This is a genomic window from Ramlibacter sp. (assembly GCF_029866045.1).
GTDB lineage: Bacteria > Pseudomonadota > Gammaproteobacteria > Burkholderiales > Burkholderiaceae_C > Ramlibacter.
This window is the reverse complement of record NZ_JARXAB010000034.1, coordinates 1-42125: the sequence shown is the minus strand read 5'-3', so window position 1 is coordinate 42125 and position 42125 is coordinate 1. Positions and strand designations below refer to the sequence as shown.

The 42125-nt window shown below is 63.7% G+C and carries 40 protein-coding genes, 1 tRNA gene and 2 pseudogenes; 28 read left to right on the top strand and 15 right to left on the bottom strand.

What is annotated here, in order from left to right; translation table 11 throughout:
* Positions 1-1158 (top strand): replicative DNA helicase (gene dnaB, locus QE494_RS03960; RefSeq protein WP_300041601.1); only part of this gene is annotated, 1158 nt, incomplete at its 5' end.
* Positions 1159-1237: 79 nt separating this feature from the next.
* Here the strand turns inward: dnaB and QE494_RS03955 are convergent.
* From QE494_RS03955 to QE494_RS03945, 3 genes are all read right to left on the bottom strand, one after another.
* Positions 1238-2980 (bottom strand): PhoH family protein, encoded by a 1743-nt coding sequence (locus QE494_RS03955; RefSeq protein WP_300041600.1) that lies wholly within the window; start codon positions 2978-2980, stop codon positions 1238-1240.
* Positions 2981-3172: 192 nt separating this feature from the next.
* The gene (locus QE494_RS03950) at positions 3173-3649 is read right to left on the bottom strand and encodes a peroxiredoxin (RefSeq protein WP_300041599.1); all 477 of its coding nucleotides are present in this window, start codon (positions 3647-3649) and stop codon (positions 3173-3175) included.
* 127 nt (positions 3650-3776) lie between these two features.
* Positions 3777-4157: an Mth938-like domain-containing protein gene (locus QE494_RS03945; RefSeq protein ID WP_300041598.1), complete on the bottom strand. Its 381-nt coding sequence runs from the start codon at positions 4155-4157 to the stop codon at positions 3777-3779.
* Between the two features lie 61 nt (positions 4158-4218).
* On the opposite strand from QE494_RS03945, the gene QE494_RS03940 reads away from it, so the two are divergent.
* Genes QE494_RS03940 through thrC form a run of 3 tightly spaced genes read left to right on the top strand, consistent with a single transcriptional unit; the run spans position 4219 to position 8164 of the window.
* Positions 4219-5448 (top strand): pyridoxal phosphate-dependent aminotransferase, encoded by a 1230-nt coding sequence (locus tag QE494_RS03940; RefSeq protein ID WP_300041597.1) that lies wholly within the window; start codon positions 4219-4221, stop codon positions 5446-5448.
* Entirely contained in the window at positions 5445-6755 is a 1311-nt protein-coding gene (locus tag QE494_RS03935; protein ID WP_300041596.1) for a homoserine dehydrogenase, read from the top strand. Before QE494_RS03940 ends, QE494_RS03935 begins: the two co-directional genes overlap by 4 nt.
* A complete protein-coding gene (gene thrC / locus QE494_RS03930) occupies positions 6755-8164 on the top strand; it encodes a threonine synthase (protein WP_300041595.1) in 1410 nt (469 codons plus the stop codon). Before QE494_RS03935 ends, thrC begins: the two co-directional genes overlap by 1 nt.
* Here the strand turns inward: thrC and QE494_RS03925 are convergent.
* A complete protein-coding gene (locus QE494_RS03925) occupies positions 8145-9227 on the bottom strand; it encodes an NADH:flavin oxidoreductase/NADH oxidase (RefSeq protein WP_300041594.1) in 1083 nt (360 codons plus the stop codon). The genes thrC and QE494_RS03925 overlap by 20 nt on opposite strands.
* A 68-nt stretch (positions 9228-9295) precedes the next feature.
* On the opposite strand from QE494_RS03925, the gene glp reads away from it, so the two are divergent.
* The 3 genes from glp to QE494_RS03910 are packed head-to-tail and all read left to right on the top strand — an operon-like array spanning position 9296 to position 11303.
* Positions 9296-10555, top strand: a complete 1260-nt coding sequence (glp, locus tag QE494_RS03920) for a gephyrin-like molybdotransferase Glp (RefSeq protein ID WP_300041593.1) — start codon at positions 9296-9298, stop codon at positions 10553-10555.
* On the top strand, positions 10555-10803 hold the full coding sequence (locus QE494_RS03915; protein ID WP_300041592.1) for a MoaD/ThiS family protein: 249 nt from the start codon (positions 10555-10557) through the stop codon (positions 10801-10803). Before glp ends, QE494_RS03915 begins: the two co-directional genes overlap by 1 nt.
* Positions 10804-10805: 2 nt before the next feature.
* Positions 10806-11303, top strand: coding sequence for a molybdenum cofactor biosynthesis protein MoaE (locus tag QE494_RS03910; protein ID WP_300041591.1), 498 nt, complete (start codon positions 10806-10808; stop codon positions 11301-11303).
* Here the strand turns inward: QE494_RS03910 and QE494_RS03905 are convergent.
* Together QE494_RS03905 and QE494_RS18450 are read right to left on the bottom strand one after the other, a co-directional pair.
* A complete protein-coding gene (locus QE494_RS03905; RefSeq protein WP_300041590.1) occupies positions 11289-11489 on the bottom strand; it encodes a hypothetical protein in 201 nt (66 codons plus the stop codon). The two genes, QE494_RS03910 and QE494_RS03905, sit on opposite strands and share 15 nt — an antisense overlap.
* A gap of 184 nt (positions 11490-11673) precedes the next feature.
* Positions 11674-11850, bottom strand: a pseudogene (locus QE494_RS18450) (LysR family transcriptional regulator); the annotation flags it as partial.
* 112 nt (positions 11851-11962) lie between these two features.
* Between QE494_RS18450 and QE494_RS03900 the strand changes: the two are divergent.
* The 3 genes from QE494_RS03900 to clpB all read left to right on the top strand — a co-directional run bounded on the left by QE494_RS03900 (position 11963) and on the right by clpB (position 16784).
* Entirely contained in the window at positions 11963-13039 is a 1077-nt protein-coding gene (locus QE494_RS03900; protein ID WP_300041589.1) for an amidohydrolase family protein, read from the top strand.
* Between the two features lie 52 nt (positions 13040-13091).
* The gene (locus tag QE494_RS03895) at positions 13092-14081 is read left to right on the top strand and encodes a tripartite tricarboxylate transporter substrate binding protein (protein ID WP_300041588.1); all 990 of its coding nucleotides are present in this window, start codon (positions 13092-13094) and stop codon (positions 14079-14081) included.
* 93 nt (positions 14082-14174) lie between these two features.
* Entirely contained in the window at positions 14175-16784 is a 2610-nt protein-coding gene (clpB, locus tag QE494_RS03890) for an ATP-dependent chaperone ClpB (RefSeq protein ID WP_300041587.1), read from the top strand.
* 72 nt (positions 16785-16856) lie between these two features.
* Here the strand turns inward: clpB and QE494_RS03885 are convergent, their stop codons facing one another.
* Positions 16857-17675: an SDR family oxidoreductase gene (locus tag QE494_RS03885; protein WP_300041586.1), complete on the bottom strand. Its 819-nt coding sequence runs from the start codon at positions 17673-17675 to the stop codon at positions 16857-16859.
* A 227-nt stretch (positions 17676-17902) separates the two neighbouring features.
* Here QE494_RS03885 and QE494_RS03880 point away from each other — a divergent pair, with 227 nt between their 5' ends.
* Positions 17903-19132 (top strand): MFS transporter, encoded by a 1230-nt coding sequence (locus tag QE494_RS03880; RefSeq protein ID WP_300041585.1) that lies wholly within the window; start codon positions 17903-17905, stop codon positions 19130-19132.
* Positions 19133-19272: 140 nt separating this feature from the next.
* Here the strand turns inward: QE494_RS03880 and QE494_RS03875 are convergent, their stop codons facing one another.
* Positions 19273-19683 (bottom strand): SWIB/MDM2 domain-containing protein, encoded by a 411-nt coding sequence (locus QE494_RS03875; protein ID WP_300041584.1) that lies wholly within the window; start codon positions 19681-19683, stop codon positions 19273-19275.
* A 133-nt stretch (positions 19684-19816) separates the two neighbouring features.
* Positions 19817-20734: a DMT family transporter gene (locus QE494_RS03870; protein ID WP_300041606.1), complete on the bottom strand. Its 918-nt coding sequence runs from the start codon at positions 20732-20734 to the stop codon at positions 19817-19819.
* Between the two features lie 368 nt (positions 20735-21102).
* Here QE494_RS03870 and aceA point away from each other — a divergent pair, with 368 nt between their 5' ends.
* From aceA to QE494_RS03820, 10 genes are all read left to right on the top strand, one after another.
* On the top strand, positions 21103-22428 hold the full coding sequence (gene aceA, locus QE494_RS03865) for an isocitrate lyase (RefSeq protein ID WP_300041583.1): 1326 nt from the start codon (positions 21103-21105) through the stop codon (positions 22426-22428).
* 359 nt (positions 22429-22787) lie between these two features.
* Positions 22788-24695: a threonine--tRNA ligase gene (gene thrS / locus QE494_RS03860; RefSeq protein ID WP_300041582.1), complete on the top strand. Its 1908-nt coding sequence runs from the start codon at positions 22788-22790 to the stop codon at positions 24693-24695.
* A gap of 21 nt (positions 24696-24716) precedes the next feature.
* Positions 24717-25328 (top strand): translation initiation factor IF-3, encoded by a 612-nt coding sequence (infC, locus tag QE494_RS03855; protein ID WP_300041605.1) that lies wholly within the window; start codon positions 24717-24719, stop codon positions 25326-25328.
* Between the two features lie 260 nt (positions 25329-25588).
* Positions 25589-25792, top strand: coding sequence for a 50S ribosomal protein L35 (gene rpmI / locus QE494_RS03850; protein ID WP_300041581.1), 204 nt, complete (start codon positions 25589-25591; stop codon positions 25790-25792).
* 27 nt (positions 25793-25819) lie between these two features.
* Entirely contained in the window at positions 25820-26179 is a 360-nt protein-coding gene (gene rplT / locus QE494_RS03845) for a 50S ribosomal protein L20 (RefSeq protein ID WP_300041580.1), read from the top strand.
* 194 nt (positions 26180-26373) lie between these two features.
* Positions 26374-27420, top strand: a complete 1047-nt coding sequence (gene pheS / locus QE494_RS03840) for a phenylalanine--tRNA ligase subunit alpha (RefSeq protein WP_300041579.1) — start codon at positions 26374-26376, stop codon at positions 27418-27420.
* A gap of 26 nt (positions 27421-27446) precedes the next feature.
* Positions 27447-29867, top strand: a complete 2421-nt coding sequence (pheT, locus tag QE494_RS03835; RefSeq protein WP_300041578.1) for a phenylalanine--tRNA ligase subunit beta — start codon at positions 27447-27449, stop codon at positions 29865-29867.
* Positions 29868-29871: 4 nt separating this feature from the next.
* Positions 29872-30240, top strand: coding sequence for an integration host factor subunit alpha (locus QE494_RS03830; protein WP_300041577.1), 369 nt, complete (start codon positions 29872-29874; stop codon positions 30238-30240).
* 189 nt (positions 30241-30429) lie between these two features.
* The gene (locus tag QE494_RS03825; protein ID WP_300041576.1) at positions 30430-30957 is read left to right on the top strand and encodes a MerR family transcriptional regulator; all 528 of its coding nucleotides are present in this window, start codon (positions 30430-30432) and stop codon (positions 30955-30957) included.
* A 5-nt stretch (positions 30958-30962) separates the two neighbouring features.
* A tRNA-Pro gene (locus QE494_RS03820) sits at positions 30963-31039 on the top strand.
* Between the two features lie 141 nt (positions 31040-31180).
* On the opposite strand, the gene QE494_RS03815 is transcribed toward QE494_RS03820, so the two are convergent.
* Positions 31181-31849, bottom strand: a complete 669-nt coding sequence (locus QE494_RS03815) for a bifunctional 2-polyprenyl-6-hydroxyphenol methylase/3-demethylubiquinol 3-O-methyltransferase UbiG (RefSeq protein WP_300041575.1) — start codon at positions 31847-31849, stop codon at positions 31181-31183.
* Between the two features lie 28 nt (positions 31850-31877).
* On the opposite strand from QE494_RS03815, the gene QE494_RS03810 reads away from it, so the two are divergent.
* A complete protein-coding gene (locus tag QE494_RS03810) occupies positions 31878-32390 on the top strand; it encodes a rhodanese-like domain-containing protein (RefSeq protein WP_336619421.1) in 513 nt (170 codons plus the stop codon).
* A 59-nt stretch (positions 32391-32449) separates the two neighbouring features.
* On the opposite strand, the gene QE494_RS03805 is transcribed toward QE494_RS03810, so the two are convergent.
* Complete coding sequence (locus tag QE494_RS03805) at positions 32450-32992, bottom strand: NUDIX hydrolase (RefSeq protein ID WP_300041574.1); 543 nt, start codon at positions 32990-32992, stop codon at positions 32450-32452.
* A 40-nt stretch (positions 32993-33032) separates the two neighbouring features.
* Positions 33033-33734 (bottom strand): fumarylacetoacetate hydrolase family protein, encoded by a 702-nt coding sequence (locus tag QE494_RS03800; RefSeq protein ID WP_300041573.1) that lies wholly within the window; start codon positions 33732-33734, stop codon positions 33033-33035.
* 104 nt (positions 33735-33838) lie between these two features.
* Here QE494_RS03800 and pgeF point away from each other — a divergent pair, with 104 nt between their 5' ends.
* Positions 33839-34672: a peptidoglycan editing factor PgeF gene (pgeF, locus tag QE494_RS03795; RefSeq protein ID WP_300041572.1), complete on the top strand. Its 834-nt coding sequence runs from the start codon at positions 33839-33841 to the stop codon at positions 34670-34672.
* Here the strand turns inward: pgeF and QE494_RS03790 are convergent.
* Positions 34604-35062, bottom strand: coding sequence for a hypothetical protein (locus tag QE494_RS03790; protein ID WP_336619420.1), 459 nt, complete (start codon positions 35060-35062; stop codon positions 34604-34606). The genes pgeF and QE494_RS03790 overlap by 69 nt on opposite strands.
* Here QE494_RS03790 and phaC point away from each other — a divergent pair.
* The 4 genes from phaC (at position 35057) to dusA (ending at position 40090) form a co-directional block, all read left to right on the top strand.
* Positions 35057-36784, top strand: a complete 1728-nt coding sequence (phaC, locus tag QE494_RS03785; protein WP_300041571.1) for a class I poly(R)-hydroxyalkanoic acid synthase — start codon at positions 35057-35059, stop codon at positions 36782-36784. The genes QE494_RS03790 and phaC overlap by 6 nt on opposite strands.
* A gap of 111 nt (positions 36785-36895) precedes the next feature.
* On the top strand, positions 36896-38077 hold the full coding sequence (locus tag QE494_RS03780; RefSeq protein WP_300041570.1) for an acetyl-CoA C-acetyltransferase: 1182 nt from the start codon (positions 36896-36898) through the stop codon (positions 38075-38077).
* A gap of 96 nt (positions 38078-38173) precedes the next feature.
* Positions 38174-38911 (top strand): acetoacetyl-CoA reductase, encoded by a 738-nt coding sequence (gene phbB, locus QE494_RS03775; protein ID WP_300041569.1) that lies wholly within the window; start codon positions 38174-38176, stop codon positions 38909-38911.
* A gap of 165 nt (positions 38912-39076) precedes the next feature.
* A complete protein-coding gene (gene dusA, locus QE494_RS03770; protein WP_300041568.1) occupies positions 39077-40090 on the top strand; it encodes a tRNA dihydrouridine(20/20a) synthase DusA in 1014 nt (337 codons plus the stop codon).
* Between the two features lie 98 nt (positions 40091-40188).
* On the opposite strand, the pseudogene QE494_RS03765 reads toward dusA, so the two are convergent.
* Together QE494_RS03765 and QE494_RS03760 are read right to left on the bottom strand one after the other, a co-directional pair.
* A pseudogene (locus tag QE494_RS03765) lies at positions 40189-40782 on the bottom strand (malonic semialdehyde reductase).
* 161 nt (positions 40783-40943) lie between these two features.
* On the bottom strand, positions 40944-41579 hold the full coding sequence (locus QE494_RS03760; protein ID WP_300041567.1) for a GntR family transcriptional regulator: 636 nt from the start codon (positions 41577-41579) through the stop codon (positions 40944-40946).
* A 186-nt stretch (positions 41580-41765) separates the two neighbouring features.
* Here QE494_RS03760 and QE494_RS03755 point away from each other — a divergent pair.
* Positions 41766-42125 (top strand): methylmalonyl-CoA mutase family protein (locus QE494_RS03755; protein ID WP_300041566.1); only part of this gene is annotated, 360 nt, incomplete at its 3' end.

The following is a 42125-nucleotide window of genomic DNA, read 5'->3' as shown; positions in this document are numbered from 1 at the left end:
GCGCTGCACAGCCTGGGCAAGGCCGAGGAAGTGGGCGGGCTTACCTACCTCAACTCGCTGGCCCAGTACGTGCCCAGCGCCGGCAACATCCGGCGCTATGCGGAGATCGTTCGCGAACGGGCCATCCTGCGCAAATTGGTCAGTGCCTCCGACGAGATTTCTACTGCCGCCTTCAACCCCAAGGGCAAGGCGGTCGAGAAGATCCTGGACGAAGCCGAGCAGAGGATCTTCGCCATCGGCGAGGAAGGCTCGCGGATGAAGGAGGGCTTCCAGGACATGGGCTCTCTGGTGGTCGAACTCCTGGACCGGGTCCAGGAGATGGCCGACAACCCCAATGACATCACCGGGGTGCCCACCGGCTTCTACGACCTTGACCGAATGACGTCCGGTCTGCAGGCCGGCGACCTGATCATCCTGGCAGCGCGTCCCTCCATGGGGAAGACCTCGCTGGCCATCAACATCGCCGAGCATGTGGCGCTCCATGAAGAATTGCCGGTGGCGGTGTTCTCGATGGAAATGGGGGCCTCTCAGCTGGCGGTGCGTATCGTCGGCTCGATCGGCCGGATTGACCAGGGCCACCTGCGCACGGGCAAGCTCAGTGACGAAGAGTGGCCCCGCCTGACCGAGGCGATCGAAAAGCTGCGCAACATCCAGCTGCACATCGACGAGACCCCGGGCCTGACCGTGAGTCAGTTGCGGGCCAACGCCCGGCGCCTGGCGCGCAGGTGCGGCGGCAAACTCGGCCTGATCGTGGTCGACTACCTGCAACTCATGAGCGTGTCCGGCAGCATGAGCGACGAGAACCGCGCCACCGCGGTGGGCGAGATTTCCCGAGGACTCAAGATGCTGGCCAAGGAACTGGGCTGCCCGGTGATCGCGCTGTCGCAGCTGTCTCGTGGCGTGGAGGCGCGCACCGACAAGCGGCCGATGATGTCCGACCTGCGCGAGTCGGGCGCCATTGAGCAAGACGCCGACGTCATCATGTTCATCTACCGCGATGACTACTACAACAAGGACTCCAAGGAGCCTGGGGTTGCCGAAGTGATCATCAGCAAGCAGCGTAACGGCCCGACTGGGACCGCCAAGCTCGCCTTCCTCAAGCCCCTGACCAAGTTCGAGTCCCTCGCCGGCGGCGGTGGTGGAGGCGACTACTTCTGAGTCAGTTGGCAGCGCCTGCGTGCAGACAAAGAAAAAGGGCCGGTGACGGCCCTTTTTTGTGCGTGGATGGGGCGCGCTCTCAGAGCACTTCGGAGGCGAAATCAGCCAACCTCGACCGCTCGCCGCGCGCGAGGGTGATGTGGCCGCTGTGCGGCCAGCCCTTGAACTTGTCGACCGCGAAAGTCAAACCCGAGGATCCCTCGGTGAGGTAGGGGGTGTCGATCTGCGCCAGATTGCCCATGCAGACGATCTTGGTGCCCGGGCCGGCGCGGGTGATCAGCGTCTTCATCTGCTTGGGCGTGAGGTTCTGCGCCTCATCGATGATCAGGTACTTGTTCAGGAAGGTCCGCCCGCGCATGAAGTTCATGCTCTTGATCTTGATGCGGCTGCGAATCAGCTCGTTGGTGGCGGCCCGGCCCCACTCCCCGGCGCCGGTGTCTGTCTTGGCCAGCACCTCGAGGTTGTCGTCGAGGGCACCCATCCAGGGGCCCATCTTTTCTTCCTCGGTGCCGGGAAGAAAGCCGATGTCCTCGCCCACGCTGACCGTGGCGCGGGTCATGATGATCTCGGTGTAACGGCGGTCGTCGAGCACCTGGGTGAGCCCTGCGGCCAGGGCCATCAGCGTCTTGCCCGTTCCGGCCGTCCCGGTGAGGGTGACGAAGTCGACATCCGGGTCCATCAGCAGGTTCATCGCGAAGTTCTGTTCGCGGTTGCGGGTGGTCACGCCCCAGACGGCGTTCTTGAGGTGCCCATAGTCCTTGAGGGTCTTGAGGACCGCCGTCTTGCCGCGGATCTCAGTCACCCGGGCATAGAGGCTGGGCTCGCCCGGCGCTTCGAAGTAGACGAATTGATTGATCAGCAAGGCCGGTACCACAGGGCCAGCGATACGGTAGAAGGTATGGCTGCCTGACTGCCAGCTCTCGACCGTCTTGCCGTGCTTGGCCCAGAAGTCGGGCGGCAGGGCCAGCGATCCGGCGTAGAGCAGGTCCAGGTCGTCGATGGTCTTGTCGTTTCGATAGTCCTCGGTGGCCAGGCCCAGGGCCCGGGCCTTGACCCGCATGTTGATGTCCTTGGACACCAGCACCACCTCGCGCCCCGGTTGCTGTTCGCGCAGGGCCTGGACCACGCCCAGGATCTGATTGTCGGCCTTGCCCTGGGGCAGGCTGGCCGGCAGCGGATTGGCCAGGGCCTGGGTCTGGAAAAACAGGTTGCCGCCGGCCTCGGCGTGGCCGATCGAGGCCAGCTTGAGCCCGCTCGCAATGTCGGCGCCCGGAGGCGCTGCCAGGGCATCCAGTGAGCGGCTGGCTTGGCGTGCGTTGCGTGCGACCTCGGTCATGCCCTTCTTGTGGCCGTCGAGCTCTTCCAGCACGATCATGGGCAGGAAGATGTCGTGTTCCTCAAAGCGGAACAGACTCATCGGGTCGTGCATCAGGACATTGGTGTCGAGCACGAAGAGCTTGGTCGGGGTGTTTGTCCGGCCGGCGGCCTTGCGGGGCTTGGCCGGTGCGGCAGCGTCGGAGGCTGCAGTTCCCCGGCGCCGGCCGCCTCCCGCTGCTTCTCGCCTTTGAACTTGGGCCGTGTGGACCGGTTCGGCCACAGCCAGTTCCTCGGTGTCGGCCAACAAGGCAGCCTCGGTGTCATGGCCGGCGACGGAGACCGCCCGCTCGACATCGTCGATCTGCGGGAGTGGGGGAATCGGACTGTCCCCGGCTGCCGCTGCCGAGGATTTGCGGCTGGCCCGGTGTGGCGTCCGCGCCGGGGCGTCATAGGCATCCAGTGGGAGGAGGGCGGCGCGTTTGGTGGGAGCGGGGGGCAGCGGCATAGGGTGGAAAAAATCCCTGGGAAGGGCTAGGACAATAAAAAAGCCGCCGGGCGGGCCGGGCGGCTGTGGCATTCGGGGGCAGCGAGGGCGACGGCAGGCGTCAATTCCAACGACATGAGCCCATTATGCATAGACCGTGTGACAGGTGGGTCCGGTGGCCCAGACACCTGCCTGCTGCGGCCACTGGCCGGGTCAGGCGGACTTCTTGAGGAGCTTGACCGCCTTGAGAACCTCATCCACGTGGCCGGGAACCTTCAGGCCCCGCCATTCCTGCTTGAGCAAACCGTCGGCCCCCACCAGGAAGGTCGAGCGCTCGATGCCCTTGACCTTCTTGCCGTACATGATCTTGTTCTTAACCACGCCGAACATGTGGCACATCTTTTCTTCGGTGTCGGCGATCAGCTCGAAGGGCAGCTCAAGCTTGGCCTTGAAATCGTCGTGGGACTTCATGTTGTCGCGCGAGACACCGAAGACAATGGCGCCCGCTTTGACGAAGTCTTTGTACTTGTCGCGAAACTGCATGGCCTCTGTGGTGCAGCCCGGCGTGTTGTCCTTAGGGTAAAAGTACAGCACCGTCACTTGGCCCAGGTGGGAGGTGTTCGAGACCTTGAGGCCACCGGTGGCGTTCGCTTCGAATTCGGGGATGGGTTTGTTGACAACGATCGCCATGGTGAATTCTCGTGTGACAGGGGGCTTTTCGGGACGCCGCGAGCGGGGGGCCTGGGAGCCCCGGGACTTTCGGCAGCCCCCGATTTTAACCGAAATGACCTGCGTGCCGTCCGGAGATTGGCGCGACTCAGGACTGTGGTGGTTCCACCAGCAGGGCCGCGGCGACCCGACGGCCTTCCTGGGCCAGGATGTTGTAGGTCCGGCAAGCCGCTGCGGTGTCCATGGTCTCGAGCCCGATTCGTCGGGCGGCCAGCGGCGCCAGCCAGGCCAGCCGGGGAAAACGGATCCTGCTTCCACTGCCAAAAATCAGCACTTCGACGTCCAGCGCTGCCAGTTGCTCGAAATGCAGAGGCCCCAGGTCCTCGAAGCGAGGCCCGGCCCAGGCGACGGGCTCCCCGTGCGACAGCACGATCACGCTGTGCGCGATGCGCGCGCCGTCGACCGCCACCCAGCCAGGGCCGTGGCCGGTGAGGGTGGGTACGCTGGAGCGGTCAGGCTGGAGCTTCATGGGTGTTCAACTGTGGTCAAATTATAGGTTTTCACCTGCGCGCAACGCCCCGGAGAAGGCCTTGAAGACCATCCAGAAATCGGCCAAGCTGGCCAACGTCCTCTACGACATTCGCGGTCCCATCATGGACGCCGCCCGTCGCATGGAGGAGGAGGGTCACAAGATCATCAAGCTCAATATCGGCAACCTCGCTGTGTTCGGCTTCGATGCGCCCGAGGAAATCCAGCAGGACATGATCCGCAACTTGCCTAACTCGGCGGGCTATTCGGACAGCAAGGGTATTTTCGCAGCCCGCAAGGCGGTCATGCACCGCACCCAGGAGCAGGGGATCAAGGGCGTTACCCTGGACGACATTTACCTGGGCAACGGCGCCAGCGAACTCATTGCCATGGCCACCAACGGTCTGCTCAATGACGGCGACGAACTGCTGCTGCCTGCTCCCGACTACCCGCTGTGGACCGCAGTCACTACCCTATCGGGCGGCAAGCCGGTGCATTACCTGTGCGACGAAGCCAATGGCTGGATGCCAGACCTCGACGACATCCGCAAAAAGATCACGCCTCGGACCAAGGGTATCGTGGTCATCAACCCGAATAACCCGACCGGCGCCCTGTATTCCGAGGCGCTGCTTCGCGAGATCGTGGCCCTTGCCCGCCGGCATGGGTTGGTGATTCTGGCCGACGAGGTCTACGACAAGGTGCTCTACGACGAGGTGCGTCACACCGCGATCGCCAGCCTCTCTGAGGACGTGCTCACCCTGACCTTCAACTCCTTGTCCAAGAGCTATCGCTCCTGCGGCTACCGGGCAGGTTGGCTGGTGGTCTCAGGCGACAAGAAGGCTGCGTCCGACTACATCGAGGGCCTCAACATGCTCTCGAACATGCGTCTGTGCGCCAACGTGCCCGGCCAGTGGGCGATCCAGACTGCGCTGGGCGGCTATCAGAGCATCGACGACTTGGTCAAGCCGGGGGGGCGCCTGCGCCGCCAGCGTGACCTCGCCTACGAGCTGATCACCGCCATTCCCGGTGTCAGTTGTGTCAAACCGCAGGCAGCCCTGTACATGTTCCCCCGCCTCGATCCTGCGGTCTACCCGATCCAGGACGACCGGCAGTTCTTCCTCGAGCTGTTGCAGGAGACCCGGGTGATGCTGGTGCAGGGCACGGGCTTCAACTGGGCGTCGCCTGACCATTTCCGTATCGTCTTCCTTCCCCATGAAGACGATCTGCGCGAGGCTGTCCACCGCATCGCGCGCTTCCTTGAGCAGTATCGCAACCGTCACAGCAAGCCATGAAACCCATTCAAGTCGGCCTCCTTGGCATCGGCACCGTCGGCAGCGGCGTCTTCAACGTTCTTCAGCGCAATCAGGCCGAAATCATGCGCCGTGCCGGTCGCGGCATCGAAGTGGCCATGGTGGCCGACCTCGACACGGCCCGCGCGCAGCAGGTGGTAGGCAGCCAGGCTCAGGTGGTCAACGATGCCCGCGCTGTGATTGCCAACCCCGAGATCGACATCGTCATTGAGCTGATTGGCGGCTACGGCATCGCCCGCCAGCTGGTGATGGAGGCCATCGAGGCCGGCAAGCATGTCGTCACTGCCAACAAGGCGCTGCTGGCGGTGCACGGTACCGAGATCTTCGCCGCCGCGCACAAAAAAGGCGTGATGGTGGCCTTCGAGGCGGCCGTCGCTGGCGGTATTCCCATCATCAAGGCCCTGCGCGAGGGCCTGACCGCCAACCGCCTGCAGTGGCTGGCCGGCATCATCAACGGCACCACCAACTTCATCCTCTCTGAGATGCGGGACAAGGGGCTGGACTTTGCGGTGGTGCTCAAGGAGGCCCAGCGCTTGGGCTACGCCGAAACCGACCCGACCTTCGACATCGAGGGCGTGGACGCGGCCCACAAAGCCACCATCATGTCCGCGATCGCCTTCGGCATCCCGGTGCAGTTCGACAAGGCTTATGTCGAAGGAATCACCCAGTTAGCGGCGCAGGACATCCGCTATGCCGAGCAACTGGGCTACCGCATCAAGCTTTTGGGCATCACCAAGCGCACTGACAAGGGCATCGAGCTGCGGGTCCACCCCAGCCTGGTACCGGCCAAGCGCCTGCTGGCCAATGTCGAGGGCGCGATGAACGCGGTCATGGTCCACGGGGACGCCGTCGGCACCACGCTTTACTACGGCAAGGGTGCGGGCAGCGAGCCCACCGCCAGTGCGGTGATCGCCGACCTGGTGGACATTACCCGCCTGCACACCAGCGACCCGGCTCACCGGGTGCCGCATCTGGCCTTCCAGCCTGACCAGATGTCCGACCAGCCCGTGCTGCCGATGGCCGAGGTGGTGACCAGCTACTACCTGCGCCTGCGCGTGGCCGACCAGACCGGCGTGCTCGCCGAGGTCACGGGGCTTCTGGCGGGTGCCGGCATCAGCATCGACGCGGTGCTCCAGCGCGAAGCCGGTGAGGGCGAGAAGCAGACCGACCTCATCATCCTGACCCATGACGCCCGTGAGGGCACGATGAACGAGGTGCTGGCGCGCTTGCAAGCCTTGCCCACGGTGCTGGCCCCCATCACCCGCATCCGCAAGGAAGAACTCGCCTGATGCTGTACCTGTCGACCCGCGGCCACCCGGACCGCAAACGTTTTTGCGAGATCCTGCTCGAAGGTTTGGCGCCCGATGGCGGCCTGTACCTGCCCGAGCGCTACCCGCAGGTCGACGGCGCCACCTTGGCGCGCTGGCGCAGCCTGCCGTATGCCGACCTGGCCTTTGAAATTCTCTCGCTTTACATCGACGACATTCCGGCAGACGACCTTCGGACCCTGTGTCGCAAGACCTACACCGCGCAAGTCTTTGGCACCACCGAGATCGTGCCCTTGCGCAAGCTCGAGGACGGCGTCTACCTGGAAGCCCTGTCCAACGGCCCGACGCTGGCCTTCAAAGACATGGCCATGCAACTGCTTGGCAACCTGTTCGAGTACGAGCTGGCCCGCCGAGGAGAAGAGCTGAACATCTTGGGCGCCACCTCCGGCGACACCGGCAGTGCCGCCGAATACGCGATGAAGGGCAAGAAGGGCATACGCGTCTTCATGACGTCGCCGCACGGCCGCATGAGCCCCTTTCAACAGGCGCAGATGTTCAGCCTGCAGGAAGCCAACATTCACAACATCGCGATCGAGGGCGTGTTCGACGATTGCCAGGATATCGTCAAGGCGGTCTCCAACGACCTGACCTTCAAGCGCCAGTGGCGCATCGGCACCGTCAACTCGATCAACTGGGCCCGTCTGGTGGCGCAGGTGGTGTACTACTTCGCCGGGTATTTTCAAGCGACGCAGTCGAACGAACAAAAGGTGAGCTTCGCCGTACCCTCCGGCAACTTCGGCAACATCTGCGCCGGTCATGTCGCCCGCATGATGGGGTTGCCCGTCGAGCGTCTGGTGGCGGCCACCAACGAGAACGATGTTCTCGACGAATTTTTCCGTACCGGCACCTACCGGGTGCGCGGCAGCGCCGACACCTTCGAGACCTCCAGCCCCTCGATGGACATCTCGAAGGCGAGCAACTTCGAGCGTTTCGTCTTTGACCTGCTCGGCCGCGACGGTGAGCGCACTCGCCAGTTGTTCGGGCCCGAACTGGCCGCCAAGGGCCAGTTCTCCCTGGCCGCAGAAGTGGCCCAGGCCTGGGGTCGCTACGGCTTTGCCAGCGGCAAGAGCACCCATGACAACCGCCTCGTCACCATCCGGGACACCTTCGAGCGTTTTGGCACCCTCATCGACACCCATACCGCTGATGGCGTGAAGGTGGCGCGTGAGCAAATGCAGCCCGGCGTGCCGATGATCGTGCTCGAGACCGCTTTGCCCATCAAGTTCGCTTCGACCATCGTCGAGGCTTTGGGCCGCGAGCCGGAGCGGCCCGCCGGCTTTGAGGGCATCGAGCAGTTGCCCAAGCGGGTGCAGGTGATGCCGGCCGATGTCGACGGCATCAAGCGCTACATCACCCAGCACTGCGCCTGAACGGTACCGCCCGCAGGTACTGCTTCGGGTAGGCCGGCGTCTCGCCCAGTGCCTCGGCCGCCTGCAGCGGCCAGTAGGGGTTGCGCAGAAGCTCCCGGCCGACCAGCACCAGGTCGGCCTGGCCCTCGGCCAGGATGGCCTCGGCCTGCGCAGGCTCGGTGATCATGCCGACCGCGGCTACCGGGATCCCGGCTTCCCGCCGCACGCGCTGCGCGAAAGGTACCTGGTAGCCAGGGCCAACCGGGATCTTGGCTTGCGAACTGCTGCCGCCGCTGGAGATGTCCACCAGGTCGACCCCCGACTGCTTGAGGACCCGGCACAGTTCTACCGTCTGCTCGATATCCCACCCACCGTCGACCCAGTCGGTCGCGGATAGGCGCACGAGCAGGGGCAGGCGCTCCGGCCAGGCCGAACGCACGGCCCCCACAACCTCCCGAACCAATCGGGTGCGGTGCTCGAAGCTGCCGCCCCAGCGGTCCTCACGCTGGTTCGACAAGGGCGACATGAACTGGTGCAGTAGGTAGCCGTGCGCGCCATGGATTTCGACCGCCTCGAAGCCAGCCTCCAGTGCTCGCCGGGCGGAAGCGGCAAAGCCGTCGATCACCGCGGCGATGCCGGCTTCGTCCAGTTCGGCAGGGGTCGGGAAGGCAGGGCTAAACGCCAGGGCTGAGGGCGCGACCGGTGTCCAGCCGCCCTCGGATATCTCCAGACCGCGTTGCGGCTCCCAGCCCAGGGACAGGCTGCCCTTTCGCCCGGCGTGGGCCAGCTGGATCGCAGGCACGCAGCCTTTGGAACGGGCTTGCCTGGCAATGTGCGCCAATCCCTCGATCTGGCTCTCTCGCCACAGTCCGAGGTCGCCGGGGCTGATGCGGCCCTCCGCCGCGATAGCCGTCGCTTCGACGATCAGCAAGCCGGCCCCTCCTGTGGCCCGGGCGCCGTAATGCACTCGATGCCAGTCGGTCACATGGCCGTCCAGCGCGGAGTACTGGCACATGGGCGAGACGCCTATGCGGTTGGGAAGATGGACCTCACGCAGGGACAGGCCCTGGAACAGCAAACTCACGGGTGCACTCCTTCTCGCATTTTCCTGGACGTGGGGGCCCGTTTTCTGGACGCGTCACAATGCGCGGGATGATAGCTTCCACTCCTGACCCCCAATCTTCGCGTCAGGCCTCGCGTCCCGCCCTGCGGCCTCTGGACGATGCCCTGGCCGAACTCTTGGCGCAGGCCCAGCCCCTGGGCCGCACTGAGACGGTCCCGCTCGTCGAGGCCGACCGCCGCATTCTGGCCCACGACCTGGTCTCGCCGCTGCAGGTGCCGCCTCACGACAACAGCGCAATGGATGGTTATGCCCTCCGGGCTGCCGACGCCGCCGCAGCCGGTGCGGTGCTGCCAGTCAGCCAGCGCATTCCAGCCGGTACGGCGCCCCAGCCCTTGGCGCTTGGCACGGCAGCCCGCATCTTCACCGGCGCACCCCTGCCCCCCGGTGCCGATACGGTGGTGATGCAGGAGGAAACAGAGCCGGCAGCAGAAGGCGCGATTCGGTTCATCAAGGCGCCCCACAAGGGACAGAATGTTCGCTACAGCGGCGAAGACATACAGCAGGGCGCCATGGTGCTGCGCGCAGGTGACCGCATCGGACCCGCGGCGCTGGGCCTGGCGGCCAGCATTGGCCTTGACCGGCTGCCTGTCGCAGCTCGGCCCCGGGTGGCGCTGCTGTCGACGGGCGACGAGCTGGTCATGCCTGGCACCGTGCCGCCGGAACAAATGCCCGCTGGCGCGATCTACAACAGCAATCGCTTCTTCCTGCGCCGCCTTCTGGAACGTGCGGGCTGCGAGGTCAGCGACTTGGGCAACGTCCCCGATACACGAGCCGCCACCGTCCAGGCCTTGAGCGAGGCGGCCGCGGGCCACGATCTGGTACTGGCCAGCGGTGGCGTGTCGGTGGGGGAGGAGGACCATCTGCGCCCCGCCGTCCAGGCCCTGGGCCGGCTGGACCTGTGGCAGGTGGCGATCAAGCCGGGCAAGCCCTTTGCCTATGGGCAGATCGGCGCCACGCACGTGATGGGCCTGCCAGGCAACCCGGTCTCCAGCTTCGTGACTTTTCTGGTGCTGGCCCGCCCCTTTGTGCTGCGGCTTCAGGGCGCCACGGACTTGGCGGTCCCCGCAAATCAGTTCATCGCCGGCTTTGACTGGCCCCGCCCGGACAAACGGCGCGAATTCCTGCGGGTGCGGCGTAACGCCGAGGGCACCCTGGACCTGTTCCCCAACCAGGGCTCGGGTGTGCTCACCTCCCTGGCCTGGGCCGATGGCCTGGTGGACAACCCTCCGGGCCAGCCCATCGCGCGAGGTGACCGAGTGCGCTTCATCGCGCTGGAGGACTTGCTGTGATGGAGCTTCGGGTGCTTTATTTCGCTTCAGTCCGGGAAGTCCTCGGCCATGGTGAAACCGTGTCGACCGACGCCGCCACCCTGGGCGACTTGCGTAGCGAGCTGATCGCGCGAGGCGGCCCCCATGCCCTGGCCCTGGGTCGCCATCAGCCGCTGCGCATGGCCCTGGGCCAGGTTCTTTGCGATGAGGCCACGGCCTTGCGTCCGGACGCCGAGGTGGCTTTTTTCCCGCCCGTGACGGGGGGCTGAGCATGCAGGACGCCAATGTCGGCGCAGGCCGCATCCACATCGCCATCCAAACAGAGGATTTCGACCTCTCCGCCGAGGTCGCGGCCCTGCGCGCAGCTGACCCTGGTGTGGGCGCAGTCTGCGCCTTTGTCGGGACGGTGCGCGACCGCAACGATGGGCAGGCGGTGCGCGCCATGACGCTCGAGCATTACCCGGGCATGACCGAAAAGGCGATCCGGGAGATGGCGGAGGCGGTGCAACGCCGCTTCGGCGTCCGGTCCGTCACGGTGATCCACCGTGTCGGGCCGCTGTCGATGCAAGACCAGATCGTGCTGGTGGCTTTGAGCGCCGCCCACCGGGGCGAGGCCTTCCAGGCCTGCGAGTGCCTGATGGACTTCCTCAAGACCCGGGCGCCGTTCTGGAAGAAGGAGCAGACGCCCGAGGGCGCGCGCTGGGTCGACGCCCGCGTGAGCGATGACGCGGCGCTGGCGCGCTGGGGCATCGCCTCATCGAACGGGTAGGGTCGCCGCGCGATCTGGGTGATCGCAAGCGTGCGCCACCGCCGGCCGGACCTCGACGTCGAACCCGCTTCCCAGCGCCATCCCCGCCAGCTGCGCGGACAGCCAGTGCAGCAGCGCGCGGACACGTGGCAACTCGGCCCGGCTCGCGGGCACCATCGCCTTGAGCCACAGGTCCGGCAGGTGCATGGCCGGCAGCACCTCCACCAGCCGTCCGTCCCTCAGACCCGGGGTAATGAGGTAGTCGGCCAGCAGCGCGATGGATACGCATATGGCCCTCCAGCGTTCCGTCGTCGCGGGCCATGCCGTCCAGCGTGTCGTCCATCTGCCGCACCAGCTGCCGCACCACCGGCAGGTAGCGCTCGCCCACGTCGGTCAGCGACAGCCGGCGCGTCGAGCGGGCGAATAGCGGCGCGCGGATGCGCCACTCCAGCTGGTCCACGCGCTTGGTGATCACCGAGGTCGCGACACCGGCCTGGTGGGCCGCCTGCGAGAAGCTGCCGGATTCGGCTACGGAAACGAAGGCGCGCAGGTTGGCTAGGGTGTCCATGGTCTGGCTCGATTCGAGAAAACTGATAGCTTGAATCGACGTATTGTTATGTGAGTCGCGATCAATTAGATTCTCGCCAATCCCTATCCCAAGGGTTCTGAGGAGACGACAAGTGATCGACGTGAAGCTGCCGGAGACCGGCAACCCGAAACCACCCGCCCGGGTGCCGTACAAGCGCATTGCCACTGAGGAGGCCTTCGCGCCGCCGGAGATGCTGGACATCTACCGCCGCATCTGCGAGCGCGGCGACTGCGATGCCGGCTTCAAGGGCCTGATGGGGTTCTACATGACCAGCCCGAGCGAGCGGGCACAGCACATCATGCGTTGCCTCGTCGACATGGACGATCTGCGCCTGCAGCACATGGACGAGGCCGGGATCGACGTTGCCGTGATGGCGCTGACCTCGCCCGGCGTGCAGGTGATGGACACGCCCACCGCAGTCTCGTTCGCGCGCACGGCCAACGACTTCCTGGCCGACGCCATCCGCCGCCATCCCACTCGTTTTGCGGGCATGCTGGCGGTGGCCCCGCAAGACCCGGCCGCCGCCGCCAGGGAGATCGAGCGCGGCGTGCGCGAGTTGGGCATCCATGCGGTGGTGATCAATTCGCACACGAATGGCGAGTACCTGTCCGACCCGAAGTTCTGGGACATCTTCGCCGCCGCCGAGGCCATGGATGCCCCCATCTACTTGCATCCCAACTCCTTGCCACCGGGCATGTACGAGCCCTTCGCCGCGGCGGGGCTGGACGGGGCCATCTACGGCTTCGCTGTGGAGACGGGTCTTCACGCGCTACGCATCATCACCGCCGGGGTGTTCGACCGCTTCCCCAGGCTGCAGATGATCCTGGGGCACATGGGCGAGGCGCTGCCGTACTGGGCCTACAGGCTGGACTACATGCATGGCGCCACAGTGCGCTCGCAACGCTACGAGAGCGTCAAGCCGCTACGCCAGCGCCCCAGCGACTACCTGCGCCAGAACTTCACCATCACCAATAGCGGGGTGGCCTGGCCGCACGCGATCAAGTTCGCCCAAGGGTTCATGGGGATGGACCGCGTGATGTACGCCATGGATTATCCCTACCAGTACGTGCCGGACGAGGTGAACATCCTCGACGGTATGGACTTGTCGCTGGAGAACAAGACGAAGTTCTTCCAGACCAACGCCGAGCGCGTGTTCAAGCTCCGCTGAGACGCGGCAGGCACGCAAGCCCAAGAGCCCACCGAGAACCGAGGAGACATCCGTGCGTCATCATTTCACCCGCCGCGCCAGCCTGGCCGCCATCGGCGCCGCGATCGGCACCGTCATTGCCGCTCCCTCCGCCTGGTCCCAGGCCCCGGCCTGGCCCACCCAGTCCGTGAGGATCATCGTCCCGTTCACCCCCGGCACCGGCATGGACACCATTGCCCGCACCGTGCAGCCGCGCCTGTCGCAGGCCCTGGGCCAGCCGGTGGTGGTTGTGAACCAGCCCGGCGCCAGCGGGAACATCGGGGCCGACGCGGTGGCCAAGTCCACCGACGGCCACACCATCCTCATGGGCGCCAACACCATGCTGATGGCGTCGCAGATGTACAAGAACGTGCCGTTCGACCCGCAAAAGGATTTCCAGCCCGTGTCCATGGCGGCCTGGGGCACGCTGATGCTGGTGGCCAACCCGAAGACGGGCCTGAAATCCATGGACAACCTGATCAAGGCGGTGACGGCGAAGCCGGGCGGCATCAGCTTCGGATCGCCCGGCGTGGGCACGCCGCACCACATGGCGATGGAGCTGTTCAAGGCGCGCACCGGCACCTTCATGCTGCACGTTCCGTACCGCGGTACCGCCGGCTACCAGCAGGACCTGCTGTCCGGCGAGGTCAACGTAGGCTTCCTACCTGTGCACATTGCCGCCGGCTTGGTCAAGGCCGGCCGCCTCAACGCGCTGGCGGTGGGCAGCCCCAAGCGCCACCCGGTGGCGCCCGATGTGGCCACCTTCGAGGAGCTGGGCGTCAAGGGCGTGGAGGTGGACCTGTGGTACGCCTTCTTCCTGCCAGCCAAGGCGCCCCAGGGCGTCACCGCGCGCCTGAATAGCGAACTGGTGGCCATCCTTAAGCAGCCCGAGGTCAACGAGGTGCTGGGCAAGGGTGGCATGGACGCAGCCTCGTCCACCCCGAGCGAACTGGGCGCCATTGCCGCCCGGGACTACCCCCGCTGGGGCGAGGTGATCCGGCGCAACAACATCACCGCCGATTAAGTCGGCTTGATCCTGGTCAAGGCGGGCCGCGTCGGACCGCCTTGAAATACCTCGCATGGGCCCCAAGTTGCGCTTCAACCCAGGGAATCCACCATGCGACTCGACAAACTCACGACCAAGTTCCAGGAAGCCCTGTCCGAGGCCCAGTCGCTCGCGCTGGCGAACGACCACGCCTACATCGAACCTGAGCATTTGCTGGTGGCCATGCTGCGCCAGGAGGACGGCCCACAGGCCCTGTTGCAGCGGGCGGGCGTGAACGTGCCTGCCCTGCTGGCAAGCGCAGAGGCCGCCATGCACAAGCGGCCCCAAGTCCAGGGGCAGGAGCAGGTTCAGGTGGGACGGGAGTTGGTGGGCCTGCTGCAGGCCGCCGAGAAGGAAGGCCTCAAGCGCGGCGACCAGTTCATCGCCAGCGAGCTGTTCTTGTTGGCGCTGGCCGACGCCAAGTCCGACCTGGCCCGCATCGCCCGCGAGAATGGCCTCTCGCGGAAGGCCTTTGCCACCGCCGTCGAAGCAGTTCGGGGCGGTCAGAAGGTCGATAGTGCCGAGGCCGAGGGTCAGCGTGAATCTCTCAAGAAATACTGCATGGACCTCACCGAGCGCGCCCGCCAGGGCAAGCTCGACCCGGTGATCGGCCGCGACGACGAGATTCGCCGGGCCATCCAGGTGCTGCAGCGGCGCACCAAGAACAACCCCGTCCTCATTGGCGAGCCAGGGGTGGGCAAAACGGCCATCGTCGAAGGCCTGGCCCAGCGGATCGTCGCCGGCGAGGTGCCGGAGTCCCTCAAGAACAAGCGTGTGCTGTCCCTGGACATGGCCGCTTTGCTGGCAGGTGCCAAGTTCCGGGGCGAGTTCGAGGAGCGCCTGAAAAACGTGCTCAGCGAATTGGCCAAGGATGAGGGCCAGACCATTGTCTTCATCGACGAACTCCACACCATGGTGGGTGCCGGCAAGGCCGAAGGTGCGATGGACGCCGGCAATATGCTCAAGCCGGCCCTGGCCCGTGGCGAGCTGCACTGCGTGGGCGCCACCACTTTGAACGAGTACCGCAAGTACATCGAGAAGGACGCGGCCCTCGAGCGGCGCTTCCAGAAGATTCTGGTGGGTGAGCCGACCGTGGAGGCGACCATCGCCATCCTGCGCGGTTTGCAGGAGAAGTACGAGGTCCACCACGGCGTCGAGATCACCGACCCGGCCATCGTCGCCGCCGCCGAGCTCTCGCACCGCTACATCACCGACCGCTTCCTGCCGGACAAGGCCATCGACCTCATCGATGAAGCGGCGTCCAAGATCAAGATCGAGATCGACTCCAAGCCCGAGGTGATGGACAAGCTCGACCGCCGCCTGATCCAGCTGCAGATCGAGCGCGAAGCCGTTCGCAAGGAGACCGACGAGTCCTCCAAAAAGCGCCTCTCCCTGATCGAGGAAGAGATCATCAAGCTGCGCAAGGAACTGGCGGATCTCGAAGAGATCTGGAAGTCCGAAAAGGCCCAGGCGCAGGGCAGCGCCCAGATCAAGGAGGAGATTGACCGCCTGCGCCAGCAGATCGAGGGCCTCACCCGCAAGGGTGACTTCAACAAGGTCGCCGAGTTGCAGTACGGGCGTCTGCCCGAGCTGGAGAAGCGCCATAAGGACGCCCAGGCCCAGGAGACCGGTAAGTCCGCCGCCGGCAGGCCGCAGCTGCTGCGCACCCAGGTGGGCGCGGAGGAGATTGCCGAGGTGGTGGCGCGAGCCACCGGCATCCCGGTGTCCAAGCTGATGCAGGGTGAGCGCGAGAAGCTCTTGCACATGGAGGATCGCCTGCACCAGCGGGTGGTCGGCCAGGACGAGGCAATTTCTGCTGTGGCCAATGCGATCCGGCGCTCGCGCTCGGGCCTGTCAGACCCCAACCGGCCGACCGGTTCCTTCCTGTTCCTGGGCCCTACCGGCGTCGGCAAGACCGAGCTGTGCATGGCGCTGGCCAATTTTCTCTTCGACAGCGAAGAGCAAATGATTCGCATCGACATGAGCGAGTTCATGGAAAAGCACTCGGTCGCCCGCTTGATCGGCGCGCCACCCGGCTATGTGGGCTACGAGGAGGGCGGCTACCTCACCGAAGCGGTCCGCCGCAAGCCTTACAGCGTGATCCTCCTTGACGAGGTGGAGAAGGCCCACCCGGATGTTTTCAATGTGCTCCTGCAGGTGCTCGACGATGGCCGCCTGACCGACGGCCAGGGCCGCACCGTGGACTTCAAGAATGCAGTGATCGTCATGACCAGCAATATCGGATCGCACATGATCCAGTCCATGGTGGGCAAGCCCTACGAGGAGGTGAAAGACGCGGTCTGGGGCGAGCTGAAGAACCACTTCCGTCCAGAGTTCCTCAACCGGATCGATGAGACGGTGGTGTTCCACGGGCTCGATGCCCAGCATATCGCCCGCATCGGACGCATCCAGCTGGGGACGTTGCAGCAGCGTCTGGCACGGATGGATCTGCAGCTCAAGGTCTCTGATGCGGCGCTGGAGGAGTTGGCCAAGGTCGGCTTCGACCCGGTGTTTGGCGCGCGCCCGCTCAAGCGAGCCATCCAGCAGCGGATCGAGAACCCGCTCTCGCGTCTCATCCTCGAGGGCAAGTTCCCGCCCAAGAGCGAAATCGAGGTGAAGGTTGACCCGGTGCGTGAGCCCGGTGTCTTCCACTTCGGCGCGGCCAAGGAGCTGGCAGGCTGAGCCGCAGCCAAATCGTCAAGACCCGTCCTGGGTAGCCGGGAGTCGCCAAGGTCGGTTGTTGCCCGCTGGCCTTTAGCCGGACGCGCCCAGCCCCGAGACCGATTTGAACTGTGCGTACAGCTTTTGCATGCCCCCGAGCCAGCGGTCATAGGCGGAGGCCTTGGCCTGAATGTACTCGGCGACCTGCGGGTGGGGCAGGGCCAGGAAGCGGCCCTCCTGCAGTGCAGCAACGGCCTCCTCAGCCACGTCCTCCGGGGGCAACACGCCGTTGAGCCCCGCAGATCCCGCGCCAGCGCGTGTCATCTCGGTGTCGACCGCCTGAGGGCACAGGCAGGCCACCTGAACACCCTGGCGCCCGTAGGCGATCCGCAGCCACTCGGCAAAGCCAACGGCGGCGTGCTTGGTCACCCCATAGGGCGCTGACTCGACGATGTTAAGGAGGCCCGCTGCCGAGGCCGTGACCACGAAGCCACCGCTGCCTCGCGCCACCATCTCGGGGACCACTGCGCGCGCCGCCCACACATGGGCCATGACGTGGATGTCCCACATCCGGTTCCACAGCGCGTCGTCGAGCTCGATGCCTCCTTGGCGACCGATGATGCCGGCGTTGGAAAAGAAGAGGTCGATGGGGCCGAAGCGAGCTCTCGTCGAGGCCACCAGCGCCTGGACGTCGCTTTCCCGGCCGACGTCACAGCCAATGGCCAGCGCAACGCCGCCACCTGGGTCACCCAGGCTGGCGTTGATGTCGTCCGCAACCGCTTGGGCGCGGGCGAGGTCGATGTCGGCCACGGCGACGCCGCGCACCCCGCCTTGCGCCAGACGCCGGGCCAGGGCTGCGCCGATGCCGCTACCGCCTCCGGTGACTACCGCCACCTTGCCTGTGATGTCCATCTGTCGTCTCCTTTGAATCGATCGGGCTGTCGCAGCCTCGGCCACCCGCGCAGGGCGCGTTGACCCATCTCGCAGACAGGCGGCCGACCTTCTGTCAGGCCCCGTCTCGCCCGTGTCGAATCCTAATTCGACTCGCCCGCAGGCGGGGCGCACCTCGGAGACAAGGGCGCACCTGCGGCGACCTGGCTCCGTTCGGCCGGGTACCCAATTCCCGTTAGCATCAGCGGATGAGTTCTTCATCGACTTCCGCGCCCGCCGTTCCCCTGCGGCAAGACGCTGGTGTGATCGGGGTGGTCGGGCTTGCCCACCTCGTTAGCCATTTCTGCCAGCTGCTGCTGCCCCCCCTGTTTCCCTGGCTGAAGGATGCGTTTCAGGTCGGCTACACCGAGCTGGGCTTTTTGATGACGGTTTTTTTCGCCGTCTCCTGTGGGGTCCAGGCGGCCTCTGGCTTTCTAGTCGATCGATTCGGTCCACTGCCGGTGCTCATGGGGGGTCTGGGGATGTTGGGGCTTGCGGCGCTGGGTTTTGCCGCATCGACCAGCTACCCAATGCTGATTTGCTTTGCGGTGGTTGCTGGCTTTGGTAACGGCGTGTTTCACCCGGTCGACTACACCCTGATCAACAGGAAGGTGAGCGCGCAGCGGCTGGGGCATGCCTACAGTGTCCACGGCGTCTCGGGCGCCATGGGCTGGGCGATCGCCCCGGTCATTCTTGTGCCCCTGACGGTGGCCTTCTCCTGGCGGGTGGCGCTGGCTGCCGCGGCCCTCTTGGTCTGGGGCGTGTGGCTGCTCGTCTGGCTGCGGAGGCGGCAGCTCGCCCTGGCCCCTGCGCCCAGCCCGGCCCCTGGCAGGGGAGTGGCCACGGAGGGAAATGGCCTGTCCTTTCTGCGGCTTCCCGCGGTTTGGATGTGCTGGGGCTTCTTTTTCTTGTCCGCCTGCGCTCTGAGCGCGGTGCAAACCTTTGCGCCGGAGGCAGCTCGGCAGATCCACGAAGTTCCGGTCGCCTGGGCGGCCCTGTGCCTCTCGGTGTACATGGCCTCCAACGCTGGCGGCGGCATCGTGGGGGGCTTTCTTGTGGGCGACGGTTCGCGTAGCGAGCGGATCATCGGTTTCGCGATTGCGGGTGCCGCGACCATTTCGCTAGCGATGGCGCTGCTGCCTCTGCCTGCACCGGTCGTTCCGGTGCTCTTTGGCGCCATGGGCATGGCAGTGGGGATGGCCGGCCCGTCGCGTGACCTGATCATCAAGCGGGCCACGCCTGCGCATGCTTCGGGCCGCGTCTATGGGGTGGTGTATTCGGGCCTGGACATTGGACAGGCGCTTGCGCCACTGTTTTATGGCCCCCTCATGGACGGCAAGCACTACGAAGCGGTCTGGATCGCTTTGGCGTGTGCTCAGGCTGCCCTGATCTTCACTGCACTGAATGTGCGGCGCGTTGCAGGCACGAAGCCGGCCTGAGCCTCAGTGCGAGCCGCTTGCGCGTGCGGCAATGAAAAGGGCCGCTTGCGCGTGCGGCAATAAAAAAGGGGCGCTTGCGCGTGCAGGAATGAAAAAGGGCCGCTTTCGCGGCCCTTGTCACACATCGAGAAGCGGAGGGCTTACTTGACGTGCTTGCCGATCAGGCCGGCCATCTCGAACATCGAGACTTGAGCCTTACCGAAGATGCCCTTGAGCTTGTCGTCGGCGTTCACCATGCGCTTATTAGCGGCGTCCTGCAGCTTGTTCTTCTTGATGTACGTCCACAGCTTCGAGACAACCTCGGTGCGGGGCAGGGGAGCGGAGCCCACGACGGCGGCCAGGGCGGCGCTGGGGGTCAGCGGCTTCATGAACGCGGCGTTGGGAGTGCGCTTCTTGGCGGGGGCCTTCTTGGCAGCCGGCTTCTTGGCCGGAGCAGCCTTCTTCGCCGGTGCGGCCTTCTTGGCCGGTGCAGCCTTCTTGGCAGCGACCTTTTTGGCCGGGGCCTTCTTCGCGGGGGCCTTTTTCGCCGCAGCTTTCTTCGCAGTTGCCATTTGGATTTCCTTCTAGAAGTTGGTTGGTAGCCAGAGTGACCATCTGTTCGCTCCGGCATCGCGGATGCTAATGGAGAAAAAGCCGGTTTCCAAGCGAAAAAAGGCTTTTTTCATTGGGGAATGTCGCTTTTTTTCATTGGGGCCGGCCTTGGTTTCCCTCGGGGGTAGTCTGCGGCCCCTTCTCCCCCAGCCCTGCCGCTTGCCTTGCGGGTGTCGTCGCGAGAATCACACCCGCCAGAGCCACCCCGAGCGCCAGTCCCTGGAGAGGGTCCGGCGACTCTCCCATGGCGAGTACTCCCACCAGGGCGGTCGAGATGGGGAGCATGACGGTGAACACGCCTGCGCGAGCTGCGGGAACCCCGCGTAGGCCGGTCATCCATAGCCAGACCGTCCAGACACTGGCTGCCATTCCATAGAACAGCAAGAGCGCCCACGCACTCCATGGCACCGCTCCAAAGTCAAAGTCCCAGGCGGCCCGCAGGCCCCAAGGGGTCACCAGCGCCAAGCCCCATAGATTGATGAGCGCAGAGATGCGGCGTGGTGTCAAAGACCCGGTCAACGCCTTTCCGATGACTGCGTAGGCTGCTTCGCACAGCACAGCACCAAAAACAAGCAGATTGCCAACTCCGGCGCCTGCCCATCCCCCCGGCGTGGCAGCGCCAGTGTCACGCGCTCCTGCGAGCAGGGCTATCCCGGACGCTGCAAAGGCGATCGCGACCGCGCTACGCCCATCGACCCGTTCTTTGAGGAACAGTAGCCCTAGGAGGCCGACCACGGCCGGGATCGCAGCCATGATCACGCCCGCCGACACCGCAGTGGTCAGACCCATACCGGTCAGCATGCACACTGAAAATAGGAAGTTCCCGAGGAACGACCCCAAGAAGAGAAGCCTGTGCAGCCGCGGCGTGAGCGGGACGTCGCCTGGGGAAGGGCGCAGCCATCTGGCCATGGCAAGTGCTCCGATACCGAACCGTAGCCACGCCAGCAGCATCACTGGGAAGACGGCCACCAATGGCTTGGCCAAGGCGACATAGCAGCCCGCGAGGGACATGCTGAGCGCGAGCGAGCCGTAGGCGAGGAAGGGATGCAAGGGGAGGAGGGGTTATGGCTATGTCGATCTCATCATGCATCAAGGCCGCTGGGCACCGGCCTTGCCCAGTGTTGAAGGGGGTTGCCTCAGGAGCCGTTTCAGCCACCGACACGCATTTTGTATAGCGAAATAATGGGATGATGCGCTGCCGCAAAATTTCTCAATATAAGAATTGATATTCCGTATTGAGAAACAAGGCTCATATCTATTTGATTTTAAATGATAAAAATAATCTCTTCTATAAGACACAAGAGCTGACGGCAGTCTTCTACAAGACTACATTAATCCCCAGCGCATCTCTCTTTTTTCAATCCATCAGGAGCATCACCATGTCGAACTGGAGCCACCTCTCTCGAGAACAGCAAATCGCCCAACTGGAAAAGGACTGGGCCGAGAACCCCCGTTGGAAGGGCGTCAAGCGCGGCTACAGCGCGGCCGACGTGGTCCGCCTGCGTGGCTCTGTTCAGATTGACTACACACTGGCCAAGCGTGGTTCTGAAAAACTGTGGAGCTTGGTCAATGGCGGCGCCGCCAAGGGCTATGTGAATGCCTTTGGTGCCATCTCCGCAGGTCAGGCCATGCAGCAGGCCAAGGCCGGGCTCGAGGCGGTGTATCTGTCTGGCTGGCAGGTCGCTGCGGACGGCAACACCTCCGAGACCATGTACCCCGACCAGTCTCTCTACGCCTACGACTCGGTGCCCACCATGGTTCGCCGCATTAACAACACCTTCAAGCGTGCGGACGAAATCCAGTGGTCGCGTGGCGTCGGTCCAGGCGACAAGGATTACACCGACTACTTCCTGCCCATCGTTGCCGACGCTGAGGCCGGCTTTGGTGGCGTACTCAACGCTTTCGAGCTGATGAAGAACATGGTCGCTGCTGGCGCCGCTGGCGTTCACTTTGAAGACCAACTGGCCGCCGTGAAAAAGTGTGGCCACATGGGCGGCAAGGTGCTCGTACCGACCCAGGAGGCCGTGGAAAAACTCATCTCCGCCCGTTTCGCTGCGGACGTGATGGGTGTGCCCACCATCGTTTTGGCCCGGACTGACGCGGAGGCGGCCAACCTTTTGACGTCTGACCACGATGCCAACGACAAGCCTTTCATCACCGGAGAGCGCACCCAGGAAGGCTTCTACCGCGTTCGAAATGGCATGGAGCAGTCGATCTCCCGCGGCGTCGCCTACGCCCCCTACGCCGATCTGGTGTGGTGCGAGACCGGCACACCCGATCTTGGCTTTGCACGTGAGTTCGCCGAGGCGGTTCACGCCAAGTGCCCGGGCAAGCTGCTCTCGTACAACTGCTCCCCGTCCTTCAACTGGAAGAAGAACCTCGACGACAAGGCCATCGCTTCGTTCCAGGAGAAGCTCTCTGAGATGGGCTACAAGTACCAGTTCATCACGCTGGCCGGCATCCACATCAACTGGTACAACTCCTTCAAGTTCGCCCATGCCTACGCCCGTGGCGAGGGCATGAAGCACTATGTGGAAATGGTGCAGGAGCCCGAGTTCAAGGCGCGCGAGCAGGGTTACACCTTCGTGTCGCACCAGCAGGAAGTGGGCGCCGGTTACTTCGACGATGTGACCACGGTGATCCAGGGCGGCTCGTCCTCCGTCAAGGCCCTGTCTGGGTCGACCGAAGAAGAGCAGTTCCACTGATCGACTCGGTGACCCGATTGGCATGCTCTGAACGGGCATGTCACTTGGCATCTACCTTCGCCGAAGCCACCGCATGCGCCAGGCATCCGGTGGCTTCTTCTTGCCCGGACCCGGTGGTTAGAATTGCGCGAGTGGCAACAACCCCGGTCCACAGTCCAGCAAGGGCGAGAAAGGCAATTCGGTTATGACACCGCGAACTACGCAGCAAAAGACCGTCAGTTGACGGTTGTGTGGTCGCGTTCGTTTGCAGGCCCATGGGCCCACATCAAGCGCGGCAACGATCCGCGCTTTTTTCTGGGCTGGCGCTCCCTGACTGCATCGCCCCTAGCGCCTCCAAGAATTTCCAAGGCACCCCCACCATGATCCAGATCACGCTTCCCGACGGTTCGCAACGCCAGTATCCCGGCCCGGTCACGGTGGCCGATGTGGCCGCCTCCATCGGGGCCGGTCTGGCCAAGGCGGCCCTTGCCGGCAGGGTAGATGGCAAGGTGGTCGACACCAGCTTCGTGATCGAGCGTGATGCACCGGTTTCCATCGTCACAGCCAAGGACGTCGACGGCTTGGAGGTGATTCGCCACTCCACCGCCCACCTGCTGGCCTATGCCGTGAAGGAACTGTTTCGCGAGGCGCAGGTGACCATTGGCCCGGTCATTGAGCACGGTTTCTTCTACGACTTCTCCTACAAGCGTCCCTTCACCCCCGAGGACCTGGTTGCGATCGAAAAGCGGATGTCTGAGCTGTCGGCCAAGGACGAGCCGGTGGTGCGCCGTGTGCTCCCGCGGGACGAAGCAGTGAGCTACTTCAAGGGTATCGGCGAGCACTACAAGGCCGAAATCATTGCCAGCATCCCCTCCAACGAGGAGGTTTCGCTCTACCGCGAGGGCAGCTTCGAGGACCTGTGCCGCGGGCCCCACGTGCCCTCGACCGGCAAGCTCAAGCACTTCAAATTGATGAAGGTGGCCGGGGCCTATTGGCGTGGCGACCACCGCAACGAGATGCTGCAGCGTGTCTACGGCACAGCCTGGGCCAGCAAGGAGGACCTGCAGCAATACCTCACGATGCTGGAAGAGGCAGAAAAGCGCGACCACCGCAAGCTGGGGCGCGAGCTGAATCTTTTCCATATTGACGACCATGCTCCGGGCGTGGTGTTCTGGCATCCCAAAGGATGGACCGTCTGGCAGGAGGTCGAGCAATACATGCGCCGCGTGTACCGCGACAACGGCTACCTCGAGGTCAAGGGCCCGCAGATCCTGGACAAGACGCTCTGGGAAAAGACCGGTCATTGGGACAAGTACCGGGAGAACATGTTCACCACGGAGTCGGAGAAGCGCGATTACGCGCTCAAGCCGATGAACTGCCCTGGCCACCTGTTGATTTTCAAGCAAGGCATCAAAAGCTATCGCGACCTGCCGCTTCGTTACGGCGAGTTCGGCCAGTGCCATCGCAATGAGCCTTCGGGTGGACTGCACGGCATCATGCGTGTACGCGGGTTCACCCAAGACGACGGCCACATCTTTTGTACTGAGGACCAGATCCAGGGCGAGGTCACCGCTTTCACAGCGTTGCTGCAAAAGGTCTACAAAGACTTTGGCTTCTCAGAAATCATCTACAAGCTCTCCACAAGGCCTGAAAAGCGCATTGGCACGGAAGAGAGTTGGGACCGCGCAGAAAAAGCACTGGCCGAGGGCTTGCGCGCTTCGGGTTGCGAGTTCGAGTACCTGCCGGGTGAGGGGGCTTTTTACGGACCCAAAATCGAGTACACGCTGAAAGACGCGCTCGGCCGGCAGTGGCAGTGCGGGACCATTCAGGTCGATCCCAACCTGCCTGAGCGACTTGATGCCGAGTTTGTGGGCGAGGATGGCGCCCGTCATCGCCCGCTCATGCTTCATCGCGCCATCGTCGGCAGTCTTGAGCGTTTCATTGGCATTCTTATTGAGCAGCATGCCGGCGCGCTACCCACTTGGTTGGCGCCCACACAAGTGGTTGTGCTGAACATCACCGACTCTCAAGCGGAGTACGCCCGAGACGTGGCGAAAACGTTGCAAAATCAAGGGCTTAGGGTTGAGTTAGACCTTAGGAACGAAAAAATTACGTATAAAATCCGCGAGCATTCGCTGCAAAAGGTACCTTTCATACTTGTCCTGGGTGACAAGGAGAAGGCTGCTAGCGCAGCGGCTGTCCGGGCCCGGGGTAACCAGGACCTTGGAGTCATGGCAGTTGAATCTTTCGTCGAACGTATTCGCGAAGACATCGCCGCCAAACGTTGAGTTAGCCAAAAGGATCTCACCATCGCTACTGAATTTCGCGATCGCCGCCAGCGCGAGGAACGCAAACACCGCCTCAACCGGGAAATCATGGCCCCGGAAGTTCGACTTTCCGGCCCGGAGAATGAGCCACTTGGCATCGTGAATCTCCAAGATGCCCTGCGTATGGCCGGCGAATTGGACGTAGATCTGGTCGAGATCGCTGCCACCGCCATTCCACCGGTCTGTCGGCTCATGGACTACGGCAAGTTCAAGTATCAGGAGCAGAAGAAGGCGGCCGAGGCCAAGGCCAAGCAGACGGTCATCGAGATCAAGGAAGTCAAATTCCGCCCCGGTACCGATGATGGCGACTACAACATCAAGATGCGCAACATCCGGCGTTTTCTCGGCGACGGAGACAAGTGCAAGATTACCCTGCGGTTCCGTGGCCGCGAGATCACCCACCAGGAGTTGGGTCTGGCTCTTCTCAACCGCATTCGAGACGACCTGGCCGACTTGATCATCGTCGAGCAGTTCCCCAAGTTGGAAGGCCGTCAAATGATCATGATGATTGCCCCCGGCCGGAAGAAGCCCGGGGCAGCCCCTGCCAAGGCTGAGGCGGGAGCCTCCCCATCGGCGGAGAGCCAAGGGGCCTGAGTACGGGTTGCCCCACCACTCCGGTGGGGCAGGCGGGGTTGAGTGCCTTCCTACAGGGGCGTCCCCAGATGGGGAGGTGCCGGGTTGTGCAATAATTAAGGGTTCTGTCGTCTGCGGTTGGTCGCTGCAGACGCAGTTGGCGATCTGGCCTCCGGTGCAAGCTGGGAGTTAGACCGCCCTACAAGTGGCTCGGGGCCAGCAAGTGCCGCGGTTGGTTTCGCGGACGCCTCACGAGCACGAATCAAAGAAGGAGCAGTCACATGCCCAAGATGAAGACCAAGAGCAGCGCGAAGAAGCGTTTTCGCGTTCGTCCCGGTGGAACCGTCAAGCGGGGTCAAGCGTTCAAGCGCCACATCCTGACCAAGAAAACCACCAAGAACAAGCGCCATCTGCGCGGCTCTGTGGCCGTGCACGAGACCAATATGGGTCACATGGCACAGATGCTCCCGTTCGCGGGCCTCTGATCTCACTGGACGAACAAGGAGTTATCTATGCCTCGCGTAAAACGCGGCGTTACCGCCCGCGCCCGCCACAAAAAAGTTCTCGCCCTTGCCAAGGGCTTCCGCGGTCGTCGCGGCAACGTCTTCCGCATCGCCAAACAGGCGGTGATGAAGGCAGGCCAATACGCCTACCGTGACCGCCGCACCAAGAAGCGCGTATTCCGCCAACTGTGGATTGCCCGTATCAATGCCGCCGCCCGTGAATTGGGTCTGACCTACAGCCAGTTCGCCAATGGCATCCGCAAGGCCGGTATCGAGATTGACCGCAAGGTTCTGGCCGATATCGCCGTGCACGACAAGGCAGCTTTTGCCGGGATCGTGGAGCAAGTCAAGGCCAGGCTGGCTGCTTGAGTTCACGCCCAGAGCCGTCGCTCACGGCGGCTCTGGGCGCCTTCCTCCAGACAGGGCTAGGGCTTGCGTGGCACTAGCCCTGTTCTTTTTTTGTGCGGCCCGGACCTTGTCTCCGTCCGGTCTCTTCAGATCCCGGCGAGCGAAGCCCACAAGCCCCACAGACTGCCCCATTGATTGCTGCCCGTACTGACCCCATGAGCAACGAACTCGATTCCCTCGTCGCTAGCGCACGCCAAGCCTTTGTTGAAGCTGCTACGGCCGCCCAACTCGAAGACGCGAAGGCGCGCTACATCGGCAAGTCAGGCCGCCTCACTGAATTGATGAAGGGCATGGCTGCCCTGAGCGTGGAGGAGAAGAAGACCCGCGGCGCCTCCATCAACCTGGCCAAGCAAGCCATTGAGGAAGCTTTGGGCGCTCGCCGGCAGTCTCTGGCCGATGCGGAGCTTGCGCTTCAGCTACAGGCCGAGTCGCTTGATGTGACACTGCCCGGGCGGCATCGTGAGCCGGGTGGGTTGCATCCGGTCAGTTTGACAATGGAGCGCATTGAACAGATCTTTGCGGGCATGGGTTTCGATGTCGCAGACGGCCCCGAGATCGAGAGTGACTGGCATAGCTTCACCTCCTTGAACAACCCGCCCAATCACCCGGCGCGGTCGATGCAGGACACCTTCTACGTCGATATCAATGGTGACGACGGCATTCCCTACAACCTGCGCCCGCACACCAGCCCGATGCAGGTGCGCTACGCCCATGCACACATCAAGAAGCATGCAGGCAAGCCGGACATGCCCGAGATTCGGGTCATTGCGCCGGGCCGTACCTACCGGGTGGACAGTGATGCGACCCACTCGCCCATGTTCCATCAGTGCGAGGGCCTGTGGCTGGGCCGCAATGTGAGCTTCAAGGACCTCAAGGTCGTGTTCACGAATTTCTGCCGCACCTTCTTCGAGCGCGAGGATTTAGCGCTGCGCTTCCGGCCCAGCTTCTTTCCTTTTACCGAACCCAGCGCCGAAATCGACATCCAGTTCCAGCAGGGGCCCCTGGCGGGTCGCTGGCTGGAGGTGGCGGGCTCTGGCCAGGTGCACCCCAATGTGGTTCGCAATATGGGCCTGGATCCGGAGGAGTACATCGGCTTCGCCTTCGGCATGGGTCCGGACCGCCTGACCATGCTGCGTTACGGCGTGAATGATTTGCGATTGTTCTTCGACGGCGACATCCGCTTCCTGCGCCAGTTCCGCTAACCCGCCCCCAGGAAGAAGACACGACCATGCAATTTCCCGAGTCCTGGCTGCGCGAGTTCTGTAATCCGCCGCTGACCACCCAGCAACTGGCCGACACCCTCACCATGGGCGGCCTCGAAGTCGAGGACCTGCGCCCGGTGGCACCGCCGTTCACCCACGTGGTGGTGGGCGAGATCCGTGAGGCGACCCAACACCCCAATGCAGACCGTCTTCGCGTCTGCCAGGTGGATGTGGGCCAAGGGACCCTTCTCAGTATCGTCTGCGGCGCGCCCAACGCCCGACCTGGTATCCGCGTGCCCTGCGCCTTGGTAGGCGCTGAGTTGCCTCCCGGTGAAGACGGCCAGTCCTTCAAGATCAAGCTGGGCAAGCTGCGCGGCGTTGAGAGCCAAGGCATGCTGTGCTCGGCCCGAGAGCTGCAGATTGCCGATGACCATGGCGGCTTGCTGGAACTGCCAGCAGACACCCCCATCGGCGCCAATATCCGCGCGGTCCTGGGCCTTGACGACACGCTGCTCACCCTCAAGCTCACGCCCAACCTGGCGCATGCGCTTTCGGTTTATGGTGTCGCGCGGGAACTGTCGGCCCTCACGGGTGCGCCACTGGTGAGCCCCGCCTTCCCGCCGGTAGAGGCGGTGCACAGCGACCGCCTGGCGGTCAAGATCGAAGCCAGCGACCTCTGCGGCCGATTCTCCGGCCGTATCGTTCGTCATGTGAACACAAAGGTCACCACCCCACGGTGGATGGTCGACCGTCTGGCCCGCTGTGGCCAGCGCAGCGTATCCTCGCTGGTGGACATCTCCAATTACGTGATGTTCGAGTTAGGTCGGCCCACTCACATCTTTGACCTGGACAAGATCCATGGCGCACTGCAGGTCCGTTGGGGACGTGCCGGCGAGACTCTGAAGCTGCTCAATGGCAACACCATCACGGTCGACGAAAAGGTGGGCGTGATTGCTGATGATCGCCAAGTAGAGTCCCTGGCCGGCATCATGGGCGGTGACGCGACCGCGGTGTCCGATGAAACCCGGAACATCTACATTGAGGCCGCGTTCTGGTGGCCTGAGTCCATTCAGGGGCGCTCGCGCCGCTTCAACTTTTCCACTGACGCCGGCCACCGCTACGAGCGCGGCGTGGATCCCAGCCTCACGGTCGAGCATATCGAGCGGATCACCCAGCTGGTGCTCGAGATCTGCGGTGGCGAGGCGGGCCCCATGGACGATCAGACACTCGCCTTGCCCGACCGTACTCCAGTGGTCTTGCGAGCCTCCCGTGCGGCCCGGGTCATCGGCATGCCGCTCACGGCCGAGGACTGCATCGGCGCTTTGCATCGGCTGGGGCTGGAAGTGTCGCGCGACGGCGACCGTCTGTCGGTGGTCCCGCCGCCGCACCGCTTTGACCTCGCTATCGAGGAAGACCTGATCGAGGAAGTGGTGCGGGTCATTGGCTACGACAAGTTGCCGACGAGTGCACCTCTCGGGCCGATCACCGGCCGGCCTGCCGACGAGTCACACCGTAGCCGATTTGCAGTGCGTCGTCTGATGGCTGCACTGGGCTACCAGGAAACCATCAACTTCAGCTTTGTGGAAGAGGGCTGGGAGCGAGACCTTGCGGGCAACACCGATCCGGTCAAGCTCCTCAATCCCATCGCCAGTCAGATGTCGGTGATGCGCTCTTCCCTCCTTGGGTCGCTCATGCAGGTGCTGCGTCACAACCTCGACCGCAAGGCTGATCGGGTGCGTGTGTTCGAGATGGGTCGAGTCTTCATGCGCAGCGCTTCAGTGGCGACTACCGATAGCACGGTGCGAGGCGTACACCAGCCGATGAAGCTGGCCGGCCTGGCCTTTGGCCCCGTCGACGGCGTGCAATGGGGTCGCAAAGGGCAGGGTGGGGCGGACTTCTTTGATGCCAAGGGTGACGTTGAGGCCCTGCTGTCCCCCCTCAAGGCCCAGTACCGACCCGTTGCTCATCCCGCACTGCACCCCGGTCGCTGCGCCGGCATCTTCCTTGGGGAAGAACAGTTTGGCGTCGTGGGCGAGCTTCATCCGCGGTGGCGCCAGGCCTGGGACCTGCCTAGTGCTCCCATGCTGTTTGAGGTCGATCTTGAGGCCGCCCTGAGCCGCCAGGTGCCCGCCTTTCAGCCGGTACCCAAGGTGCAACCGGCCGAGCGGGATATCGCCTTGGTTGTTAGCGATATGGTCACCCTCGATGCGGTACTGGATGCGGCGCGCAGCGCCGATTCGGGCGGTCTGCTCCAGACCGTCGCGCTATTTGACCTGTACAAGCCGCACCAACCTGTGTCGGGCATGTCCGCGGGCGAGAAAAGCTTGGCACTGCGCTTGACGCTGGGCAATTCGAGCACCACACTGACCGACGAACAAATTGACGCCGCAGTTCGTGCGGTGGTTGAAGCCATCGGACAACAGGTCGGTGGCCGCCTGAGGGGCTGAACGAATGACCGCACAGATTCCCAAAGTTTCCGACGGGAAGAGTGACTCCATCGAGTTCTCTGAAATGAGCCTGGAGACCCCGGCGCTGACCAAGGCCCAGTTCGCTCAGCTCCTGTTCGAGCAGATTGGCCTCAATAAGCGTGAATCCAAGGACATGGTCGATGCCTTTTTCGACCTGGTTTGCGCCAGTCTCGTCGAGGGTCAGGATGTGAAAATTTCAGGCTTTGGCAATTTCCAGATCCGTACCAAAGCGGCCCGTCCCGGCCGCAACCCCCGGACAGGCGAACTCATCCCAATCGAAGCGCGCCGTGTGGTGACCTTTCACGCAAGCCACAAGCTCAAGGAATCGATCCAGGACCCGAGCGCGGCTTAATTTCGTACAGTCGCATACCGGGGTTCACAGCAGCGGACAGACTTTTTCCGCATCGCGTGGGGCAAGTGGTGCGATGGGCTTTTTACTGTCGCCGAGTTCATGTAATCTCTGCTCCCCCGCGCCGAATTCGACGGCGTTTTTTTCTGAGCCACCGCCCGAATTTCACCGCGCCCTCTGTCGCGGTCTCACATGGACCCGATGCTTCCCAGCATTCCTGCCAAGCGTTACTTCACCATCGGTGAGGTCAGCGAGCTATGCGGCGTCAAGCCGCATGTACTGCGTTATTGGGAGCAAGAGTTCACCCAGCTGCGACCGATGAAGCGACGCGGAAACAGGCGCTACTACCAGCACCACGAGGTGCTGATGATCCGGCGCATCCGTGACCTGCTCTATGACCAGGGTTTCACCATCACCGGTGCGCGCAACAAGCTCCAAGAGATCGTCCAGACCGAGCGTGATCAGCGCCGCTTGGGTGATGTCCAGCCGCAGGAGGCTGAACCGCTTCGCCAGGAGGGGGCGCCTGTCCCCACCTCGCCGTTGCCCGAAATCCAGCTTTCTCACGAGGCGATCCAGGTAGGCGCCGAGTCTGCCACCTCGGATGATGCCTGGTCGCGACGTATTCACCAGGTGCGGCGCGAGCTCTTTGAGATTCGCGATCTTTTGTCCGCGACACTCGACCGCTCCGAAGTCGCGCGGGATTCCCGCGCTATAATTTGACGCTTCGGCGTGTAGCGCAGCCTGGTAGCGCACTTGCATGGGGTGCAAGGGGTCGCGAGTTCGAATCCCGCCACGCCGACCACCATAAGAAATGGGCCACGATCCGCAAGGGTCGTGGCCCATTTTCATGGGTCTCGCTAGATCCTTCGCATCACTTCACAGATCACGTCACAGATCTCGGCTCGGTTCGTGGTCCACAGTGAAGCAAGGGGTTCCGCGGGCCTCAGGCCTTCGTGCCAGCTGGCTTGCGTGCCACCAATCCCACGAGGGCAGAGCTTCCGCTGTGTCCTGGGCCCTCCAGGACTTCCTGTTCATAGGTGCGCAGGTCCAGGATTTCGTAGGCCGGGAAAGCCTCGCGCAGCAAAGCCTCGTCATAGAGGTGTTCCAGTTTGCCCGGCCCGCCCGTATTGAAGCGAAGCTGTTCTATTCCGTAGCCTTGGATCACGAGCGTGCCGCCTGGTTTGAGGCTGCGGTCGATATGTGCGAACAATTGCGCGCGTTCTAGCGGGTCGGCGAACTGGAAGAAGATGCCGACCACGTTGTCGTAGGCCGCGTCCTGCCAGCGGAAGTCCTGCCAGGTGCAGCAATGACATTCCAGGGTCACATTGCGTGAGGCAGCGAGCCGGTGCGCCTTCTCGATGCCGACTGGCGAAAGATCAAACGCCTCGACCCTGAGGCCCTGCTGGGCAAGCCAAACACCATTGCGCCCTTCACCATCACACAGGGCCAGCGCCGTGCCGGGGCGAAGGTGCGTGCCTTGCAGGGAGAGGTAGTGATTGGGCGCTTCGCCAAAGTGGTAATGCTCTCCGCCATAGCGCTTGTTCCATTGGGTCAGGGGGTCGATGCCGGGCCCGAAGGCGGGGGTATGGCGGGCTGGGTTTTGAGCGGTCATGGGTTGAAGTGCATCGTTGAAAAATGGCATGGGCATTGTCATGCAAGATCACCGGCAGTCGCTTGCCGTGATGGGCTGTCCCCTGCGCTGGGCCTTGGATGTCCTGGTCAAGCTGCCAATCTTCTGCAGCTTGATGGCTGCCCTGCGGACTCCAGTGGCGAGTGGGCGCGAATCCGGTGCAAATTTTGCAGCGCTGCGGGTGCAGGATGGAGGCTATGCTTCACGGGATGGACCTCGCGTCCGTTTGCTGAAGAAAGGACTCGATATGAGCGACCCCATCTTGATCGACGTGCGCTCGGAGGGTGAATATGCCTCCGGGTATGTGCAGGGCTCGGTCAACCTGCCGCTAGACCGTTTCACGGAGGGCATTGCCCAAGTGGCTCCGGACAAGTCGGCCCCGCTGGTCCTGTACTGTGTCTCGGGTGCACGCTCCGGCGCAGCATGCGCCTGGCTGCAGAAGGAGGGCTACACCCAGGTGAGCAACGGTGGGTCAACGGGCGCCGTCGCCGTGGCCCTGGGGCGCCCCATCGAGAGAGGTTGAGCCACTCGGTTTCGGCCCGCTACGCTGCGCGGGGGGCCGCGCGTAGCGGGCGCGTTCTTTCAGTGGATGTCGAGCGTGTGAAGGCCGAAGCGACCGCTTTTTCGGTCAGAGAAGTAGCGCTCGAGCGTCTCGCGCACGGTGCGGAAGGCAATTTCTTCCCAGGGTATTTCGTGTTCGGCGAATAACCGTGCCTCGATCGTCTCCGGGCCCGGATCGAATCGCTCGGACAAGAGGCGTGCCCGGAAGAAGAGATGGACCTGACCCACACGCGGCACGCTGAGGATGGAAAGCAATTCCTCCATCTCGAACTCGGCGCCAGCTTCCTCCACGGTCTCCCGCGCGGCGCCCTGGGCCACACTCTCGCCGAGTTCCATGAAGCCGGCGGGCAACGTCCATTTGCCCCAGCGCGGCTCGATGTTGCGTTTGCATAGCAGCACCCGATCCCCCCAATACGGAACGGTCCCCACCACGTTCAAGGGGTTCTGATAGTGGACGGTGTTGCAGGCAGGGCAGACTGCGCGCTCGCGGGTGTCGCCGTCGTCCGGCAGGCGGTAAGCGACTGGGGTTCCGCAGTCTCGGCAGTGCTTGATCGGGCTTTGCATAGGGGCAGTGTACGTGTCGGGTCGCTCTCGCACGCGGGGCTCAGCGTGCGGCGATCGCCACCTTCAGCGGTGCCAGTCCGGTGACGCCGCCTTCGAGGGTGTCACCGGTCTGCACCGCTGCCACGCCCTCAGGCGTGCCGGAGAAGATCAGGTCGCCGGGGGCCAGGGTCCAGGCACTTGAGATGTGCTCAATCGTTTCGGCAATGCTCCAGATCAGGTGACTGACATCGCTGCGTTGGCGGTCTTGACCATTGACCTGGAGCCAGATGGCAGCCCCGCCAATATCGCCAGCTTCGGCTACCGGGGTGATCGGGCCGATGGGGCCGGACTGCTCGAAGGCCTTGCCGATCTCCCAGGGGCGCCCCTGTTTTTTCATGTCGTTTTGCAGATCGCGCCGAGTCATGTCTAGGCCGACCGCATAGCCGAACACATGGCGCATTGCATCCTGGGCCGGGATGTTCGTGCCGCCGGTGCCGATGGCCACCACCAGTTCGATCTCGTGGTGCAGGTCGCGGGTGAGTCCAGGGTAGGCCATGCGGCCCGTCTGGCCGGCCTCAACCACCAGCAGGGCATCTGCGGGTTTCATGAAGAAGAAAGGGGCTTCGCGGCCGGAGAAGCCCATTTCCTTGGCGTGCTCAGCGTAGTTGCGCCCGACGCAGAAAACGCGGCGTACCGGAAAGCGCTGATCGCGGCCGACGATGGGAAGGTGTGTGACGGCTGGGGGGGTGAACAGAAAGCTCATGCCTGAGAAGATAACCCAAGCCTTGGCGTCTCCTCCTCGGGGAGAGTGCGGATGCCTTTATCCTCCGTCCATGCGAATCGATACCCGGCACCTTGCATCTGGCCATGCACTCGCCTGAGACCCACCTGGTTCCTGGGGGGTACCTCCAGGGGATCCTCGTTCCGCAATGGCCAGCCCCGCCTGAGGTGCACGCCCTATGCAGCACACGCTTGGGGGGTGTTTCTGCCTCCCCCTGGAACAGCCTCAACTTGGGGGAGCATGTCGGCGACGACCCCAAGGCGGTGATCCGCAACCGGGCGCTGTGGGCTGACCGCCTGCAGGTCCGGCCCGTCTTTATGCAGCAGGTCCACGGCACGAGTGTCCTGTGCCTGGACGGACCGACCGCCAACGGTGCCGAGGGTGACGCCTGCTACACCACACGGCCAGGCCAAGCCTGCACGATGATGGTGGCTGATTGCCTGCCGGTTTTGCTCTGTGATGCGCGGGGCGGCGCTCACGCACGGATCGGTGCCGCCCATGCCGGCTGGCGCGGGCTTTCAGGTCTGTCCTCCCGCCAGGGGCAGGGCGTGCTCGAGGCCCTGGCCGCGCATTTCGATCCAGAGCACACCCTGGCCTGGCTCGGGCCCAGCATCGGACCCCAGGCTTTTGAGGTCGGCGCTGACGTGAAGCAGGCATTCGAGCGCGCTCACCCGGCGTGCGAGGCGCGGTTTCAGTCTCTGCCGGCAAGTGCGGAGGTGATGTCCGGTCCGGCAGTGCCCAAATGGCTGGCCGATCTACCCGGCCTGGCACGTGATCGTCTCGCGGCCTTGGGCATCACGCAGATTTATGGCAACGATGGCAGCCCAGCTTGGTGCACCGTCGCCAATGCTTCACTTTTCTTCTCGCACCGGCGCGATCGGGTCAGCGGCCGCTTGGCTACCAGCATCTGGCTGGCTTGAGGGGGCTGGCGCACCCGTATCGGATTGCTCGGCTGGAGGATCTGACTCAGCCTGTTCGCGGGCGCGGCGCGCTCGCCTTCGACCGGGGGTGCCCAAGATGTACATCAGCAGTGCCGTTGGTCCGACGCCATACAGCAGGAAGGTGATGACCGCTCCCAGAATAGATCCATTAGTATTCGTGGCCTCCGCGATCGCCATTAACAGCGTCACGTAAATCCAGCCGATGGCAATCAGGTACATGAATATCAAATTGAAAAATGGCGGGCCCGCCCTGGCACGCTTCAAAGAACGGCCCCAGAGTTTGGTTGGTGTAAGTAAAACCCGCATACTGCTCAACGCTGGCGGGTGGATGTCGCGCCAAACAACAAGCAGGTAGGAAGCAGCATGCATTCTCAAGCGGATTGGGCACAGCTCGCCACGCAGTTTCAGCAAAACCTTGGCGCCGGCTGGATGAAGGCGCTGGAGTCTTTCCAGCAGCTAGGCGCTGGTTCAGCGCCCGGTCTTGCAGGGGCGGCTCCCGACGCCCCCGCCGGCATTCCGACTTTGCAGTTTGAGCCGGCCAAATTGGTCGAACTGCAGCAAGGCTATTTGCGCGAGGCCGCGCTGCTGTGGAACCAGGGCATGCAGGCCCCGGCCCCTGTCAAAGATAAGCGCTTTTCTGGCGCGGCCTGGAGCCGTCACCCGCTGGCTTTGTTCTCCGCTGCGGTCTACCTGCTCAACACCCGGACGCTCATGGGCCTGGTGGAGGCCTCGAACGCCGACGAGAAAACCAAGGCGAGGCTGCTTTTCGCAGTGGAACAATGGGCCGCGGCAAGCGCCCCCAGCAATTTTCTGGCCCTCAATCCCGAGGCCCAACAAAAGGCGATTGACACCCAGGGCGAGAGCATCGCCCAAGGGATGCACAACCTGTTGGCCGACATGCAGCAGGGCCATGTTTCAATGACCGACGAGCGCGTGTTCGAAGTGGGCCGCAACATGGCCACCAGCGAGGGCGCGGTGGTCTTCGAGAACGCACTGTTCCAGCTCATTGAGTACAAGCCCCTCACTGCCAAGGTGTTCGAGCGGCCCTTTCTGCTCATTCCGCCTTGCATCAACAAGTACTACATCCTGGACCTTCAGCCGGAGAACTCCTTTGTGCGCCACCTGGTCGACCAGGGCCACCGCGTCTTCCTCGTGAGCTGGCGTAGCGCCGATGAGTCCATGTCCCAGACCACTTGGGACGACTACATCGAGGACGGTGCCATTCGGGCCATTGAAACGGTACGCGAGATCACCCAGGCCAAGGACATCAATGCCCTGGGCTTTTGCGTGGGCGGCACCATCCTGGGCACCGCGCTGGCGGTGCTCGCTGCGCGCAAGCAAAAGCCGGTGCACTCGGCCACTTTCCTCACCGCCTTCCTCGACTTCAGCCATACCGGTGTGATGGACGTCTTCATTGACGAGGGAATGGTCAAGTTCCGCGAGATGCAGATGGGGCAGGGCGGATTGATGGCGGGCAGGGACCTCGCGCAGACTTTCAGCTTTTTGCGTCCCAACGATCTGGTCTGGAACTACGTGGTGGGCAACTACCTCAAGGGTGAGACTCCGCCGCCCTTTGACCTGCTTTACTGGAACAGCGACTCCACCAATTTGCCTGGCCCGATGTACGCCTGGTACCTGCGCAACACCTATCTCGAGAACAACCTGGTCAAGCCGAACAAGCTCAGCGTTTGCGGTGAAAAAGTCGACCTGCGCAAGATCGGCATCCCCTCGTATATCTATGGCTCCCGCGAGGACCATATTGTCCCGATCGAGGGTGCCTACGAGACGGTCAACTACATCGGCGGCAAAAAGCGCTTTGTGATGGGCGCCTCAGGCCACATTGCAGGTGTGATCAACGCCCCTGCGGCCAGAAAGCGCTCTTACTGGACCAACGACCAACTGCCCTCTACCCATGCCGAGTGGGTACAGGGCGCCGAGGACCATGCCGGCAGCTGGTGGCCCGACTGGTATGCCTGGCTCAAGCCCCATGGCGGCAAGCAGGTGGCGGCACCGCGCGCCTACGGCCGCAGCAAGTTCAAGGTGATCGAGCCAGCACCTGGACGCTACGTCAAGGCCAAGGCGCAGGCCTGAGAATTGCTTGGCCTGAAGGATTGCTTGAGCCTGAGAATTGTTGAATTCAAACTGATTTGAACCCCCGGGGCCTGCTGCGAGTCGGCCCCACCCCCCCCCACGGAGATCGACATGGAAGACATCGTTATCGTTTCGGCGGCACGCACTGCCGTCGGCAAGTTCGGCGGCTCCCTCGCCAAAGTCGCCGCCCCTGATCTGGGCGCGGCCGTGATTCGCGAGGTGATCGCCCGCGCCAAGCTCGCCCCTGCCTTGGTGGGCGAGGTCATCATGGGCCAGGTGCTCGCCGCTGGCGGCGGCCAGAACCCGGCGCGCCAAGCGCTCATGAAGGCGGGTATCCCCCAGGAAGTGCCTGGCCTGACCATCAACGCTGTCTGTGGCTCCGGCCTGAAGGCGGTCATGCTGGCTGCTCAGGCCATTGCCTATGGTGACAGCGAGATCGTGGTGGCTGGCGGCCAAGAGAACATGAGCGCGTCGCCGCACATCCTCATGGGCTCGCGTGACGGGCAGCGCATGGGTGACTGGAAAATGGTCGATTCGATGATCGTTGACGGCCTGTGGGACGTCTACAACCAGTACCACATGGGTATCACTGCCGAGAACGTGGCCAAGGCTCACGGTATCTCTCGTGAGGCGCAGGATCAGCTTGCGTTGGCGAGCCAGCAAAAGGCCGCCGCCGCTCAGGATGCGGGCCGGTTCAAGGACGAAATCGTCGGTATCTCCATCCCTCAGCGAAAGGGTGACCCGCTTGTCTTTGATGCCGACGAGTACATCAACAAGAAGACCAGTGCCGAGGCCCTGTCTGGCCTGCGCCCGGCCTTCGACAAGGCGGGCTCGGTGACCGCCGGCAACGCCTCGGGTATCAATGATGGTGCCGCCGCGGTGGTGGTGATGAGCGCAAAGAAGGCCGCAGCCCTGGGCCTGACGCCGCTCGCGCGAATCGCCGCGTTCGGCACCTCGGGCCTGGACCCTGCCACCATGGGCATGGGCCCGGTGCCCGCCTCCCGCAAGGCCTTGCAGCGTGCAGGTTGGACCGCCCAGGATGTCGACCTGTTCGAACTGAACGAAGCCTTCGCAGCCCAGGCCTGCGCGGTGAACAAAGAGCTGGGCATCGATCCAGCCAAGGTCAATGTGAACGGCGGTGCCATCGCCATCGGCCACCCGATTGGCGCCTCAGGCTGCCGGATCCTGGTCACATTGCTTCACGAAATGCAACGACGCCAGGCCCGCAAGGGTTTGGCCGCGCTGTGCATCGGTGGCGGCATGGGGGTTGCCCTTGCCGTCGAGCGCGCCTGATCGGCGCTACACGACAGGGCCATCGCAACGAGCGAGCACGACGATTGCGGCGTCCCTGAAAAACCTGAACGACAAGAGACTTCAAGGAGAAATGAGATGAGCCAGAAAATTGCCTACGTGACCGGCGGCATGGGCGGTATCGGCACCGCAATCTGCCAGCGGCTGCACAAGGAGGGCTTCAAGGTCATTGCCGGCTGCGGCCCTACCCGTGACTTTGCCAAATGGATCGGCGAGCAAAAGGAAAAGGGCTACACCTTCTACGCCTCCGTGGGCAACGTCGGCGACTGGGACTCCACCGTTGAGGCCTTCAGCAAGACCAAAGCCGAGCACGGCCCGATCGACGTGTTGGTGAACAACGCCGGCATCACCCGGGACCGCATGTTCCTCAAGATGAGCCGTGACGACTGGGACGCAGTCATCGACACCAACCTCAACTCCATGTTCAACGTGACCAAGCAGGTCGTGGGCGACATGGTCGAGCGGGGCTGGGGTCGCATCATCAACATCAGCTCAGTCAACGGCGAGAAGGGCCAGGCCGGCCAGACCAACTACTCGGCAGCCAAGGCCGGCATGCACGGCTTCACCATGGCCCTGGCGCAGGAACTGGCCAACAAGGGCGTCACCGTCAACACGGTGAGCCCGGGCTACATCGGCACCGACATGGTCAAGGCGATTCGGGAAGATGTGCTGGACAAGATCGTGGGCACCATTCCCGTCAAGCGCTTGGGCATGCCCGAGGAAATCGCTTCCATCATTGCCTGGATTGCCGGTACCGAGAGCGGTTATTCCACCGGAGCCGATTTCTCGGTCAACGGTGGCCTGCATATGGGCTGATCGGCTCGCGCCTCGCCGCCTGCCCGCGCCCTGGCCCGTCCACTCGGACGGGCTTTTTCATGGGCGCCGGCCTTCGCGGGCTGGCTTGAAGGCGGATGAGCCCGAGCGCGTACAGTCACTCCCGTGCCCGACGCATCGCCTATCAATCCACTCACTACCTCGGCCATGACTCCGTTCGTTACCCGCCCGGATCCGCGCCGCTGGCGCCTGTCCGTTGCGCCCATGATGGACTGGACGGACCGCCACTGCCGTTATTTCCACCGCTTGCTCTCAAAGAATGCACTTCTCTACACGGAGATGGTGACCACTGGCGCGCTCACGCATGGTGACGTGCAGCGTCACCTGCGTTTCAATGCCGAGGAACACCCGGTGGCTCTGCAACTGGGCGGCAGCGACCCCAGGGACCTTGCGGGGTCTGCCCGCTTGGGCCAGGAGTGGGGCTACGACGAGATCAACCTCAATTGCGGTTGTCCCTCGGACCGTGTTCAGCGCGGGGCCTTCGGCGCCTGCCTGATGAATGAGCCCGCCTTGGTGGCTGATGGGGTCAAGGCCATGCGTGACGCGGTGGACATCCCGGTGACTGTCAAGCACCGCATTGGCGTCGACCGTATCGAACGCTATGAGTTTGTGCGCGACTTCGTGGGCACGGTCAGCGAGGCAGGCTGCGCGGTCTTCATTGTTCATGCCCGCAACGCTTGGCTCGACGGCCTGAGCCCGAAGGAAAACCGTGAAATCCCGCCGCTTCGCTACGAACTGGCCTACCGCCTCAAGCAGGACTTCCCGGCGCTGACCATCGCCGTCAACGGTGGCATCAAGGACAACGAAGCCATCGCCGCCCACCTGCAGCAGGTGGACGGGGTGATGGTCGGTCGCGAGGCGTACTACAACCCCTGGCTGCTCACCACCTGGGACGCTACTTTTTTTGGGCAGGCGCCATCCACCCTGGACCGCGAGGCGGTCGAGGAAGCCATGGTCGCCTACATGGAGCGGGCGCAGGCTGAAGATGGCTGCCCCTGGTACTCCATCGCCCGTCACATGCTCGGGCTCTATCATGGCCAACGCGGCGGCCGGCTGTGGCGGCAGGTCTGGAGCAATCACAAGCTCAAGCCATTGCCGCCCCGTGAGGTTTGGCGTCAAGCGCGCGAGGCGTTGGCGCGCGGAGCGACTTTGGCTTCCTGAAGCTTGATTCGGGTCCCGCAAAAGACAAGGCCGGCTGCTTGTGGCGAGCCGGCCTGCTTGTCGTCAGTGCGCCAGCGCGCTGCAGTCGTGACGCGCCATCAGTCGATGCGCACCACCTCGTCAAAGCCCAGGCGCGGGCCGCGCGGCCAGTTGCCGGAGGCTTCGCCGTAGCCGAAGTTGATCAGCATGTTGGCCTTGTAGCGGCCGTCGGCGAAGAACTGCTTATTGACCACCTGCGGATTGAAGCCGCTCATGGCGCCCGAGTCCAGGCCCAGGGCACGACCGGCGATCATCAGATACGCTGCCTGCAGACTGCTGTTGCGAAAGGCTGTGTCGCTGGCCAGGGTGGCGTTGCCGGCGAACATGTCACGTGCCTGGGGGAGGGCAGGGAACTGGCTTGGCAAGTGCTCGAAGAACTGGCTGTCGCTGGCGACGATGGCGGTCACTGGAGCGGCCATGGTCTTGTCCACGTTGCCGGGCGACAAGGCCTGCTTGAGCTTGGCCTTGGCTTCGGCGCTACGTACAAAGACGACACGGGCCGGCTGTCAGTTCATCGAGGTCGGGCCCCACTTGGCCAGCTCGTAGAGGGCGCGCAGGGTCTCGTCGGAACCCGGCTTGTCCTGGAATTTGTTGAAGGTGCGGGCCGTGCGAAAGATTTGGTCCAGGGCGGCGTCGTTCAATACTTGGGTCATGGCCTACAGCTTTTCCGCGCGGTGGCGGGGTGGTTGAAACAATGAGGGGGCGCTTGGCGCCCAATCCCTATTGTCTTTGAAACCCGATGCCGTCTCCGCAGGAGGCATGGGGTACCGGCCGCGCGCCTTCTCAGGGAGCCTCGATCGTCGGACGGCGGGCCTCAGCCCGCCGCCTCGAGACCGTTGGCGAAGTGGGCCTGCATCCGTGCCACGCACCGCGCCGCATCGCGACGGACCAGCGCCTCCATCAGGGCACGGTGCTCGGCCAGTGACTCCTGCACCCGGCCTGTCTTGAACAGGGACGCCTGGCGATTGAGCTTCATCACCTTGCGTAGGTCGGCCACCACTTGGTCGCGCCAGCGGTTACCCGCAATTTCGAGCAGGCGCATATGGAACTGCTCGTTGATGGTGAAAAAGCGTGCCCGCTCGTCGATCGCAGCTTCCAGCTCGGCGTGCAAGGCCTGCAGCTCCAGCAGCTCCTCGTCGCTGGCGCGGTGCGCCACCTCGCCCGCGGCGTCGCTCTCCAGGAGGGAGAGCAAGTGATAGACCTCCCGCAGGTCCTGCTCGGAAACCTCGGTCACATAGGCGCCTCGGCGTACCTTCATGGTGACAAGGCCTTCGGCGGCTAGCACCTTGAGTGCTTCCCGCAGCGGCGTGCGGCTGATGCCCAGTTCTTCGGCGATGCGGATCTCGTCGATCCAGGCGCCGGGCTCCATGTCGCGGGCGAAGATGCGTTCGCGCAATAGCTCTGCGACCTCTTCATAGAGGGCGCGGGGCGCGAGGGTGAGAGCTGCCATGCGGATCATGCTAGCACGGATTCTGACTTCATAATTATGAATCATGGAGTACACTTCTGGCTGTTGGGCGGGCTCTGGCATCACCGGACCTTCGCGGCTCTGGCGGTAAGCCCCGGAAAACCCGGGTGCGGACAATCGCCTAGGGCCCGGACGTCAAGACGGGAGCCGCCGACCCGAGGAGAAACAATGAGCCAATCCCCTGAATTCAAAAAGGCCGACCTGGCCGCCTGGCAAAAGGCCGCCGCCAAGTCCGCCCCTGGCGGTGACGTGCAGGCGCTTGACTGGGTCACGCCCGACGGCATCACCGTCAAGCCGCTTTACACCGCCGCCGACCTGCAGGGACTGCCACACGCCGACACACTGCCCGGCTTTGAGCCCTTCTTGCGCGGCCCCCAGGCCACCATGTATGCGGTCCGACCCTGGACCATCCGCCAGTACGCGGGCTTTTCCACCGCCGAAGAATCCAATGCCTTCTACCGAAAGGCCCTGGCCGCCGGCGGGCAGGGTGTATCGGTGGCCTTTGACCTGGCCACCCACCGGGGCTAT

What these genes read in the sequence shown, in the direction of transcription:
- QE494_RS03800 (WP_300041573.1), bottom strand. Translation starts at nt 33,734, where the DNA reads ATGAGCTTTCTGTTCACCCCCCCAGCCGTCACACACCTTCCCATCGTC.
- QE494_RS03780 (WP_300041570.1), top strand. Translation starts at nt 36,896, where the DNA reads ATGGAAGACATCGTTATCGTTTCGGCGGCACGCACTGCCGTCGGCAAG.
- thrC (WP_300041595.1), top strand. Translation starts at nt 6,755, where the DNA reads ATGCTGTACCTGTCGACCCGCGGCCACCCGGACCGCAAACGTTTTTGC.
- QE494_RS03955 (WP_300041600.1), bottom strand. Translation starts at nt 2,980, where the DNA reads ATGCCGCTGCCCCCCGCTCCCACCAAACGCGCCGCCCTCCTCCCACTG.
- phbB (WP_300041569.1), top strand. Translation starts at nt 38,174, where the DNA reads ATGAGCCAGAAAATTGCCTACGTGACCGGCGGCATGGGCGGTATCGGC.
- QE494_RS03905 (WP_300041590.1), bottom strand. Translation starts at nt 11,489, where the DNA reads ATGCACCTGCCGGACCTGTGGCTCAAGGCGATGGTGCCCGCGAGCCGG.
- dusA (WP_300041568.1), top strand. Translation starts at nt 39,077, where the DNA reads ATGACTCCGTTCGTTACCCGCCCGGATCCGCGCCGCTGGCGCCTGTCC.
- QE494_RS03760 (WP_300041567.1), bottom strand. Translation starts at nt 41,579, where the DNA reads ATGGCAGCTCTCACCCTCGCGCCCCGCGCCCTCTATGAAGAGGTCGCA.
- thrS (WP_300041582.1), top strand. Translation starts at nt 22,788, where the DNA reads ATGATCCAGATCACGCTTCCCGACGGTTCGCAACGCCAGTATCCCGGC.
- QE494_RS03950 (WP_300041599.1), bottom strand. Translation starts at nt 3,649, where the DNA reads ATGGCGATCGTTGTCAACAAACCCATCCCCGAATTCGAAGCGAACGCC.
- pgeF (WP_300041572.1), top strand. Translation starts at nt 33,839, where the DNA reads ATGCACTCGCCTGAGACCCACCTGGTTCCTGGGGGGTACCTCCAGGGG.
- QE494_RS03815 (WP_300041575.1), bottom strand. Translation starts at nt 31,849, where the DNA reads ATGACCGCTCAAAACCCAGCCCGCCATACCCCCGCCTTCGGGCCCGGC.
- QE494_RS03810 (WP_336619421.1), top strand. Translation starts at nt 31,878, where the DNA reads ATGGGCATTGTCATGCAAGATCACCGGCAGTCGCTTGCCGTGATGGGC.
- QE494_RS03945 (WP_300041598.1), bottom strand. Translation starts at nt 4,157, where the DNA reads ATGAAGCTCCAGCCTGACCGCTCCAGCGTACCCACCCTCACCGGCCAC.
- QE494_RS03870 (WP_300041606.1), bottom strand. Translation starts at nt 20,734, where the DNA reads ATGTCCCTCGCGGGCTGCTATGTCGCCTTGGCCAAGCCATTGGTGGCC.
- rpmI (WP_300041581.1), top strand. Translation starts at nt 25,589, where the DNA reads ATGCCCAAGATGAAGACCAAGAGCAGCGCGAAGAAGCGTTTTCGCGTT.
- QE494_RS03915 (WP_300041592.1), top strand. Translation starts at nt 10,555, where the DNA reads ATGGAGCTTCGGGTGCTTTATTTCGCTTCAGTCCGGGAAGTCCTCGGC.
- QE494_RS03910 (WP_300041591.1), top strand. Translation starts at nt 10,806, where the DNA reads ATGCAGGACGCCAATGTCGGCGCAGGCCGCATCCACATCGCCATCCAA.
- QE494_RS03880 (WP_300041585.1), top strand. Translation starts at nt 17,903, where the DNA reads ATGAGTTCTTCATCGACTTCCGCGCCCGCCGTTCCCCTGCGGCAAGAC.
- QE494_RS03935 (WP_300041596.1), top strand. Translation starts at nt 5,445, where the DNA reads ATGAAACCCATTCAAGTCGGCCTCCTTGGCATCGGCACCGTCGGCAGC.
- QE494_RS03830 (WP_300041577.1), top strand. Translation starts at nt 29,872, where the DNA reads ATGACCGCACAGATTCCCAAAGTTTCCGACGGGAAGAGTGACTCCATC.
- QE494_RS03805 (WP_300041574.1), bottom strand. Translation starts at nt 32,992, where the DNA reads ATGCAAAGCCCGATCAAGCACTGCCGAGACTGCGGAACCCCAGTCGCT.
- clpB (WP_300041587.1), top strand. Translation starts at nt 14,175, where the DNA reads ATGCGACTCGACAAACTCACGACCAAGTTCCAGGAAGCCCTGTCCGAG.
- QE494_RS03875 (WP_300041584.1), bottom strand. Translation starts at nt 19,683, where the DNA reads ATGGCAACTGCGAAGAAAGCTGCGGCGAAAAAGGCCCCCGCGAAGAAG.
- rplT (WP_300041580.1), top strand. Translation starts at nt 25,820, where the DNA reads ATGCCTCGCGTAAAACGCGGCGTTACCGCCCGCGCCCGCCACAAAAAA.
- pheS (WP_300041579.1), top strand. Translation starts at nt 26,374, where the DNA reads ATGAGCAACGAACTCGATTCCCTCGTCGCTAGCGCACGCCAAGCCTTT.
- QE494_RS03885 (WP_300041586.1), bottom strand. Translation starts at nt 17,675, where the DNA reads ATGGACATCACAGGCAAGGTGGCGGTAGTCACCGGAGGCGGTAGCGGC.
- glp (WP_300041593.1), top strand. Translation starts at nt 9,296, where the DNA reads ATGATAGCTTCCACTCCTGACCCCCAATCTTCGCGTCAGGCCTCGCGT.
- aceA (WP_300041583.1), top strand. Translation starts at nt 21,103, where the DNA reads ATGTCGAACTGGAGCCACCTCTCTCGAGAACAGCAAATCGCCCAACTG.
- pheT (WP_300041578.1), top strand. Translation starts at nt 27,447, where the DNA reads ATGCAATTTCCCGAGTCCTGGCTGCGCGAGTTCTGTAATCCGCCGCTG.
- QE494_RS03825 (WP_300041576.1), top strand. Translation starts at nt 30,430, where the DNA reads ATGGACCCGATGCTTCCCAGCATTCCTGCCAAGCGTTACTTCACCATC.
- QE494_RS03790 (WP_336619420.1), bottom strand. Translation starts at nt 35,062, where the DNA reads ATGCATGCTGCTTCCTACCTGCTTGTTGTTTGGCGCGACATCCACCCG.
- phaC (WP_300041571.1), top strand. Translation starts at nt 35,057, where the DNA reads ATGCATTCTCAAGCGGATTGGGCACAGCTCGCCACGCAGTTTCAGCAA.